This window comes from Anaerobacillus sp. MEB173 (assembly GCF_052119505.1).
Taxonomy (GTDB): domain Bacteria; phylum Bacillota; class Bacilli; order Bacillales; family JBJMAU01; genus JBJMAU01.
The window spans coordinates 574,353-632,023 of record NZ_JBJMAU010000002.1 but is presented as its reverse complement, the minus strand read 5'-3'; the positions used below and the strand labels follow the sequence as shown (position 1 = coordinate 632,023).

The following is a 57,671-nucleotide window of genomic DNA, read 5'->3' as shown; positions in this document are numbered from 1 at the left end:
TTATCATTACTGATATGTAGAGGGAATAACGATAGTAATGGGATCTTGTATATTATGAAAGCTAAGGGCTTGGAAGGAGGTACCATATCTAAGCCCCCTATTTTCTATTTTACTATAACCAGCGAATTTAGTTTATGAAGAATTTTTGGTTATTTTTAATTTGTAAGAATGTATAAAAAAGAATAATACATAGGTCGAAAATATAAATGATAATCCATAAATAACTAATTAAATTAAAAAATCTACTCTCATAAATGATAGGTAATGTTTGCAGGAAGGCTTCATTAAATAATAAGGAGTTACTATTGGTTATCCTTTGCGATACACTACTATCGAATTTAAACCAAATAAGGTGAATACATAGTAATACGAAGGTATGGAATAAGAATAGTTGATTCCGATATTTTCTGTAGGTATGAAAATCGTTAGAAAAAGAACGTTGATTGGTAAGCTTTTGTTTGATATAAGCATCAAGTCGCTGAAAATCAGAACTACCTAAAGTACTAGCGTAAATGATAAAGAGAACGATAACTACCTGGAAAAAAGAAACCTTGCCGGTGAAGTAATAATTTATAGCAACTAATAAAGCTTGAAAAATAGTACAAAATATAATTATAAAAAGAAAGAATTGGTTAAGTTGAGCAAGCTGAAATTTATAACGATTAACTATAAATAGTAAAGCAGCTATCCAAGTGATCCCCTCAGAGATTAAAAAACATATCCATTCATTCTGATATAAGAATAACAACTTTTGTCACCTCAATCCTAAAAACAGTGTATGTCCTAATTAAATAGGATATGTGTTTAGGAAATATAAGGATTATCAATTTTTTATTCTTTAGGGAAAAATAAAGATAAATAAGACTTAGAGGTGGGGAAAAGGTGACAGTTGGTACACAAGTGAAACAAGCACTGGCGAATGCAAAAAGTGTACAGGCAAATTTAGAGACGTTTGCTTTACAAACACAAGATGAAGCTGCTAAAAAAAAGTATGAAGATGCAGCTGAACAGATTCAAGCCGTCATTGATGGTTTAGAATCAAGAGTACAGCAAATTGAGCAAGAAGAGCCTGAATTTCGAGAGTAACTAATATATAAGAATTTTAATGCTAATAATGCTAAGTATCTGTAGAGTAGGGATTTTAAAAGATACTTGGCATTTTTATTATAGGTTATAAATAATAAACATTCGCTGTCTAATATGACTTAATCCGACTTTACTTTCTAGACCCTCCTTCTCTTTTATTGTTTCCTTCAATTTCTCCATTTCTATTTCAATTTCAGTATAATCATCAAGCCCAGCTAAAAGTTGCATCTTCCACTTCCTGTTTTGATAATTTTTTTGAAATTCACTTAGATTTTTTAAAGCTCTATCCCATTGTTCATCTTCAATATCATTTTGTACCTGATTAATTTTATTAAAGAGTAATTCATCCTTCTCTGTAATGGTCACATTACTACAGCCTATCATTGAAGTTACCATTATTATTAGAGCCAAGTATCTAATAATTTTTTTCATGTGAACACTCCTTGATTTTCTTTTATATATAGCAGCATATTTAGATTTAGTTTATCCAATAATGGTAAAAAATAGTTCGCTGTTTGGTTTAAGGAGTGAATTTGATGAATGAATTATCAATTGTGCTAATTCGTGGCCTAGTTGGATTCTTTTTAATGCTTATTTTAGCGAGAATGATGGGTAAAAAACACATTACTGATATGACATATTATGAATATATTGTAGGTATATCAATCGGTAGTATAGCCGCAGAGTTAACGTTCGGCACGGAAGTAAGAATGTCTAATTTTATTGTTGGGATGATTATTTGGGCAATGCTTCCGGTTATTATTTCTCAAATAGAGCTAAAGTCTTTTAGGTTTCGGAAGCTCACTGAAGGGAAAACAACTATTTTGATACAGGATGGAAAAATACTCGAAAAAAACTTGAAAAAGGAAAGCCTTACTGTTGATGAACTGATGATTCATTTGCGGCAAAACAATGCATTTAAACTATCGGAAATTGAAACAGCTGTTATGGAGAAAAATGGACAAATCAGTGTCATGAAAAAGAGTGACGCAGAACCGCTAACGCCAAAGTATGTAGGTTTAGTCGTGGAACAGGAGAAACATCCGCGTATTGTAATAATTGACGGGAATGTCATGGAAAAAAGTTTAACAAACTATGGCTATACAAAAGATTGGTTACTAGGAGAAATTCTAAAACAGGGAGCACGTGATTTTAGTGATGTTTTTTTAGCGCAGATTGATTCAATGGGAAATGTTTATGTTGATCTATACAATGATAGGTTGAATATGCCTCAAATTAAACAGAAGCTATTAGTAGCAGCTAATATTAAGCAGCTTCAGGCGAATTTAGTAAATTTCTCCCTCCAAACAGAAAACCAAAATGCAAAAGAAATGTACCAAACTTATGCTAAGCAAATGGATAAGTTAATGGAAGAGATGGCAGTATATTTAAAAGAGTGATAAATAAGTTTAATACAAATCTTATTTATCGCTCTTTATGTAAGGCTTTTGAAGCCATTAGTGTAGAAAATGGCTGGTTAGAAATAATAAATTCATCAATAAAATATTGATTGGTATTAGAAGTATGTTCTTCTTCTAAAATTTCAACAATGGTATAGATATTTTTGTTATTTTGCTTTGCTATGTGTTTTACAGTAGATGCGATTAATAGAATTTTACCGTCCTCACTAGCCTTATCTATGACATTATCTGAAGCAAAGACACAGACTGTATTCGCAAATAGAATATTTGCTTTTTGTAGTGTATCTATTTTTGTAGCATCACCTTGAACATAGTGAATATTTGAATGGTTTATAGGGGAGCTATTTAACTGATCGATTAAAACAATATCAGTATTTTGGTTTTTATTAAGAATTTGCTCAATTGTAATTTTGGATTTTTGAGACCAAGTAATTATAACGATATGATTTTCCCCTTTGTAACCCAATATTTCCGCCTCCTTTAACTCTTCATATGTATTGAGCAGGTCGATCCATTTAGCAATGATGATTGCAAAAAAACCAACACCGACTATATATAATACAATCGTATATAATCTACCGATCATGGTTTTGGGTATATAATCCCCAAAACCAACCTGTGAAATCGTAGTCATGACAAACCAAAAACCATTTAATGGGGATTTGAATTCATTTGGTTCAACAATATAGATGATGAATGAACTGAGGATAATAAAAACAACCCCGCCTACAATTAATTTCCAATGTTCTATATTAACTGTTTTATCAAGTACCTTTTTAATCAGACTAAAAATCATGTAAAGCTCCTTATTTCCGATATTAAATTTATAAAATACATAGATATTATGTCTTACCGCCATCAAAATTATTATTCCCTTGTTATAGAGATCATAAGTTTGACCGACTTCTAATATCAAAAATTTGGACATATTAATTACAAAGAGGAAAATTAGGGGAAGAGGTTTTTTTATATGCATTATCGCGTACAAAAAAAACATACGATCTATCGACTTACGGTTTTTTTACTGCTTTATGTAAATGTTTGGTTAACGTTTTCTATAATCTATTGGATATTAGATATTACTAATTTAGGCCTCATTGTTGATCATTATGCATCAACCTCTCATCAGGAGAAGGGGATTGACAGAATTACAAGGTCCCTATATTTAAGCTCTATTACTTTATTATCTGTGGGTTATGGTGATGTAACACCATTTGGATGGGCGAGAGCAGCGGCAATGGTTCAGGCTCTTATAGGATATCTTCTTCCTGTAGTGATTGTTGTACAATTTATCATCCCTAATCGTAAAAAAGTGGAAAGGGTCGAGGAGGCACCGATCAATTATATTGATCCTAAACTTATGAAAAAAACGGATAATTAACTTATTTCTTATAAAAAATGCTGAATAAGGATACCTTTTAATAATGTATCCTTATTCAGCATTTTCATTATTATTTAAGGACGTTGAATTCCAGAGGAGGCAAAGTTCTTTACTAATCTTTGCAGTTCCTTATGTGCTTCTCGTAATTTTACAGTTTCATCTATAATTTTTTGGAAACTTTCTAAATCCTTCTCTGATGCATTTAGTACCGATTTTGGAATCCCCTCGGCGATTTGTTGTAATGTTAAATCTCTGCTCACTACCAACGACCACCTTTCATTAAGTTTTTTCCTCTTTAATTCTTATGGAAATATTGATAGTTTTCCTGCAAGTTTCAATTAAAATTTATCTACATATTTCCTGATATAGAGTACGAATTTAACTGAAAAGTGAGGAATTATTTACAATAATATATATATACGATGAGAAATGGAGAATTATGTCTTATGTAATAGGATTATTAAATGAATCCCATCTAATAGGTAATAACAGTGGAGGACAAGGATTAATTCAAAAAAATGAAGGAGTTTCCGTTTTTGATTTTGTAAATATCTATGATTAAATAGTAGTATATGACAATCTATGTCATGTTTCTACAAAAAAATTGAATAAAGGAAGTGTTGAACGTTTTGGATAAAAGTGACAGGTCAGTTTTTATAGTTTCTGTAGGAATTGCTATTCTATTTGTAATCATTGGTGTACTAATTCCCAATCAATTAGCGGCAGCTATGAATGTAGCGCAAGGATTTATTCTTGAGTCATTTGGCTGGTTTTATCAACTAGTAGCTACATTTTTCCTTTTATTTGCTATATTTATTGCTTTTAGTAAATATGGAAGAATTAAGCTTGGTCATGCAGATGCAAAACCAGAATTTAATCGACCAACATGGTTTGCCATGTTATTTTCCGCTGGAATGGGAATTGGTCTCTTATTTTACGGAGTGTCAGAACCAGTCTCTCATTTTGCAACTCCACCAACAGGTGATGGAAGTACCGAACAATCAGCAATTGTTGGGATGCGTTATACATGGCTTCATTGGGGATTGCATGCTTGGGCAATATATGCAGTTGTAGCATTAGCTCTTGCCTATCAAAAGTTTAATAAAGGTGCACCTGGTTTAATGAGTGCAACACTTTATCCTGTGCTTGGTGAAAAGGTGAAAGGTCCAATCGGTCATACGATCGATGTTGTAGCGGTTTTTGCTACGTTGTTTGGTGTAGCAGCCTCACTTGGGTTAGGTTCACAACAAATTAATGCCGGCTTAGAATATCTCATAGGTATTCCTAATAACTTTATGGTACAAATGATTATTATGGGTATCATAACAGTGCTTTTCATCATCTCAGCAAACACAGGGATTTCAAAGGGGATTAAGTATTTAAGTAATGCGAATATGTCAATTGCAATATTGTTATTTTTTGCAATGCTTATCCTCGGACCAACATTATTTTTACTAAACATGTTTACGACTAGCTTAGGCAGCTATGCTCAAAATGTTTTGTTAATGGGGTTGCGTATATCACCATTTGATGCGAATGAAGCAGCTTGGACACAAGGATGGACAATCTTCTATTGGGCATGGTGGATTTCATGGACGCCATTTGTAGGAATGTTCATCGCTCGAGTTTCAAAAGGTCGTACAGTAAGGGAATTTATTATAGCTGTTCTATTAGTTCCAACTCTTGTTTGCAGTCTTTGGTTTACGGTATTTGGCGGTACAGGGATTTATATGGAGCTTATCCAAGGGTTTAATGTCTCTGGCCAAGGCTTGGAAACAGCATTATTTTATGTTTTCCAGCAGTTACCGTTTGGAATAGTACTATCGATATTAACTGTAGCATTGATTACGACCTTCTTTGTTACCTCAGCAGATTCAGCAACCTTTGTGTTGGGGATGCAGACAACTGGAGGAAAATTAAATCCGCCAAACCGCGTAAAAATTACATGGGGAATCATTTTAGTTGCAGCAACAGCTGTATTAATGGCTTCCGGTGGTTTAGCGGGGCTACAAACGGCTATTATTGTAAGTGCTCTGCCATTAACATTTGTTGTACTCGTTATGTGTTATGGTTTGGTTCGATCGCTAAATCAGGATCTTCGTGTAGAAAGTAAAAGTTCAATAGCCAAAAAAGAGCATAAACAGACAATAAAGTCGGTTAGTTAATCATTGACTATAAAAGGGGATGTCTCAAAGGAAAAGCACTTATGAGACATCCTTTTTTAATGCAATAATAAGTAGAAAAAATAGAGATAGAATTGAGTTTTTTCATTCTCTATGATAAAATTTTTTAAGATTGGTACTTATAATTAAATGCGGGAAGTGGCTCAGCTTGGTAGAGCACCTGGTTTGGGACCAGGGGGTCGCAGGTTCAAATCCTGTCTTCCCGACCATGTAAAGACGTTGAAAATTAGTACAAATATTCAAGTAGTGTTTCCAATAGAGACACTACTTTTCTACTTTTACAGAAGTGATTTATTACAGTAATACTGTATAAACCGCTGCGGACGGGTTGAATAATAGATAAATGTAAATTTTTTTTAGAAAGGGTGAATTTCTTATGACAGTAGCCCACTTAAAGGAAGAAATCATTGCATACAGTAAGAGTATCGGAATAGATAAAATTGGTTTTGCTTCTGCAGATCCATTTGTAGAACTAAAAAAAAGATTGGAAAAGCAACAAGAGTTAGGGTATCAATCAGGTTTTGAGGAGCCTGATATTGAGAAACGTATAAATCTTGAATTATCGTTACCAGAGGCAAAATCAATCATTGCGATAGCATTGGCATATCCATCAAAAATGGAGAATCGGCCAATAAGTACAAAGGAAGAAAGAAGGGGGATCTTCTGTAGAGCATCGTGGGGTGAGGATTACCATTTAGTTTTAAAAGATCGATTAAAGAAATTAGAGGATTTCATCTTAACAAAAGTACCCGAGGCAAGAGTAGCTTCTATGGTTGATACGGGGGCCTTATCGGATCGAGCAGTAGCCGAGAGAGCAGGTATAGGCTGGAGTGGTAAAAATTGTGCGATTATTACTCCTGAATTTGGCTCATACGTCTATTTAGGAGAAATGATAACAACAATTCCGTTTTCACCTGATACCCCTTTAACTGATCAATGTGGGTCATGTACAAAATGTATTGATGCTTGCCCAACTAGTGCTCTTATACAAGGGGGGCAAATTAATGCACAAAAGTGTCTTTCCTACTTAACACAAACAAAAGATATATTACCTGAAGAATTTCGGGAAAAAATAGGGAACCGATTATATGGTTGTGATACTTGTCAACAAGTCTGTCCTGAAAATAAAGGGAATGACTTTCACTTTCATAAAGAAATGGAGCCTGATCCTGATGTAGTCAAACCAAAACTGATCCCACTATTAAAAATTAGTAATAGAGAGTTTAGGGAGAGGTTTGGAAGGCTATCAGGGGCATGGCGTGGAAAAAAACCAATTCAACGAAACGCAATAATTGCACTCGCACACTTTAAGGATCAACATGCAGTGAGCGAGCTTACTGATTTATTGAGAAATGACCCTCGTCCTGAAATTCGAGGTACGGCAGCATGGGCTTTAGGTAAAATAGGCGGGGATGAGGCACTAAATAAACTAGAAAATGCAAAAAATAGTGAAAAAGATGAGAAAGTGTTGGATGAGATAGATAATGCGATAAAAAGGCTAATAAATTAATGAAATAGTATTGGCAAATTCTTAGTTAATTCAGTAAGATAAGGACAAGACTGGATTGAAAGTAGGTGTATTATGACAAAGAGGCAATTCATTTTCTACGGTGAAATGGATAGTCCCCTTGGTCCTTTGACAATTGTATCCAGTAGTCAAGGTGTTTGTCATATTGAATTTGGATCAATTGAACAAACGTTACCTCAACTAAAGGGATGGTTAAAAAAGCATTTTTTAAAATTTGAACTGATCTTAAATCAAGAAAAATCTCAGCCAGTTATTACACAATTACAAGAATATTTCTCTGGAGAACGTTATCAGTTTGATCTATCACTTGATCTTGTAGGAACGCCTTTTCAAATTCGCGTTTGGGAAGCACTACAAAAAATTGATTACGGAGAAACACGTTCTTATAAACAATTAGCACAAGATATTGGTGCACCAAAGGCAGTTAGGGCTATCGGTGGAGCGAATAATAAAAATCCGATTCCTATTATCATCCCTTGCCATCGTGTAATTGGGTCAAATGGAGCGATGGTAGGCTATGGGGGCGGACTAGATAAAAAAGAGCATCTACTTGAAATAGAAGGCTCTTTGAAAAAAATATCGTAATGATTAGAAAGCTATTAACGTAGCTTTCTTTTTTTTGGTTCTGTAATAGTATTTACTTTTGTATTGTTCTTATACAATCATTGCATTCATATGTTTTAAAAAGGTTTATAATCTGATGGGAGGATTAACCTAATGACTTGGTTTCAGACATTGAAAGCAAATATTGAGAAGTTTAATGACTGTCTTGTTAATGAAACGGAAATAGATCGTGATTATTTAGAAGAGAAAGAACAACGATGTTTATATCGGAAAAAGGAAATTTTACAAAGACGAAATGCAGAAATTGTGAAGTCAACAGTAAATGGTAATGTAATTAGACAACATCAGTTTGAAGATGAACGACAGGTTGAATATTGGCTTCACTATCAATACTTAACAAAGCTGAAGGATAAGTTTTATATTGAAGAAGCAATTCAAACAAGAATGGCGATTTTTAATGATGATACAATAACGAAAGATTATCTGATTCATGATGAGCGAACAATAAATAGTGAAAGAACAGAAAAGATTGAACGGGAAATACAGCCCGAATATCATGATCGCTTTACGTATAATCGACTTGAAGCAATTCGGTATGCAGAAAGGTGGTGGGATGCTAGAAATCCTGCTTATAAAAACTTTAATGATAATTGCACGAACTTTATTTCACAATGTTTGCATGCAGGGAGAGCTCCAATGACGGGGTCTCCGAATCGCTCGAAAGGTTGGTGGTATAGCGGTAATAACTGGAGCTTCAGCTGGACTGTAGCTCATTCATTTCGATGGTATATGAGTGGAGCTAAATCAGGCTTACGGGGGAATGAGGTCTCTCAGGCAGAACTATTAGAACCAGGTGATATTATTTGCTACGATTTTGATGGGAATGGGAGATGGCAGCATACAACCATCGTTGTCGCAAAGGACGCTAATAATGAACCGTTAGTTAACGCCCATACTTCGAATAGTCGGATGCGATACTGGTCATATGAAGATTCAACAGCCTATACTCCTAATATTCAATATAAGTTTTTCAAAATTGTCGATAGATAACAAAAGTCAAGACATGCCTATTTCTCACCTTATCTGCAAAGTGGTATAATAAATACCGATAATTTGAAATGAAGTTGAGGTGAAGAAATGGGATTACATATTGTTTTGTATCAGCCTGAAATCCCTGCCAATACAGGGAATATTGCTAGAACATGTGCCGGTACAAATACGGCTTTGCATTTAATTCGTCCACTAGGTTTTTCAACTGATGATAAAATGTTAAAACGAGCTGGCTGTGATTATTGGCCAAATGTTCATATTCATTATTATGATTCAATTGAAGAATGCTTTGATACTTATAAGGATGGTTATTTTTACTTTATAGAAACTGTTGGAACGAAGGCATATAGTGATTTTGACTATAGCGATCAAACGAAGGATTACTTCTTTGTATTTGGAAAAGAAACGACTGGTCTTCCGAATGATTTATTAGAGAACAATGAGGAACGTTGCTTACGTATTCCACAAACAGATAAAGTTCGCTCATTAAACTTATCGAATACTGCAGCTATTCTTATTTATGAAGCGCTAAGACAACAGAATTTTCCGGACTTGTCGTAATGAAGAAAAAAAAATCGACCTTATATTGGGTCGATTTTTTCTTTGCGGATGTTAGTACTTAAATCAATGAAGTACTGAGCCTAGCTTTTGCGTGGATTGTCATTATAACCAGCAGTTAAGATTGCTGCAAGAAATGCTGCGATTACACCTAGAATTAGGATAGTCCCCATCTTACTCCTCCTCTTGTAACGGAAAATATTATTAGTAGCTCATTTCCTTATTATAGAACATTATTGGAATGGTGTGAATGGCAATGTCGAATCATTTTAGGATTTAACGAACTTTTCAAAATTACTCACTTTTCCTCCATGATTTTGATACTAAATTAGTTGTTATAAAGACAAAGAAACAGATTGAATCTCTATTTATAGTTCTTTCTTGTCAACATGTCTAGTATACATATTAGTAGAAAAAGCAATTAAGTTTTTAATTTTTCGCGAACATTTGTGAATGCAATTATCATAGTCATTTAATCCTCATAAAAATCCAATTATAACAATACAGATAAAAGTAAACATGTCTTTATTAAAAGAAGAGCATGTTCACGGACATCCTCGCATAGTATTTACAAATGGCTGTAAATGGAGATCAGACTTAGTTTGATAAGGAGGAGCGCATGGAAATATTAAATAAGATTCAACGATATCGTGAAGAAGAGAGACGCTTAACGTGGGAAGGTACATTTGCCGACTATTTGGAAATCATTAAGAAAAATCCACAAGTTGCTCAAACAGCCCATTCGCGAGTTTATAATATGATTAAGGATGCTGGCATTGAGGAAGTAAATGGTAAGAAGGAGTATAAGTTTTTCAGTGATCAAATTTATGGATTAGAAGAGTCAATTGAAAGATTAGTAGAGGAGTACTTTCATTCAGCTGCAAAACGTTTAGATGTAAGAAAGCGTGTTTTATTACTTATGGGACCAGTTAGTGGAGGGAAATCAACGCTTGTAACGATGCTGAAGAGAGGGCTTGAACAGTATTCCCGTACTGACAATGGAGCCGTCTATGCAATTAAAGGATGTCCAATGCATGAAGATCCATTGCACCTGATTCCACATCATTTGAGGGAAGATTTTTATGAAGAATATGGAATTAGAGTGGAAGGTAACTTATCTCCACTTAATATGATGAGACTTGAAAAAGAGTATGGTGGAAGAATTGAAGATGTTATAGTTGAAAGAATCTTCTTCTCTGAAGATAAGAGAACAGGGATCGGGACATTTAGTCCATCTGATCCAAAGTCACAAGATATTGCTGATTTAACAGGTAGTATCGACTTTTCAACGATAGCAGAATATGGATCTGAATCAGACCCGCGGGCATATCGTTTTGATGGTGAATTAAACAAAGCAAACAGAGGTTTAATGGAGTTTCAAGAGATGTTGAAGTGTGATGAAAAATTCTTATGGCACTTACTCTCTCTAACACAAGAAGGGAATTTCAAAGCTGGTCGTTTTGCCTTGATTTCCGCAGACGAAATGATTGTCGCTCATACCAATGAGGCTGAATATAAGTCGTTTATAGCAAATAAAAAGAATGAAGCACTTCATTCAAGGATTATTGTGATGCCGGTTCCTTATAACTTACGAGTAAGTGAGGAAGAACGTATCTACCAAAAGATGATTAAGGATAGTGATATGGGCCATGTCCACATCGCACCGCATGCATTAAGGGTAGCTGCAATCTTTACAATTCTTACTCGTTTGAAAGAATCAAAAAAGCAAGGTGTAGATATTGTTAAGAAAATGCGCCTTTATGATGGGGAAAATGTTGAAGGCTTTAACGGTCAAGACCTGGAAGAATTACGCAATGAATTTCAAGATGAAGGTATGAATGGTATTGACCCACGATATGTCATTAATCGTATTTCCTCGGCAATAATCCGCAAAGAAGTAACGTCGATTAATGCGCTTGATGTCCTGCGTTCGATAAAAGAAGGGCTGGATCAACATGCTTCGATTTCAAAAGAAGATCGTGAACGTTATTTAAATTTTATTTCCATTGCCCGTAAAGAATATGATGATATTGCGAAAAAAGAAGTTCAGAAGGCGTTCGTCTATTCATATGAAGAGTCTGCCAAAACACTTATGGATAATTATCTAGATAATGTGGAAGCGTATTGTAACAAGAATAAGCTACGTGATCCATTGACTGGTGAAGAAATGAATCCAGATGAAAAGCTTATGCGTTCCATTGAGGAGCAGATTGGTATTTCTGAAAATGCGAAAAAGGCATTTCGTGAGGAAATCCTTATTCGAATTTCTGCTTATGCAAGAAAAGGGAAGAAGTTTGATTACAACTCTCACGAACGTCTTCGTGAAGCGATCCAAAAGAAACTGTTTGCAGACTTGAAGGATGTAGTGAAAATTACAACATCTACAAAAACTCCTGATGAGTCCCAACTTAAGAAAGTAAATGAGGTTATTGCCCGCTTAATTGATGAGTACGGCTATAACTCAGTTTCAGCAAATGAATTATTGCGTTATGTTGGTAGTTTGTTAAACAGGTAGGATAATCGTAAATAATCCAAAAATCCCCCAAGAGAAAACATTCACCTTGGGGGATTCCTACTTGTATTCGGATGCTCTAATTAAAGTTAAGGGCAAATTCCTTAGTCTTTTGTTGAGCTTCTTCCATTTTTGATTTCCATTCATTTAGAGTAGCTACAGCGTCCTCGTATTCAGAATAAGTAACTTCTTTTGTTCCAGCTAAATCATAATGTACATAATATAGTAGCCCTGTACTAGTGGAATGAATGCTAACTCCTCTTACTATGTCTTTCACAATATTTCACCTTCCGTAAAGTTGTTATAATAACAGATACCATTATAAAAGATTTTATAATTGTTTGTATAGTGTTGTGATGTACAAGATTCATCAATATAATGAATAATATCAATTACTTTTTTTGGAAATCGGTAGGTTTATATGTTCTTTGCTTGTGGAAAAGTATCTAGTGGATAAGAAACGAAGAAAGGATGAATGACATTGGAAGAACTTGATTTTTTAAACGAAGATGAACTGAAAAAGGTAAAAGAGATTCGAAAAAAAATGTCTGGCCCGCATAATGACCAAGAATTTAAGCGGCTTTGTACAGAGATGGCAATCATGATTGAACGTGCGCGGAACAGGAAGAGAAACAAGGGGAAAACGTATGATTATAATTAGGAGCATGCCCGGCTTCTTATTTTTACTTTGGATGAAAAGAGATACTGTCCAACTTAATAGGAGTGAACAATAGAAAACCTTGTGCAGCGATGATGCCAAGGTTTTTTTGTCGTAATAGTAAGTGAAGAAAAATGATAGAATGACTCGTTGCGATAATGTGGAATTGTGGTTGCATTTGTGATGATTATTACCTGTTTGTTAGAAAGCTTGTCTTTTTTTTAGAAAATTGCCTATTTATCACAATTAGTTGTCAACTCTCTTGTCTCCCTGCATAGGATATAATAAGCCAATTTATTTAAAATGATTTTTATCCTTTTTAGGATAGGCAAAAATTGATTTTCTCGTCAGAACAGTATATGTAGAAGTAAAAGATTTGTGAACAGTAATAAGCTGTTTCTTTTTTTTCATCATCGTAAGAAAAATTGGTGTAACTATATGAATGTGTATGTAACAGAGAAGGCATGTCAGATTGGTTAAGTGAAAAACAAAGTTCCTCAAAAACAAAAGTAAAATATTGAGGAGGGGAAGGGAAATGAAAGACCGTAATAAGCAAAATTATGTAGTCTCTCAGGAGAATTGGTCCCTCCACCGCAAAGGGTTTCAGGATCAACAGAGACATCAAGAAAAAGTCCAAGAGGCAATCAGGAAAAACTTACCAGACCTTGTTAGTGAAGAAAATATTATTATGTCTAATGGCCGTGATGTGATCAAAATTCCGATTCGCTCCCTTGATGAATATAAGATTCGTTATAATTATGATAAAAATAAACATGTTGGTCAAGGGAACGGAGACAGTGAAGTTGGTGACGTTGTAGCAAGAGATGGCAGCGGTGAACAAAAAGGCCCAGGAAAAGGCCAAGGAGCAGGTGATCAGCCTGGGGAAGACTACTTTGAGGCTGAAGTTTCGATTATGGAATTACAGGAAATGCTTTTTAAAGAATTAGAATTACCAAATTTAAAGAGGAAAGAGCAAGATCAGATTATTATTGAGGACATTGCATTTAATGATATTCGAAAAAAAGGATTAATGGGTAATATTGATAAGCGCCGTACAATTCTATCAGCGATTAAGAGAAATGCGATGGAAGGAAGACCCGGTTTAGTACCAATCTATAACGACGATCTCCGTTTCAAAACGTGGAATGAAATCGTAAAGCCAGAATCAAAAGCGGTTGTTCTTGCAATGATGGATACATCAGGCTCGATGGGACGTTGGGAAAAGTTTATGGCCCGCAGCTTCTTCTTCTGGATGACCCGCTTCTTACGAACAAAATATGAAACAGTGGAAATTGAATTCATTGCTCATCATACGGAAGCAAAAGTTGTTTCTGAAGATGATTTCTTTTCAAAAGGTGAAAGTGGAGGGACAATATGCTCCTCTGCTTATCGAAAAGCATTAGAGTTAATTGATGAGAAGTATCACCCGACTAAATATAACATCTATCCATTCCATTTCTCTGATGGTGATAATTTAACCTCGGATAATGCACGTTGCCTTAAGCTAGTTAGAGAACTAATGGAAATATCAAGTATGTTTGGTTACGGTGAGGTCAATCAATACAACCGTCACAGTACGTTAATGAGTGCTTATAAGAATATTAGTGACGAACGCTTCCGGCATTATATTTTAAAGGAAAAAGGCGATGTTTATCACGCTATGAAGACGTTCTTCAAAAAGGAAGAAGAAGGTATGACAGTATAAGATTCACACAAAAACCCCCGCTATTAGCTTCGGCTATAGACGGGGGTTTTGTACGTGTAGAAGTGAGAATTATCTTTAATACTTCAATTTATACCAAAAGAAGCTTATAATCTTATGTATATATAATATATTTAATCAGAACATTAGGATGAAGATGAAAAAACATATCGGTATAATATTTTTAGCCGCGTAAAGGCACTTAATAAAGTCTGTTTGGCGTTATTTACTGTATCACCTAAAAATGAAAGAAGAGGTTATTTCTATGGTCATTAAGTCATTTGAAAAAATGTTTAATATTTTATCTTTATTTACTATGGATAGAACTAGTTTATCTATTGCCGAGATTCAAGAAGAACTTGGTTATCCAAAGAGCACTGTTTTTCGTATTTTAAACTCATTAGAGAAATTTGATTACATCGAGCGAAATGAGGAAAACCATCGTTATTCCTTAGGGATAAACTTTTTTAGATTAGGTAGTATTGTACAGAGTCAATTGGACCTTCGTGAGGTTGCTTTACAGACAATGAAAAAAATATCAGAAAAAACTAATGAGACGATCGATTTAAACATTATTGATGGTATCAACCGAATCTGTATTGATAAAGTAGATAGCAATCAAGATGTTAGAAATTTTGTTAGAGTAGGTGAGAGAAAGCCATTATACCTTGGAGCATCTGGAAAAGTCTTATTAGCTTTTATATCCAGTCATGAAAGAGAGAAGATCTTTGACCAATTAGAAGAAGAGGATGACCTTGTCTTTGATCGAAAAAAATTAGAAAATGATATTGGGGATATTAAAGAAAAGGGATATGCGGTTACAAAGGGTGAGCGAGTAGAAGGGAGCTTTGCAATTTCTGCACCGGTTTACGATAATAGTCAAAAGATGATTGCAAGTTTAACACTTGCTGGTCCGATTCAGAGGCTAAGTGATGAGAAGAGGGAATTAGAATTAATCGAAATCTTGATAGGTGGAGCTAAAGAGATATCAGAAAGATTAGGGCATTTTAAGTATCGGTAAAAGGGTTAATGTCTCGATAATTACAAATCGAAAATTCTTGTAATATATTAATGGTGATTTCAAAAAGCACTTCTTTTTATAGAAGTTGCTTTTTTTTTTGATTGAACTACAGCAAAGTAAGTCTAAAGATTTAGGCATCAGTAAGCTAAAGGCAGTCTATTTTTTCTGCAAATACACCTGTTATATCAAGTTTTTTGATTGATTCTCACGTTTAATTCAAAATAATCTGAAATTTAACTATTGACTATAAATATTTCGAAGTGATAGAATTTAATTAAATTTAGAACGTGTTCCACATTGTGAAACGAAATGGTGGGATATAGGAGGGGGATTATTCCTGACATTTCAAAATAGGTTAAGTCAATATGCTTACCAGTTCAAACTTAGTCATGTAGAACAGGACACCATAAATAGAGCCAAACTAATCATTTTAGATTCGATTACTGCTATTGTTCATGGTAACCAGACAAAAGAAGTTTATGATTTGGCACTAAAACTTTCATCGAAAGGAAAAAGCAATAATTCAAATCTAGTTTCTATTTATGGTACATCACTTTATGCGGAGAGACATTTATCAGCATTGATAAATGGAGTAGGAATGGTCAGTGAAGAGTTGGATGAAGGAAATCCACTTGCAAAAGGGCATCCTTCCTGTCACTTTACACCAGCACTACTAGCGTGTGCTGATTCTCAACAGATGAATGGAAAAATATTTTTGGAAAGTTTTATTGTCGGATATGAGCTTGGGTCAAGAGTAGGATCAGCAATTAAACTGAAGAAATCTATCCATCCTCATGGTAATTGGGGCATCGTTGGAGCTGCTTTTGCATTAGGAAAAGCGCATAATTTTACACCAGATGAGTACAGTAAAGCGATTTCGTTAAGCGGGTCGTTAGCCCAGATCTCCTTATGGAAACCGGTATTGGAAGGGTGCCGAATTAGGGATGTTTATATAGGCTTAAACAATTTGAATGCATGGCTACTACCATCCTTAGTTAGCGCAGGATATTCAAGTAGTCCTGAAGTGATTAATGACGTATTCACAAGCGTTTTAGGAGATGAATTTAACGAAGAAAAAGTAGTATCACAGTTAGGTGAAACGTATTTCTTAATGGATACGTATTTTAAATTTTATCCATTTTGCAGGTTTTGTCACGCACCGATTGATGCTATGCGCCAATTATTACAAAATGAGTCTATTACATCAGTTGAATCTATTGATAGAATACGTGTTCATACATATTCTTTGGCATCGATTCTAGACAATCAAAATGTAAACAATGAATTTGCCGGTAAGTTTTCTATTCCTTTCTCTTTAGCCACAACTATTGTTAATACAATACATCCAGATGTCACTCCCGAAGAAAATATCACACGTTTAGCAGAAAAAATTGAAGTTTATGAGGATTCTAATTTAACAGCTTTACTTCCAGCCCAAAGAGTCGCACGGGTTGAATTGCTTTTAAAAGATGGGAAAACGCTTACAAATACAACGTATAGCACAAAAGGCGATGCAAAGGAAGAAAATTTAGAGGTAAAAGTTGTTCGAAAATGTGAACAAATGCTAGCAGAGGTTATTGGGACTACAAATGCTGCAGAACTAATTAAACAGGTAATGGAAATCGAAACTGTAGATAGTCTCAGTGAAATAATGAAATTAACGAAACTAAATTAAATACGGTGAGGGGTGTAAAGATGTGGGATGCTGAGGTAGATGTAGTTGTAGCAGGTGCCGGAGGTTGTGGTTTGGTTGCAGCGCTAGCGGCAGCCGAGCAAGATTTAGAAGTGGCATTATTTGAGAAAACTGAATTTATTTTAGGGAATACTGCCTCAAGTGCAGGAATGATTCCGGCCGCTGGAACCCGTTTTCAAAAGAAGGCTGGGATTATTGAGACTCCTGAAGAAATGGCTGAGGATATTCTAAAGAAAAATCATTATGAGAGTGATCCAGAATTAACGTTAGCACTATGCAGAGAATCGGCGAAATTAATTGAATGGATGGCTGATTCCTTAGGAATTGAACTTTCTCTTGTAAAGGAATTTAGTTATCCGGGACAACGGAATCGTCGAATGCATGCACCTCCATCTAGGTCCGGGTTAGAACTAATAAAAAAGCTGCGGATGGAAGTTACAAAACATGAAAATATTTATCTTACATTAAAATCTGAACTGACTGATTTGATTATGGAAAATGAGAAGGTAATTGGTGTAGAGATTAATACTAGTCATGGAAAACAACGAATTAAAGCAAAAAAAGTAATCCTCGCTACAAATGGATTCGGAGCGAACAAAGAGCTAGTAAAAAATTATATACCGGAAATCGCGGATGCACTTTACTTTGGTTATGAAGCAAATACTGGTGATGCGATAAAAATAGCAGAAAAAATTGGTGCTGCACTTGATAGTTTAACGGCTTATCAAGGACATTCGGCAGTCGCAGATTCTGCTGGGATTTTAGTTACGTGGGGTACGATTATGATGGGTGGCTTTATGGTGAATAAAAATGGTCATAGGTTTGGGGATGAATCACAAGGATACTCTGAATTTGCAAAAGAGGTCTTATTACAACCTGAAAAGCATGGATATATCATTTTCGACGAAGAAATCTACCAACAATTATTATCAATAGAAGATTTTAAAAATTTATCAGAAATGAATGGTTTTAAGTCAGCAGAAACAATCGAGGGGTTAGCTAAGACATTAAATATTGATATTGAAAATCTTAGAGTGACATTCGAGGAATTTGATCAAGCGGTAGATGTCGGTGAAGATGCTTTTGGAAGGACAAGTTTTCCCAAAAAATTGAATGGTCAACTATATGGGATAAGAGTTGTGCCAGCATTGTTTCATACACAAGGTGGGTTACGAATTAATACACATGCACAAGTGTTACGTCAAAACAACAGTGTGATTAATAATTTATATGCTGGTGGAGGAGCAGCTGTAGGTGTTTCTGGTAACCATTCTTATGGTTATATGTCAGGGAATGGTTTGCTCTCTGCCTTAGGATTTGGAAAAATTGCCGGAGACCATGCGGCAGCAATGATTAAAAAAGAAAGGGTTGAAACGAAATGAGATAAGTTTAAGATTGTACATTAGCTTTATACAATTATTATTAAAAACAAATCATAGGGGGTTTAAATATGAAAAAACTAATGTGGTTAGTTATGGCTGTGATGGTTTTTATGACAGGATGTGGTGGAACTGAATCTTCTGGAGGTAGTGAAGGTGGTTCAAGTGGTAATGAAGGCGAATCAGCAGATGTTGTCAAAATTGGAACGTTGCATCCACTAAGTGGTGGACTTGCAAATGAAGGTCAAGAAATGCGCGATGCAATTCGTCTAGCTGTTGAAGAAGTAAATGAAGCAGGTGGTATTCAATCATTAGGTGGAGCTAAAGTTGAATTAGTAGAAGCTGACCATGAAGGTGTGCCAGAAAAGGGAGTCTCTGAAGTACAACGTTTAGACCGTGATGGTGTAGTTGGGATTATTGGTACGTACACAAGTGGTGTAGCACTACCGGCAACACAAGAAGCTGAAAGATCTGGAATTCCTTTTGTCATTGATATTGCTTCTGCTGATCAAGTAACAGAGCGTGGTTTTAAATATACATTCCGTTTACAGCCACCTGCCACAATGATGGCGCAAAACTTTTTGACTTATTTTGAAGCATTAAATGAGATGTCTGATACAAAGTTGAAAACAGCCATTTTAGTTCATGAAGATTCAGTATTTGGATCTAGTATTGCAGATTTAATTGAACAACAAGCAGCATCAAAAGGTTTAGAAGTATTAGAAAGTTTGCCACATTCAGCATCAACGGCAGATCTATCATCTACAATTAATCGTATCAAATCAGCAAAACCAGATATTGTTGTTGTAACTACGTATTTGCGAGACGGTACGTTATTAGTCAACGGAATTCATGAATCAGGTTTCAAACCAAAAGCAATCATCGGTGTTGCGAATGGTGCTTTCAGTAATGCCCAGTTCATTGAAGGTGAAACAGCAAAGAATCAACATATAATGGATGTTAACTATACGATTAACCCGCAAAGTGAATTAGCTAATAAAGTAAAAGAAGATTTTAAGACGAAATTTAACAAAAACTTAGGTCCAAATGCAGCCTACTCATATACATCTACAAAAGTATTACTAGATGCAATTGAACGCGCTGGTTCAACAGATCGCGCTGCAATTAAAGATGCGTTGGGAGAAACAAATTATACTGATCATATTCTTCCGCAAGCTGAGATTGTCTTTGATGAAAATGGACAAAATGTAAATGCTCAAGCTGTATTAAGTCAACTTTTTGATGGTGAGACGAAAGTGGTTTATCCAGAAGAGTTCAAAAATGCAGAACCAGTTTATCCAGTAAATTAAATGAATGAAAGAGACGGGACCTTCTTTTCCCGTCTCTTACAACAAGAAGGAGGGAAAAGAAGATGTCTGCTGATTTATTTGCTCAATCCCTTGTTGATGGTCTATTAATGGGTGGGATTTACGGACTTGTTGCTATAGGTCTTACGTTAATCTTTGGTGTTATGAAGGTCATTAACTTTGCACAAGGTGCCCTAATGATGCTAGGAATGTATGTGACCTATTGGGCATTTACATTAATGGGATTAAACCCCTATTTATCGCTTCCATTAAGTGCAATTGCTTTATTTTTCGTCGGAGCATTTATTCAACGAACTGTTTTATCAAAAATGATAAATGCACCTGAACATAATCAGTTGTTAGTTACATTAGGTATTATGTTATTTATTGAGAATCTTGCTCTCGTTTTATGGAGTCCAGATTTTAGAAGTGTAGAAGTGAATGGTTTAACTCAAACACTCAATGTGGGTTCGATTGGTATTAATATGCCTAAACTTATTGCCTTTATTTTTGCTATTTTCTTAGCTGTCGGTCTGTTTTGGTTTTTAAAACAAACGATGATTGGAAAAGCAATACGTGCAACTTCCATTGATCGTCAAGGTGCTTCACTCGTTGGAATTGCTACAAACAAAATTAACTATATTACCTTCGGCCTTGGAGCAGCATTAGCTGCAGTAGCAGGATCATTGATTACACCGTTCTTTTACACATCACCGACGGTAGGAGCAACGTTTATATTAAAGGCTTTCGTCGTAGTTGTTCTTGGAGGTTTAGGAAACTTTATCGGCGCACTTGTTGGAGGATTGATCATTGGTGTTGCTGAGGCATTAGGTGGGGCCGTTTTACCAGGGACATTAAAAGAATTAATGACGTATATTATTTTTATTGCAATTCTTTTAGTTAGACCAAATGGCTTGTTTGGGGGGAAAGTTCGATGAAAAATTCACGCACATTGTTCGTTCTATTTCTAATCTCCCTGATTGCCTTTCCGTTAGTTGTTTCGGACCAATATTATTTACACATCGGTATTTTAATCTTGTATTATGCACTTGTAAGTCAAGCGTGGAATCTTCTTAGCGGGTACTCAGGACAATTCTCTTTTGGACATGCTGCATTTTTTGGTACAGGTGCTTATGTCTCGACGATATTACTAACCAATTATGCAATTTCACCATGGATTGGAATGTTAATCGGTGCTGGTATTGCTGCAGTGATCGGTCTGTTTATTGGTTTTTTATCGTTTCGATATAAGCTAAGAGGGGCTTATTTTGCATTAGGAACACTAGCTTTTGCTGAAATTTTAAGAATTATCGTGCAAAATTCATCTTATTTTAATAAAACGTTAGGGATGTTAATTCCGCTAGATCCAAACCCATTGATGCTACAGTTTAGTTCAAGGGTAGGGTACTACTACACGATTCTCATTCTAGCAGGGATTGTATCGTTAATCGTATACTTTATTAGTCGATCAAGATTAGGGTATAACCTGATTGCCATTCGTGAAAATGAAGATGCAGCACAATCATTAGGAGTAAATACGTATAAAAACAAGATGATTGCGATTGCGTTAAGTTCTGGATTAACGGCGATTGGCGGAACATTCTATGCTCAATATATTCTATTTATTGAACCACCAACAACATTTGGTAATTCTGTATCAGTTGCTATTCTATTGCCTGCGATCATAGGTGGGATGGGCACAGTTTTTGGTCCAATTGTAGGCGCATTTATCATTATTCCGTTAGGTGAAATTACAAGTGCGCTATTCGGTGATTTTGTTGGGGTACATTTAATGGCCTATGGATTAATTTTAATATTTGTTATTTTATACCTTCCAGAAGGTGTTGTCGGTTGGGTACAAAATAAAATGAAAGAATTAGCAGAAAAAAAAGCGCAAAAAAATGCGAATACGAAAATGTCCAATGTTGAGGTGAAAAGGGGTGAGGCAAGATGAGTTTACTAGAAATTAAGAATCTTACAAAGCGATTTTCAGGACTTGTCGCCGTTAATAATGTGAGCTTAAGTATTGATGAAGGTGAAATCTTGGGCTTAATTGGCCCAAACGGTGCGGGAAAAACAACATTATTTCACTCGGTTTGTGGTTTCCATAATCCTGAAGAGGGATCAGTAAAATATAATAATGAAGAAATAAAAGGTAAGAAACCCGAATTTATTTGCAAGAAAGGAATTGCTAGGACATTCCAGATCGTCCAACCATTTGGGAACTTAACATTATTGGAAAATGTGATTGTTGGTGCTTTTAACAGAGTCAAATCTTTTAAGAGAGCAGAAGCAATTGCACTAGAGCAACTAACGTATATTGGAATGGATTCAAAGGCATATACAAGAATGAAAGATCTCACGTTTCCCGAACAAAAGAAAGTTGAGGTAGCTAGGGCGTTAGCGACTCAACCAAAGGTGTTATTTTTAGATGAGGTTATGTCTGGATTAAATCCGTCAGAAGTGAATGAGTTTATTGAATTGATTAAAGATATTCGTGATAGAGGGATTTCAATTTTCTTTATTGAGCACTTAATGTCAGCAGTTATGGCCTTATCGGACCGGATTGCTGTCATGCATCTTGGGGAAAAAATTGCAGAAGGAAATCCTGAAGAAGTTATGAAGAATAAAACAGTTGTTGAAGCTTATTTAGGGGAGGAAGTGTCATGCTAAAAGTAACGAACCTAAATGCAGGCTATGGAAATGTACAAGTACTAAGAGATATTTCATTTCATGTTGATCAAGGTGAAGTAGTAAGTATCTTAGGGACAAATGGTGCAGGAAAATCAACTACTCTACGTACCTTATCAGGATTAATTAAAGCATGGTCTGGTTCAATTGAATTTGAAGGAACAGCTCTTGAAAAAAAGTCCCCGGAAGAAATTGTTGAGACAGGATTAATCCAAGTACCTGAAGGAAGAAAACTGTTCTCTAGCATGACTGTTTACGAAAACCTTGAATTAGGTGCATTTACAGGGAAGACTCGTAAGAATATGAAGAAAAATATTGAATATTGCTTTGAACTTTTCCCTATTTTAAAGGAAAGAAAAAAACAGCTTGCCGGTAGTATGAGTGGTGGACAGCAACAAATGCTAGCGATCGGACGAGCCTTAATGTCAGAACCGCGATTACTATTATTGGATGAACCTTCAACAGGATTGTCTCCGCTTCTTACAAAACAGGTATTTGAAATTATTAACCAAATTAAAGATGAAGGTGTAACAGTGCTTATTGTTGAGCAAAATGCAACACAGGCGCTTTCCTTATCTGATCGTGGCTATGTAATTGAAAATGGTGAAATTGTCATTGAAGGGAAAGCGGCTAGTTTACTAAATAACGACAAACTTAAAGCGGCTTATCTTGGGATTAGTTCATAATAAATGTCAGTTTAAGAATTACACTTTTGAAGGGAAATGGTCCACATGGTTAAATCCATTGAAAAAATGTTAAAAATCTTGTCTTTATATACAATGGATCGAACAAGTTTGTCAATCAGCGAAATCCAAGCTGAACTAAAATACCCCAAAAGTACAATTTTTAGGTTGTTAGATACTCTTGAGGCTTACAGTTATATTGATCGTAATCCCGATAATCATCGTTATTCACTAGGGTTTAAGTTTTTTAGGTTAGGTAGTATTGTTCAAAACCAACTCGATTTTCGTAAAGTCTCACTCACTACTATGAAAAAGATCATGGAGGAAACAAGTGAGACAGTGGAATTAAATATCATTGAAGGAGCATATCGAGTATGTATTGAAAAAGTTGATAGTCCTTTAGACGTACGAAACTTTGTTAGAGTTGGTGAAAGAAAACCGTTACATTTAGGGGCATCAGGTAAAGTTCTACTTTCTTTTTTGCCAGAAGAAGAGAAACAAAAAGTGTTTGCTTGTATTGGTAATGAACGTTGTTATAACGTCGATAAGCTAAAAGAAGATCTTGATAGGATTAAACAGAATGGCTATTGGGTAACAAAAGGAGAAAGAGTATCGGGGAGTTTTGCAGTTGCTGCTCCTCTTTTTGTTCAAAACGGAGAAATCGTTGCAAGTCTTACCATTGCTGGCCCGATTCAGCGGTTATCCGACGATCATGAGCGGAAATTAGTCAATATTTTGTTAAATGGTGCAAAGGAAATAAATGAACAGTTAGGTTATTGTATGTTCGTGTAAATTAACAAATGATTCAGGTGTAAGAGGAGGGCTTATGAAGAGTTTAGCTACTACTTTATATCGTACAAATTGGGAGGACTACAGTAAGGACACCATCCTAGCTGCTAAATATGTACTGCTTGATACCATTGCGGCGATGGTTGCTGGTATTCAGCAAAAAGAATCTAAACAGCTATTGAAGAGTTTAGAAGAAGACGATTCAGGTACATATCATATTCTTGGAACAAGGGAGTCAACCACTCTTTATAATACGGCACTCCTTCATGGTGCGGCCTCTGTTGTAACGGAAATGGATGAAGGGAATCAGTATAGTAAAGGACATCCTGCTGCACATGTTGTTCCAGCGATGTTGACCTATGTTCAGAAAAAAAATGAATATAGCGGGCAGCAATTTTTATCGACATTAATAAAAGCATATGAAGCATGTTCAAGATTTGGGAGAGCGACAACACTACGTCCAGAGGCCCATGCACATGGAACATGGGGCATAATGGGAGCTGCTGCGGCGACACTGTTGTTAGAAGATGTTACGAAAGAGGAATTCGAGAAGGGAATTCAATTAAGTGCAACATTTGCATTACCAACGTTGTGGAATGCTGCTCTTGAAGGGGCTCTTGTAAGAAATATTTATGCTGGTCATGCCATCGAAATGGGAATAAAAACGTTAGCACTATTAAAGTCAGGTCATATGGCTCCAACTAAAAATATTGAATATGTCTTTTCTACAGTTATTGGTTCTAATTTTGATGAGTCGTCTTTAGTAAGAAGTGATGATGATTTATGGGATATTGAACAAAATTATTTTAAACCGTATGCGTTTTGCCGGTATGCGCACGCACCAATTGATGCCTTTGGAGCAGTTATAAAAAAACATCAACTTTCTCCTTCAAAGATTAGCAAAGTTAATGTCCATACTTATTCTCGTGCTGCAACATTGAAAAACAAGGATTATACGAATATTTTATCGGCAAAATTTAGTATTCCATATGCACTTAGCATTTGGTTAAAAACGGAAAAAGTCGATCAAACAATCTTCACTGATGAACTCCTTCATGATCTTGAGATTCGTGATTTTGCAAGTAAAGTTGATGTGGTAACTTCGAGCGAATTAGAAAAAGACTACCCAAAAGTGATGCCTGCAGTTGTAGAGGTTATCGATACAAGTGGCAATACATATACAGAGAGAATAGACATTGCAAAAGGAGGACCAAATCAAAAGTTAACAACGATTGATTTGGAAGAAAAATTTTGTAGATTAACAGACGGAGTATATATCAAACAACAACAAAAGGAAATTATCAATTGGATTTTAAATATGGAAGAAAAGAAAGATATAAATGAGTTAATTACACTTTGTAGAGCAATAGAAAAATAGAATCGCCGTATTCTATTCTATTAACAGGATTAACAAATTGTTTTTTTACAATTTATAGAATGAAGGTGAATCATATTGGAATTTGACTTAAGTGCACTTGATGCAAAAGAAACGTATCGGCTTTTAACGAGTTGTATCGTCCCGCGTCCGATTGCTTGGGTGACAACAATAGGTGAAAATGGGGTTTATAATGCGGCTCCTTTTAGTTATTTTACCGGGGTATCGATCGAGCCGCCATTAATTTTATTTGCAGTAGAAAGACGAAATGGAGAAAAAAAGGATACAGTCATAAATATTGAAAAAAACAAAGATTTTGTTGTAAATCTTGTTACCTCTACAAATGTAGAACAAATGAATGTAACATCAAAGGACTTTCGGGAAAATGAAGATGAATTAGCATTTGCGGGGTTAACCCCAATGGCTTCAAAAGTCGTTCAATCTCCATCAATTAAAGAATCTCCGCTCCATATGGAATGTAAGTTAGATCAAATCATTGAAATAGGATCATCACCGCATAGCTTAGTGATCGGTGAAGTGATCACAGTAACAGTTGATGATGAGTTGGTTGAAGATGGAAGAATAATAATGGATCAACTGCATGCGGTTGGGAGAATGGGTGGAAAGTGGTACACAAACACGAATCAATTATTCGAATTACCTCGATTGGATTGGCGAAAAACAGAGATAAAGTAGAAGGAAAAGCCCATTGTATTGCAATTTACTAGTTTAGCATGTGATGTATTAAGCTACTAATTGCTAAACGAGATAGTTTGCGATTGACAAGGAGTAGTGCCATGAATGAAGAAAAAAAACAACGTTACTTAATTGCTTTGATCTCGATGTTATTTTTAACAGGAATCGTAGGTACTCGTCCATTGATCCCGCTTTTATCACACGAATTATACGCAAGTGCGATTGAAATTGGGATTATTATTTCCTTATATTCATTCCTTCCTTTTATATTAGCAGTAAAGGTGGGGAAGGTTGTTGATAAGATTGGCTGTAAACAACCTATAATCATAAGTGTGATTATAGGTGGAATTGCATTATTTATTCCTTATTTTTTTCTGTCCATGATTGGAATTTATTTTTCACAAATTCTAGCTGGTATTGCACAATTATTGTTTGTTGTCGCAGCTCAAAGTTTTGCCGGTAGCAATGAAAGCGATAAAGTCAGGGAAAAAAATGTTTTGTTTTTTAGTTTGGGCGTCGCTATTGGAAGTTTTTTAGGTCCTCTTATTGGGGGCCTTTTTTCCGATATATTGGGTTATCGACAAGCATTTGGAATTCTGACTGGAGTTAGTCTGTCTTCACTTTTATTTATTTATATATTAAGGGACACCAAACAAAACAAGAAAGACCAGATTGATAAAGCCAATGAGTATAAGACGTTGGAATTGTTTCAAATTCAAAATCTAAGAAAAGCTTTTTTATTAAGTATGCTTGTTTTATTAGGAAAAGACATGTATATTGCTTTTTTTCCGTTACTTTTGAAGGAAAACAATGCCTCTGACTCTTTAATTGGAACAATAATTGCGATTCATTCTGCTGCTGGGATTATTAGTCGTTGGGGGTTACCGAAGCTACTAGAATATATGAACCGGCATCACATTATCGTTTTAACAATTGTAAGTTCTGGATTATGCTTTGTTTTTATGGCATTTATGGAAGGTTATGTATTTATTGCCATTTTGTCTTTTTTATTAGGGGTCGCTTTGGGTATTGCCCAGCCCTTATCTGTTTCTACGACAATTAACTATTTACCAAAGAATCGAATTGGTGAAGGGCTAGGGGTAAGATTATCGTTAAATCGATTGACACAAATGTCATCTCCGTTAGTTCTAGGTTTTGTAGCTCAATTCTTTGGGATCATCAGCGTTTTTGTAATTGTAGGTTCTTGTTTAATGTTTGGTACAGCAAAACTGGCTCTTCAAAAAAACGAATCTACCTTAATATGTCAAAATAATAAAGAACTTCATTAAATTCAATTTATTTCATGCAATAAATAAAAAGTTTAGAATTTTCCCATGATTCTCTATTGACAGTGAATACGGTTACATTTATAATCCAAATAACAAATTCACATTATGAACTTTATGTTCACAATGCGAACAAAAGAACAAAATAGAGTAATAGAAACTGACTAAAATCTCATGAAGTAACCATAAAGAAATAGAAGGTGAAAAGAAATGACTAATACTAAGACACCAGAAACGGTTCAATCAGTAGAACGAGCGATAGACTTATTGTATTGTTTTTCTCTACATGAGCCAGAGCTCTCTATTAATGATTTTGTTGGTAAGACAGGTCTGAATCGAACAACAGTGTTTCGACTTTTGACCTCTTTGAAAGAAAAGAAATTAATTATAAAAGATGAAGAACGTGGTACTTATAAACTAGGTCTAGCTTTTGTCGGTTTTGGTCAAATTGTTTCTGAAAACCTCGATATTCGCAAGGAGTCTCTTCAAGAGCTTAGAAGACTATCATCACTAACTAAGGAGACGGTCAGTATAAATGTTCTCCAAGCCAACCGGCGAGTTTGTGTGGAAAAAGTCGATGGAAGTCAAGACATAAGGCAATTTGTAAAGCTAGGCTTTCCGTATCCATTACTAAAAGGAGCATCTGGAAAAGTACTTCTAGCCTTTTGTGAGGCCAGTGTTATTGAAAAAGTGATTGAAGAATGGGTGGAAATAAATTCAGAACCATTTAATAGAGACCAATTTATGAAAGAATTACAAGAGATAAGAGATTTAGGATATTGCTTAAGCAAAAATGACCGAGTATTTGGTGCCTATTCAATCTCAACTCCGATTTTTAATGCAGAAAATGAACTCATTGCGGGGTTGTCGATTTCAGGACTCTCAATGCGCCTGACAGAGGAAAAAGAACAAGAATTTATTACACAAGTAATAAATGGGGCGAGAGAAATTTCAAAAAAAATGGGATATATATCTTGAAAGATAGGAGAGTGATTCATGTGGGTCAAACAATCATTGAAAAAATAATCTCAGCACATTCGGACTCACCAGTATATCAAGGAGAAATTGCAGTCGTTACTGTTGATTCTGTCATGGCATCAGATACAACAGCCCCACTAACGATTAAAGCATTTGAAGAAATGGGTGGGAAGAAGGTATGGGATCCTCATAAAGTAGTTCTAGTTATTGATCATGCCTCACCAGCTCCAAATGAGAGAATTGCAAACTTGCATACAATGATGAGAGAGTTTGCAAAAGAACAAGATGTAAAGCTTTATGATGTCGGTGATGGCATTTGCCACCAGCTTATGATTGAAAACAATCATGTTAAACCTGGTGAGTTAGTTTTAGGTGCTGACTCACATACCTGTACGTACGGGGCTCTTGGTGCATTTGCAACTGGAGTAGGATCTACGGACTTAGCGGGTGTACTGCTTACAGGGAAAACGTGGGTAAAAGTACCAGAAACAATCAAAATAGAGTTAAAAGGGTCACTTCAGCCTGGTGTTTCAGCAAAAGATTTAATTTTATCTTTAGTTGGGAAATTAGGAATTGAAGGAGCAACGTATAAGGCGATTGAGTATACAGGTGAAGCCATTGAACCGCTCACACTTGATAGCAGAATGACAATAGCAAATATGTCGATTGAGATGGGAGCAAAAGCTGGTTTTGTTAGTACGAAAGGTCTTCAGTTAGGCTATGATTTTGAACATATTGAGGCTGATTCGGATGCAAAATATGATCAAGTGATTGAAGTTGATGTCTCAGAGTTAGAGCCGCAAGTTTCAATTCCACATTCACCAGATGATGTAAAGTCAATTTCAGAAGTGATTGATATACCAATCCAGCAAGCTTTTCTTGGCAGTTGTACAAACGGTAGATTAGAAGATTTACATGAAGCTGCGAACATTTTAAAAGGAAAAAAAATTCATCCTGATGTTCGAATGTTAATCGCTCCAGCTTCAAAACAAGTGTATTTGCAGGCATTAAAAGACGGAACGGTTGAAATTTTAACAGCTGCTGGTTGTACATTCCTTACTTCAGGGTGTGGACCTTGTGTCGGAACACATTTAGGGGTTCCTGGAAAAGAAGAAGGAGTCATTTCATCAAGTAACCGTAACTTTAAAGGTCGAATGGGGAACCCGGAATCGAAAGTGTATTTAGGCTCTCCTGCTGTAGTTGCTGCAACGGCTCTTCATGGGAAGATTACAGACCCAAGAAAGGTCAACGTAGAGGGGGTATTTCAATAATGAACTTAAAAGGCAGAACACATGTATATGGAGATAATATCGATACGGATAGAATTATTCCTGGAAAGTATACTAAAACGCTAAATTTACAAGACTTAGCAAACCATGTTTTAGAAGATTTGGATCCAGATTTCCGTGCTCGAATGAATAAAGGAGATATTGTAGTAGCAGATAACAATTTTGGATGTGGGTCATCTCGCGAACAAGCACCTCTCGCACTTAAAACGGCCGGTGTGTCGGTTGTCATTGCAAGATCTTTTGCAAGAATTTTCTTTAGAAACGCGATTAATGTAGGACTGCCAGTAATTGAAATTCCTGATCATGATATCAAACAAGGTGATGAGATTAGCGTCGATCTTGCAACTGGGAATGTCTGCAACGTAACGAATGGGAAAGAGTATAAGGGAACCCAGATGCCAGAAGTAATGATTAACATCTTAAATGAAGGTGGTTTAACTAAGTATTTAAAAAAGCATGGAGGTTATGTCGCAATTAAATAGAAAAAGAAAAAAATGAGGAGGAGTGGAACATATGACATTAACAAATCAAAAAAAAGGTCCGCTTGATGGTGTGAGAATTTTAGATCTTTCAACGATGATTGCTGCACCATTTGGGGCTACATTACTAGGTGACTTTGGAGCAGAAGTAATAAAAATAGAGATGCCAGGAAAAGGTGATTCTTTACGAGATATGGGTCCATTCCACGGGGATGAGCCTTTGCGATGGCCTGGTCTGGCACGCAATAAGAAATCATTAACGCTCGACTTGCATAAAGAAGAGGGACAACAAATTTTAAAAAATTTAGTTAAGAAAACAGATGTAATCATTGAAAATTTCCGGACTGGAACATTAGAAAAATGGAATGTAGGATATGAAGAATTAAAAAAAGTAAATCCAAACCTTATTATGATCCGTGTAACTGGTTATGGTCAAACAGGGCCTTATTCAAGCAAAGCAGGTTTTGGGACTCCTGCGACTGCGTTTAGTGGATTTACGTATCTACATGGATATAACGACCGTCCACCAATTAGCCCATCGTTTTCATTAGTTGATTACATTACAGGAATTTATGTTGCGTTTGCAACAACGACAGCGCTCTACCATCGTGATAGTCATGAAGATGGAACAGGACAATATGTTGATATGGCATTATATGAATCTGTCTTTAGAATGATGGAATTTTTAGTGGCCGATTATGATCAAAATGGTGTTATTAAAGAACGTTCACCAGGATTAAGTGGTCATTCCAGTCCTGCTGGAACATTCCAAACAAAGGATGGGCACTGGATTGTGTTAGTGACAAGTTCTGACCGTACATTTGAACGATTGGCCAAAGCGATGGATCGCGAAGATATGCTTGAAGATGATCGGTTCTATACAAACTCGGTTCGACTTCAGCATTTTGAATTAACGAACGGGATCGTTGCTGATTGGGTAAAAACGAAAACAAGAGAAGAGTTACAAGTACATTTAGATAACCACGGTGTACCGATCAGTCCAATTAATAGTATAGAAGATATCTTTAAAGATGAGCACTTTAAAGAAAGAGAAAATATCGTTGAAGTAAATCATCCTCGTTTAGGAAAAGTTAAGATGCCAGGAATTGTTCCGAAGTTTTCTGAAACACCGGGGTCCATTCGCCAAATTGCTCCTGATTTAGGTGAGCATACAGAAGACATCTTGAAAAATCTCCTTGAAATGGATGAAAAAGAAGTAGAAGAGCTAAGAAATAATAACGTTATTTAAACATGGGATTTTCAAACAACTGAATGGAGGCTAATATGAACAATCTTAACCAAGTGAACATTACTGAAGTTTGTCCTCGTGATGGTTTTCAAAGTTTACCAGAGACAATTCCTACAGATGAAAAAGTTGCTTATATTAATCAAATGATGGAATGTGGTTTTAAACAAATTGAGGTGACTTCCTTTGTCCATCCAAAGGCGGTTCCTCAATTAAAAGATGCAAGTGAAGTGCTCGAAAAAATAAACCGTCCAAGTGGTGTTAAACTTCGTGCCTTAATCCCGAATTTAAGAGGACTTGAACGCGCGATTGAAGCAAAAGTAGATAAAGTCAAGCTGATGTTATCAGCAACAGATTCACACAGCAAAAATAATGCAAATGCAACTACATTTGAAGCTATTAAGGGATTTGAACCACTAGTTCAAAGAGCTGAAACGAGTCCTATTCATGTAGGTGGATCGATTTCGGTGGCCTTTGGTTGTCCATATGAGGGTAGTGTACCAATTGAACGCCATATCGAGATTGCGAAACGTTATGAACAAATGGGTATTACTGACATTTCATTAGCCGATACAACCGGAATGGCAAATCCTTATAAAATTAAACGAGTTGTCGAGGCGTTGAGAAAAGAATTCCCGAGCTTTCATTTTTCTTTACACCTTCACAATACAAGGGGAATGGCCTTTGCAAATGCGGTTGCAGGTTTTGAAGTAGGAATTGTTGATTTTGATAGTTCCGCTGCAGGGTTAGGTGGGTGTCCATATGCTCCAAATGCAAGCGGTAACATTGCTACGGAAGATCTAGTTCATGGATTTGAAGAGATGGGAATTAAAACTGGGATAGATCTTAATCGAGTCATTAATATTGCTAAATTACTCGAGCAAAGGTTTCCAATCCAATCTGATAGCTTCATATTAAAGGCTGGTAAGTGTTCCGATTTGCATATTGCACCAAAAGAACAGACGAAAATTGGTAATTAGAAAAGTTGGTAATTAAAAAGTGAAAGGGTGTTGACGATGAAAGTTGATCTTCTCATTAAAAACGGGTTAGTTGTATTTCCAAAAGTTGGAGTTAAGCAAGTGCATTTAGGTGTAAATGATGGGAAAATAGCCGGAATTTTTGAGGACGTAGAACAAATTGAGGCTACAGAAGTGATCGATGCAACTGGACTACACGTTTTCCCTGGTTTGGTAGATGCGCATCAACATTTAGGAATTTACAATTCAATTGAAGAAGATTTTATTGATACAAAGCAACATGCAGTTGGGGGAGTTACAACAATTGTCAATATGGACCGTCAACCTGTAAGTTATTTAGACTTTGTTCCGCAAGTGCAAGAGATTGGTGAGAAAAATAGTTACATCGATTTCACTTATACGTTAGGGATTCTAACAGAGCAGCATATAGATGAATTAGAAGAAACAATTGAGAAATGCGGGATCACATCTTTTAAGTTTTTTAGAAATTATGAGAGACAATTGAATGACAAATTCAATGTAGATAATGGAATCGATTTATCTTCATACGACATAGTTCGTTTACTAGAGAAATTTAAATCTATTTCTCCTAAACTATTACTGGCAATCCACTGTGAAAATATGGATATAAACCGAGCGCTCATTAAGAAGTATAAGGATGAAGGTGCGAATGACGGTTTAAAAACATGGTCATTAACAAGTCCAGGCTATGCCGAAGCGGAATCATTACTAAGCACTCTATATTTAAATAATGTTGTTGGTGGTAATGTCTATATTGTTCATCTTTCTTCAGGTGCTAGTGTCGATGTGTTAGAAAAGATGCCGTGGTTACATGATTCGGGCGCTAAAGTAGAAACATGTCCGCATTACCTTTGTCTAAATGAAGAGGATAGTTTAGATGCAAAAGTTGGACCGCCAATCCATTCACAATCGGATGCAGACAGGTTATGGGAAGGGATTGCAAATGGAACAATTAATTCCATCGGTACAGACCATGTTCCAAATTCTCGTGACAAAAAATATGGCAAAGGTCAAGGTGTATTTGATACTCTCTATGGATTCCCAAGTGTTGGATGCTTGTTACCAATTATGATCACTGAAGGGCATCAAAAAAGAGGATTACCACTTGAAAGAATTGCTGATATCACATCTTATCAAGTTGCAGAATCTTTTAATCTCCAAAGTAAAGGTAGAATTGAAGTTGGTGCAGATGCAGATTTTGCAATTGTGGATATTAATAGTAAGAAAACAATTACACCAGAAATTATGCATTCTGCTAGTGATTATTCCGTTTTTGAAGGACGTGAAGCCGCTGGATGGCCAGTCTACACGGTTAGCAGAGGAGAAGTAATTGTTAAAGATGGAGTACCTACTAAAGAAAACGGCAGAGGGAAGTTTGTAAGAAGATACATCTAAATTTCCCATATGAAAAATAACAGCAGAGGAGGGCTTCATTTGAGCGCGATACCTTTAGGAATTTGGTTTATGTGGACGTTAAATATTGGACTTGCAGTATTAGCCATTGTAATTGCGGTTATCCAAAATAAAAAAGAAGGGGGTAAAATAAAATGGAAATGAATACGATCGTTTTAATTGTCTACCTGCTATTAACATTTTTAATAGCAGGATGGGGCTATAAAGTTACCTCAACTTCTGATGATTACTGGGTAGCCGGAAGATCGTTAGGTGTCATTGTTAGTGTTGGAACCTTCTTTGCTACATTAATTAGCACTTGGTCCGTTATCGGTGCCCCGGGGTATTTTTACGAAATCGGTTGGGCAGGTTATTGGCAATTTGGTGGGACAATCTTAACATCGATTTTTGCTGCAGTATGGTTCGGAGCAAAAATTAGATCAACTGGTCATGTGACTCTTCCTGATATATTAGCAGCTAGATACTATAGTAATAAAGTTAGAGTATTAGGTGCAGGACTAATCTTGGTAGCAAGTATGATTTTCTTAACGGTTCAAACGTTAGGAGCGGGGATTATTCTAAATCAAATAACGGGCATTGATAAAAATATAGGAGTAATAATTGGAACGGTTATCTTCTTATTATTTACGATAACAGGTGGAATGCACTCTGTTGCTTGGACTGATTTAGTTCAAGGTGTGTTGATTTTTGTTGGGATCTTAGCGGCAGTTATTATTGGTTTAGTGAAAATTGGTGGTTTTGGAGAAATGCATCTTCAATTAGCGACACAACATCCAGAATTTCTTGATCCTTTTGCTGGTGGGAAAATGGGATTACTCATGATTCTAAACTGGTTTGTGATCTGGGGAGTGGGGAACATTGGTACTCCACAATTTATGAGTCGATTTTTATCTGCTAAAGACACAAAGGTGGTTCGATTAAGTCAAGGGATCACAGCATTAACTTTTGCAATATTCTTCTTATTAATCGGTACTTTAGGGGGGCTTGCAAAGCTATTCTTTCCTGGGATCACTGATCCAAGTACTGTAGGTCCAACTTTTGTAACTGAAATGCTTCCTCCTTTATTAGGGGCAGTGATTATGAGTGCCTTAATGGCAGCAGCAATGTCAACGGCAAGCTCTGTATTACTTGTAGCATCAACAACATTTGTTAATGACTTCTATAAAGCATTCAGTAAGAAAAAAATTGAGGATAAGAAACTTGTTTTATCTTCTCGAATTGTGACTGTATTTGTTTCTATTGCAGCATTAATTTTTGCACTAATGGAAATTTCCACGATATTCTGGTTGCAACCAAATATGGTAGCGACAATGGGGGCGGCAATTGGAACAGCATTAGTGGCAACGTTTGCATGGAAAAGAGCCAATAAAGAAGGAGCGATTGCTAGTATTATAGCAGGAACGCTAGTAACGACATTATGGTTTGCCTTTGGTTTACAAGCGACTACTGGATTCCATCCTGTAATTCCAGGGACATTAGCGTCAATTCTATTAATGGTAGTAGTAAGTTTAGTAACAAAAGCACCACCACAGCATGTTATTGATGAGTTTTTTAATGAAAATAAAAAAAATGCTGTTCATGAAAATGATCAAGAGGCAGTGTAATTAGATTCAACCTGGAAAAAACGATCGGATTTTTTTAAAAAGGGGAAATGTACTATGTCAAGAGTAAGACCATGGGAAGAGTTATTAAGTGAAACAGATAAAGAAGTAGTCAAAAAAGGTGGATATGGGAAAAGCAGAGGTCTTGGAAAAAAACCATTAATTATGGTCATTGATATTCAAAATAATTATGTAGGAGAGGATAAGCCGATCCTTGATCAAATTGGTGAATGGCCATCTGGTGGAGGAGAAGCCGGCTGGAGAGCTATCGAAAAGGTAGAAAAGCTGTTAGATAAAGCCAGAGAAGATAATGTTCCAATTCTTTATACGCGTAACGTACAAAAGAATATTAGCTTTGATAGCTTTAGTAATAAAACAAATCGTGATCAATCGAAATATGTAGATGGCCATTTTGGTGCTGAAATTGTAGAAAGAGTTGCGCCAAAGGAAGGCGAGCTTGTTCTTGATAAAGCTTATGCTAGTGCTTTCTATGCTACTCCATTAGTCAGTTGGCTAGTGAAGTTAGGTGTAGATTCATTATTAATCGTTGGTGGGTCAACAAGTGGCTGTGTCCGAGCAACTGCTGTTGACGCAGTAAGTAGAAATTTTAATGTGGCAATTATTGAAGATTGTGTATATGATCGGATTGAATTATCTCATAAAGCAAGTCTATTTGATCTTTGGATGAAATATACGGATGTCATTAATCTTGAAGAAGCCATCGACTATATTGATAAGTTGGAAAATGAATGAAGTTAGGTAATTTGTAATTACAAATGGAAACGTTTAAGTAGAGGCTATCTTTTTATAGTTTGATAGCCTCTACTTTAGTTAGGAAGATATTTTTTCAATTGTAAATTGATTATGAACAATTGTTACCATTTCACTTTTCTTTTAGAGGGAATGCCATTGGAGAAATCCCTGCTGACAGCTATGACTGTTAGTAGGGATTTTTTTGCTGTTTTTTTGTCGAAGAATCGATAAATGCCGATAAGTGAAAAGAAACCAGCAATGAACAAAAAGAAACTGCCACCGAACGAAAAGAAACCAGCTAATTATAAAAATAAACGGCTAAAACTTATGGTTATACGTCTTTTATTGTCCCCTTCGATACATAATATCTTTATTTTGTTAAAAACTGTTCATAGTTTAATTCAAAATGAGAGGAAGAGAATGTTAATGCAGTGTAAAAGTATGAAAGTTGTAGTAATCGGAGCTGGTGCGGTTGGTTCGAGCTTTGCTTATGCATTATTAAACCAGGGATTTGTTAGAGATTTGGTTATCCTTGATCTAAATCATGATAAGGCCGAAGGAGATGCCATCGACCTTCTTCACGGGATGCCATTTTCTTCTCCGATGAATATATGGGCGGGTACATATGACGATTGTAAAGATGCAGATTTAGTTGTCAATTGTGCGGGGGCGAATCAGGATCCGGGAGAAACTCGCCTCGATTTGCTTGAGAAGAATTCAAAAATATTTAAAGAGATTGTTGATCAAGTTATGCAAGCTGGTTTTACGGGTATCTTTTTAATTGCCACTAATCCTGTTGATGTATTAGCCTATGCAACATGGAAGTACTCAGGGCTGCCCTCTAATCAAGTAATTGGGTCGGGAACGGTGTTAGATACGGCAAGATTTCGCTATTTATTAGCAAATAAGTTTAAGGTTGATTCAAGAAATGTTCATGCATTTATTCTAGGAGAACATGGTGATTCATCATTACCAATATGGAGTCACGTTACGATTGGCGGTAAGCCTTTAGCTCATTTTGACGATGAGAATAAACCGAATGATGAAGAACTAGAAGAGACATTTATTAAAGTTCGAGATGCAGCATACGAGATTATTAAGCGAAAAGGTGCGACATATTACGGAATAGGGATGGGGTTAGCACGAATTACTAAGGCGATTGCCAGCAATGAAAATGCGGTCTTACCAGTTTCGGCACTTTTATCTGGTCAATACGGTCATTCTGATGTTTATACAGGAGTACCTGCAATCATCAATTCAAGTGGAATTCGTGAGCTAGTTGAATTAAAACTTAATGAAGAGGAAACAATGCGCTTTGAAAAATCGGTCAAGATACTTAAAGGATTTATTGATAAAATTTTCTAGTATGGAATCTATTCTTTATTATGAATATATTAAGGAGTAATTTATTTTGTGGGTGAGACGACAAGCACACACCTGTTAGCAGTTTAAGCTGTTAACAGGGTTTTTCTTGTGGCAATGGGAAAACTATGAATCCTATCCTAAATGATATTATATAGTGGTAAAATATTATGTTGCTCAATTTATATTAACAGGAGGCAAATTGTAAGATGAAATCGGTATACAATCGTTTTTTTGAATGGATTGAATCTTTTTTTTATGTAATAGATATAAGGGGAATAAGTATAACGATAATGGATGGAGATAAAAAGGTATTTGTAAAAAAATCACTGGATTATGATTTACATTTAAACAAAAAGGCTACAGAACTTAATATTCAAATCTGTGAAAATACTGTACTACTTATAACCTTAAATGTGGAGGCTACTACTGACCAAACTTCTAAATGGGAGCCGTTAATTACGAACCAGTGGAAATTAACCAATGAGTTGCATTCCTACGATTATCAATTACGTGCCAAAGAACTTCTACTCTATACTTCAAAAAAATTATCTTCTTCTCTACGGTTAGAAGATCTGTTAAGTATGATTCTCGATAATACCCTTGATGTAATAGAAGCAGCCGATTCCTGCAGCTTATATCTCTATGATGAACATGAAGAATTACTAGTACCAAAAGTTACAAGAGGATTCAATTGGAAGTATATAAAAGAAATAAAGTTTAAACCTGGTGAATCGTTGACCGGAATGACATATTTGAATCAAAAACCGATGATTTTTCATAAATCAAAAGATGTTTATAAAGGTATGGAAACGATGAGACCAGAAAATTGGGAGTATTTTCTTAAATCATTACCGCTTGTAAATGATGAGCCCGCTGTTTCCAAAAGTGCTATGTGTTGTCCATTTATTGTAAAAGGTAAATGTCTAGGGGTCGTTTCGATTAATAATTTTTTTGGAAATGCACATTTTAAAGAAGAGGATTTAGAATTGCTTGAGGCTATTTGCAATCAAGCTGCGTTGGTGATCGACCGCGTTAATCTATTTCAAATAACTGAAAGTAGGGCTGAGGCGCTCAAAAAGTTAAATAATACAATTAAAAAGAAAAATGAAATGCTAAAGTATGCATCAAAGACTCATAAGCAATTGACAGAGTTAGTCCTGCAACAAAAAGGTATAGAGGTGATAACACAGACAATTAGTGTGATTATAAAAAAGCCGATTATTATCTATGATGAATTTGTTAATGTATTGGCCACTTCAAATAGTGAAACTGAGTATGGTTTTGAAATTGATATGCCACCTTTTCTTGAACAATTCAAGCAAATGAGTGTGACGATGGAAGAGATAGAGATTTCCCCATCATCGAATAATCCAATACGTACACCGATATTACTCGAACCCATTATAAAATCGAATGAAGTAAAAGGGTATATGCTGATTTTAAAAGGGAATGATCCTTTGGACGAGCTTGAGCATATGTCAATTGAACATGCGTGTACTGTTGTTGCACTTGAACTTTTGAAAAGAGAAGTTGTGTATGAAACGAAACAGCGTCTCAAAGGTGAGTTTCTCGATGACATTCAGTCTAATGTTGTTGATATTGAATTATTAAAGAAACAAGCCAAGTATTTAGGAATTAGTGATAAGTACAAGTACAATTTTATTACTGTAGATATTCACTCAAAGCAATCCGAAGATGTGTTTACAGGGGTAAAAAATAATAAATACTTACAGTTAATTATTGAACGTATTATTACACAAAAGAATCCTGATAGTTTAGTTTTTAATCGGAAGAACGGCTTAAAGGCATTGGTGGCCTGGAATAATGAAACCGAAGAAGATTCTTTTTTGAGTAAGGCAAAAACATTAATAAGTGAAATTGAGAGAATGATTCATCAATATGTACCTCATCTTCATTGCTCTTACGGAGTTGGAAGAATTGTTGATTCGGTAGATAAACTACCTTTATCATATAGTGATGTTACTCAGTGCTCAGAAATTATGAAGAAAAAAAACATGTTTGGACAAATGATAACATACCGAGAAATTGGACCGGCAAAAATCATTATGAAGAGTACCGAAGAAGAATTATACCAATTTGTCATTGATCAGCTCCAACCGTTAATCCAATATAATCATCAAAACCGTAATGAATTGATTAACACTCTGGAAGTTTATCTAAACTTTAATCAAAATATGAAGGAGACGGCGCAAGAATTGCATTTGCACTTAAATACACTATCTTACCGTATCAAGAGAATAGAGGAAATTTTGGGACTGCAATTAAAGGATGGAACGACGATTTTTAACCTTCAATTAGCATGGCATATACTTAACTTTTTGGGTGTTAAGGACAAGTGGCTCAAACTAAAACAGTAGTACTTTTTCGTGAAAACTTCAAAAATATTATTATTTTTTTGGTGGAATTCCAAATAAAAGTTATCGAAAAATTAAATATAATAAAGTGCATAGTTATAAATTTTGTAGAAAAAAGTCGGAAAGTGTTGATTTGTCAATAATAAAAAGGGGGATTAAATATGAAGAAAACACGTTTATTATTCGCTTTACTCATGACTGCAGTGTTAATGCTTCTTGCGGCTTGCGGAGGAGGAAACGACGCACCTCAAGATTCTGAGGGTGCAGATACTCCACAACAAACGTATAAGTGGAGCATTGGTTACAATACTGTAGAAGGCTCTGTGAAGGATGTAGCTGCAAAGCGTTTTAAAGAAATTATTGAAGAGAAAACTGAAGGTCGAGTAGAGATCGAACTTTTCCCAAATGAATCATTAGGTTCTGAACAAGAAATGTTAGAAGCTGTACAAGTAGGGGCAGTAGATATGCAAATTGCTGGTGCAAACTTAACGGCGAATACAATTCCAGAGTATGCATTACTTTCTTTACCTTTCTTAGTGAATGGATATGATGAGGCATATGCAGTTCTTGATGGACCAATCGGTGAAAAATGGAATGCATTAGCAGAACAGCACAACCTGAAAGTTATTGGTACAACTGATTTAGGTGGTTTTGCTCAAATTACAAATAACATTAGACCAATTCATACACCTGAAGATATGAAAGGAATTACAATGCGTTCACCTAACGATGTGACGTTAATTGAAACATTCCGTGCTCTTGGAAGCTCTGTATCAACAATGCCATTTACTGAGGTTTACTTAGGACTTTCTCAAGGTGTAGTTGATGGACAGTTTAATCCATTAGACGCTATTTATGAAACAAACTTCCATGAAGTACAAGATTATCTTGCTATTACAAATATCTCATTTTACTACTCCTATTTCTTTATGAACAATGATTTATTTAATAGCTTAGATGAAGAGTTACAGGCAATTGTTTTAGAAGCGGCAGAAGAAGCAAAATTAGTTTCAAGAGAATTTACTTCACAAAAAGATGCTGAAATGCTGGAAATCCTTGAAGGAGAGTTTGTAGAGATTACAACTCCTGATACTGAACCATTTAGAGAAAAGGTTCTTCCTGTTTATGATACTGTAGCAAAAACTGTCGGAGAAGAAGCTGTTGAAGAGCTTCAAGCATTCTTAGAAGAATACCGTCAAAATAATCAATAATAATTTTGTTTTGGGATGTGAGCTGCAATTTACAGCATCGCATCCCTTTTTATAAAAGGAGGTTACATGATGAAGGATGGAAATAGCCAAAAGGTTATCGATTATTCTATAAAAGGGATTAATTTTGTTACTGGGCTATTAATGGTGTTACTAACATTAATTGTTTTTATAGAAGTGTTGAGTCGTTATTTCCTTAAGCTCCCACTGACTTATACGGGTGAGTTGACGAGCTTAATCTTTCCTTGGATGATTTTTATCGGTGCAATATCCGTGACAAAGGAAGACGGACATTTAGCTATTAATTATTTTAGATCATTAATGCCAAGAACAGGGCAAAAAATTGCACTTATTATTACGAAGTTAATTATGATCTATTTTTCAGTTTTTATGGTGATGTCAAGTTATCAGTTATCACAGGTTGTTACGAATCAACTTATGCCGATGCTTAGGATCTCAAAGTCCTGGCTCTATATTTCAGGGACAGTAGCATTTATTGGTGTAACGATTATTCTAATTTATCAACTCATTTTAATTGTTCTTAACAAGATGGAAGCACCAAAGGAGGAGGATTTATATGATTTGGATCATGATCGCTAGTTTCTTTTTTATGATCTTATTTGGTGTCCCAATTGCATTTGCAATGGGGGGATCAGCGTTAATGTATATCATGGTGGAAGGAATTCCTCTTTCAATGGTTGCGCAACGTTTCTTTTCAAATACACAATCATTTGCATTCCTGGCAATCCCATTTTTTATTCTTGCCGGAAACTTTATGGTACATGGGAATATTGCTCAACGAATCATTAAGTTAGCTGATTCATTAGTTCGTCAATTACCTGGGGGACTTGGGTGTGTATCTGTTGTTACAAGTATGGGGATGGCCGGGGTTTCAGGATCATCCGTTGCAGATGCTGCATCAACTGGGAGTGTTCTCATACCGGAAATGAAAAGAAAAGGTTATTCATCATCATTTTCCGCTGCCATTAATGCATCTAGTTCAGTTGTAGGTATCATTATTCCGCCAAGCAGTACCATGATTATTATTGCTTGGTTAGCCAATTTGTCAGTAGCTGAAATGTTTTTAGCAGGGGTTATCCCAGGAATCTTAATAGGTCTTGCTTACTTAATTTTAACGGTATTCATTTCAATTAAGCGAGGATATCCAAGAGAAAGCAGACCAACGATAAATGAGATTTTAAGAAATATTAAAAACGCAATGTGGGCTCTTGTATTACCGATTTTTCTTATTTATGTTATTGTATTTGGAATTGCGACAGCAACTGAGGGAGCTGCATTAGCAGCAGTATATGCTTTTGTAATAGGAGCATTCGTCTATCGTACATTAACTTTTGATAAAATCATCAAATCAATCAAAGAGACGGTTTACGGAACAACTGTAGTTATGTTAATGGTCTGTACATCAATGATCTTTACTTGGGTGTTAATCTCTGAGGGGATCCCTAAGATGATTGCAGAACTATTATTAGGGTTAGGTCTATCAGATTGGATGCTTATGCTTGTAATGGTACTCATTCTTCTCATGGCAGGAATGGTTATGGAATTGGTTCCAAATTTATTCCTCTTTATTCCGATATTCTTCCCTATTGCAATTGATGTAGGGATGGACCCGATGCATTTTGCGATTGTGATGCTTTGTTCTTTAGCACTTGGTTTATTTACTCCGCCGGTTGGTTCGTCCTTATTTATTTCATGTCATTTAGCGAAAATTGATATGGAAAAAACGGTCAAAGATATTCTTCCATATTTTATTGTTGGTGCTGTAGTTGTATTGTTATTAACGTATATTCCATCTTTAACACTTTGGTTTCCAAGCCTATTTATAGATTAAGGTTTGTATGGCTTTTTATTTAACCAACCATGAGAGGAGAAATCATGTTAGATAAAATATACAACCGACTTAATGAACTGTACCCAGAAATGATTGAAAAAAGAAGATATTTCCATATGAATCCAGAACTATCATTTAAAGAAGTTCGTACACCGAAAAAAATTGCCGAGTTTTTGCAAATGTTAGGAATTGAAGTGCGCACGGGAGTAGGTGGACGTGGCGTTGTAGGAGTGATCCGTGGAGGAAACCCTGGAAAAACGGTTGCTTTACGCGCTGATTTTGATGCTTTACCAATTCAGGATGAGAAAGATGTAGATTATAAATCACAAGTGCCGGGTGTTATGCATGCATGTGGTCATGATGCTCATACAGCAACGTTGCTTGCAGTAGCTAAAGTCCTTTGTGAATATCGTGAAGAACTTTCTGGGAACATTGTACTTCTGCATCAGTTTGCTGAAGAAGTATCTCCTGGTGGAGCAAAAGCGATGATTGAGGATGGATGTTTGGATGGCGTAGATGCTATTTTTGGTACACATTTATGGTCAACACTTCCTGTTGGTGAAGTGCACTATCGAAGTGGCAGTATTATGGCGGCAAGTGACCGCTTTGATATTACTATTAAGGGGAAAGGTGGACATGGTGCAGCCCCTCATGAAACAGTTGATTCCATCGTGGTGGGATCAACGATTGTAAAAGAATTACAACAAATTGTTAGTAGGAATATTAACCCGCTAAAGCCAGCCGTTGTGACTGTTGGATCATTTCATGCCGGAGAAGCCTTTAATGTTATTGCCGATCATGCAAAGATTATTGGAACAGTGCGAACACTCGATATTGACACTCAAGACTTAATCATTGATAAGTTAGAGAAAGTGATTAAAGGTACTTGTGAAAGTAATGGTGCAACGTATTCGCTTGATTACCAAAAAGGCTATCCAGTAGTTTATAATCATGAAAATGAAACAAACCTTTTAGTTGCGAGTGCAAGGCAAGTTGTTGGAGAAGATCGAGTGAAAGAGATTGATCCAATGATGGGTGGAGAAGATTTTGCCTATTATCTGGAAAAGGTACCAGGAACATTCTTTTTCACCGGTGCTGGAAATGTCGAGAAGGATATTATTTATCCGCATCATCATCCAAAATTTGATATTGATGAAGAGGCAATGATCGTTGCTGCAAAAGTATTAGTCACATGTGCGATTAATTATTTACGAGAAACAGATGAATTGTAAATGTTTCAGAAATGAATAAAAGTAAGGGGATTTTTCAATGGAAACCACTTTTTCTAGAGAAAGATTACTATTTGAGCAATCACAATGTAATGAAATTAATCATATCGACGTTCAACAGTTCGTGAATCGTCTTTCAAAATTAGCTGAAATCGGTAAGACAGAAACTGGGGGAATTAGCCGGTTTCCTTATACAGATGAATATGAAGAGGTTACAAACCTTTTTAAAAGCTGGATACAAACGGCTGGCTTAGAAGTAAGAGAAGATGCTATTGGCAACATTATTGCAAAATACGAGGGTCAAAATCCAGATTTACCAGTAGTAATGACGGGATCTCATTTAGATACGGTTCCTAATGGTGGTGCTTTTGATGGGGTTCTAGGTTGTTTAAGTAGTTTAACGGCCATTGAGTCTTATATCAAAGAGAACAAACGCCCTTTACGATCAATCGAATTAGTAGTGTTTGTCGATGAAGAAGGATCAAGGTTTAATCATGGTTTGTTTGGTAGTCGAGCCATCGTTGGAGAAGTCTCTGAAAAGGACTTAGCAAAGTATAGTGATGATGCGGGAATATCCTTAATTGATGCAATGAAAAAGCAAGGCTACAACCCTGAAGATATTTCATCAGTCTACCGAAATATAAATGATATCCATGCTTTTCTTGAATTGCATATTGAACAAGGGAAAATCCTTGAGTATGAAAATAAAGATATAGGCGTAGTAACAGGGATTGTAGGCTTAACAAGAAGAACATTTACTTTCTATGGAAGTACAGATCATGCTGGAAGTACGCCAATGAATATGAGAAAAGATACGGTTGCGGCAGCAGCAGAATTGATAAGTGGTGTGGAAAAACTACCAAGTAATTTCAGTGATACCGCGGTTGCTACGGTAGGGAAAATGAATGTCTATCCGAATGGTACAAATGTGATTGCCGGTAAGACAGAAGTCACAGTGGATATGAGAGATATTTCTGAGGATACTATAGTCAAACTAGAAGAAGCAATTACAGAACTTGCTAATAAAATAGCAAGAGAAAGATCATTAGAATTAGATATTCAATCTGGAGATATAATTTCACCAGTTTTAATGGCTGAAGAAATCAAACAGATGATTAAAGATTCAAGTGAACAGCATCAATTATCGTATCGTGAAATGCCAAGTGGTGCAGGTCATGATGCGATGAATATGGGAAGGTATGTCCCGACAGGTATGATTTTTGTTCCGAGTCATGAGGGAAAGAGTCATTCCCCAAGAGAGTGGACATCACTTTCTGATTGTTTGAATGGAATACAAGTGTTAAAAGAAACTTTGTATCAATTGGCTAGCCGATAAAAACTATTTTCTCCCCAGTATGCAACGTTTGTATACTGGGGATTTTTCATTTTAGATTGTTATGTCGTAGTTGAAGAGATTTCGAGAAAGCTATACTTCAATTGTAGGTGAATACGATCTCTTTAATGCTGTTTGTAATTTTGGCAGTAAAACAAGGGATGCAGCCGTAACGACAATATCAAGTGGCAGATAGGCAACCATCCAACTCCAGGCCATTGTATAGCTAAAACCATCAGGAGCTTGTGCCCAAATTTTGAAGGCAAGAAACATGAAGTTTGTACCAATGATGTAATTACATAAAACACTAAGTATGCCAGCCGAAATATAATGTTTCTTTGTAGCAGTTTTTCGATCAGCAATAAGTTTTCCTGTTACGTAAGCCACAAAAATAAAAGAAATGATAAAACCGAATGTAGGGCTTAGTAATTGGGCAGGTCCACCTTTAAATTGTGCAAAAACAGGCGCACCTACTAATCCAACAAGCATGTATGTAACCATAGCAAGTGACCCCAATCGACTCCCTAACAATCCCCCAGCCAAGATCGCAAATAAAAGTTGAAGTGTAATTGGAACTCCTCCTATCATTAAAAATGGTGAAACGTTTGCTCCGACTGCCATTAAGGCTGCAAACAAGCCACACAGAACGATGTTTCTAGCTTTTGATACTCTCATGATACCCTCCTATTGTAAACTGTTATTATTTTAAGGTTTACAAATACCTTGAATAAGATTTTCTCATATGTTAACTTAAAAGTAAATATAGTTAACAAAAGAGGTGAACTAGATGAATGGATTTTTTATTACGGGAACTGATACCGATATTGGAAAAACATTATCAACGACATTACTTACTGCATATTTTCACAGACAAGGAAAAAACGTGATTCCATATAAGCCTGTTCAAAGTGGAGCAGTAGAATATGATGGAAAGCTCGTTGCCCCAGATGTGCAACTGTACCAACTCGTACTTCCTTCATTGAACGAAGCAGATGGATGTACATATTTATTAAAAAAGCCAAGTTCCCCCCATTTAGCAGCTAGAGAGGAACAAGTTCATATTCAGCCTGAATCTATTTTGAAACATTATCAAAAGCTTCAGCGTCTGTATGAGGTTGTTTTAGTAGAAGGAGCTGGTGGATTAATTGTACCGATGAATGATACTGGTTATTGCGTCATTGATTTAATAGAAGAGATGAGACTCCCGGTTATCTTAATTGCTCGTGCTGGGTTAGGGACAATTAATCACACTGTACTTTCGATTATGGCTTTACGCCAAAGAGGTATTCCAATAGCGGGTATTATACTGAATCGTGTACAAAAGGGTGACTCGATTATTGAAGAGGATAATCAGAAGGTAATTGAACAGTTAACAAATGTCCCGATCCTTGGTGTTATCCCTTATATTGAAAACATAGAACAAACTCTCCAAGATGAACAATACTTGGCCCACTTATTTGCGACGTTTCAGTTAGATAATCTTATGGAGGGGATAAATGATGAATCCACAAGCGCTATTAGAAAGTAGTAAAAGGCATCTATGGCTGCCATTCACACAAATGACCGATTATGAACGAGACCCATTAATCATTGAAAGTGGTGAAGGGATTGTACTTAAAGATATCTATGGTAATGAGTATTTAGATGGTTATTCTTCACTTTGGTTGAATGTCCATGGTCATCAAAAAAAGGAAATTGATGAGGCGATAAAAAAGCAGTTAGATAAAATTGCTCACTCGACGTTACTAGGTGCAGCAAATGTTCCGGCAATCGAACTTGCCGATAAATTAATTGAAATTGCCCCAAACAATTTGCAGAGAGTATTTTATTCTGATTCAGGTGCAACTTCAGTTGAAATTGCAATTAAGATGGCCTATCAATATTGGCAAAATAAAGGACAAACCAAAAAATGCAAATTTGTTTCCTTATCAAACGGATATCACGGTGATACGGTTGGCGCGATTAGTATTGGGGCAATTGATTTGTTTCATCGTATCTACGGGGCATTAATGTTTGAGTCCATAAAAGCTCCATTTCCAATTACCTATCGTAACCCTATCGGAAGTAATGAGGATACGATTAGAGATGAAGCGATATCAGCCTTAAGGAGAATATTTGAAGAGCAGCATGAGGAGATAGCTGCGATTACTGTAGAATCAATGATTCAAGGAGCAAGTGGGATGCACGTCATGCCAAAAGGTTATTTAAAAGGCATTGAAAAGCTATGCCGGGAATTTAACATTTTGCTCATCGTTGATGAAGTGGCAACAGGCTTTGGGCGAACAGGGAAAATGTTTGCAGTTGAGCATGAGGGTGTTCAGCCTGACCTCATGACGATAGCAAAAGGGATAACAGGCGGATATCTTCCAATCGCAGCAACACTAACTACAGAAGATGTCTATAACGAATTTTATGGTGAATATGAGGAATTAAAAACATTCTTCCATGGCCATTCCTATACAGGGAATCAATTAGGATGTGCAGCTGCACTCGCTAATCTTAAAATATATGATGAAGAAAATCTGGTAGAACAGGCGGCAAAAAAAGCTAGACTCATAGAGAGTGAACTAAAGTCATTGACAGAGTTTAAACACGTAGGTGATATTCGTCAGTTAGGTTTAATGTGCGGGATTGAATTGGTTAAAGACCAAGATACTAAGGAAGCCTTTCCTTTTGAAGAAAGAGTAGCATACAAAACGACGTTAGAAATGAGAAAGCAAGGGATGTTAACGAGACCGCTTGGGGACATCATTGTATTTATGCCACCATTAGCTAGTACAGATGAGCAATTACTTACCATGATTGAGATTATGAAAAAAGCAATTGAGGTAACAACGATGGATAAAATGTAAGGGGAAGTATAAATTCCGCTCTTAACTGATATGTTAAAAGCGGAATTTTTTTATCTGAAATTCAAAAAATATCATTTATAGAAGATGAAGTAGACCTATTAACGATGAGAAGCACAAATGTTACAATTGACGGAAAAGTCTGTATAATAGAAATAACCATTAAGTATACTAGGATTTGAAATTAGGTGAGAATGTGAAGGGATTAATAGGTCGCAGAATTATAAAAACAGGCATTTCCGTGTTATTAACAGCCTTAATTTGTTTGTCGCTTAATCTGCCGGCAGAGTTTGCCATTATTGCAGCGATAGTAACGATTGAACCGACAGCATCTGCTTCGATAAAAAAGGGATTTGTCCGTTTTCCGGCGTCAGCAATTGGTGCGGCATGGGCCGTTATTCTCGTTTCATGGTTAGGAGAATCAGTCCTTTCTTATACGTTAGCTGCGTTTTTGACAATTTTCTTTTGTCAGAAGCTTAAGCTTCACGATGGGATTCTTGTAGCAACATTGACAGCTGTTGTCATGGTACCAGATATTGAAGGGGACTACTTATTAACGTTTTTATCGAGACTAGGAACAACTACGATCGGTCTAACAGTTTCATCATTGATAAATTTTTTTATTTTACCACCTAAATTTACGCCGCTAATCAAAGAAAAGCTTTATCCAAATTTCCGTATAGCCGGGGAAGTGTTAGCTGAGACAATGAATGGTATTTTACATATAAAGCAAGCTACTGCCCCTGTACCTACTTCCAAGTACTTAGCGTTAAGACAGGGAACAGAAAAGGTAGGTGAGATCATTTCATTTCAGGAGAGAGAATGGAAGTATCATAAAGTAAAATTAAGTGAATATCGTCACTTTTTATTGTTAAAGAAAAAGAATGCAATTATGCAAAGAATTGTGCTTCATTTAGGAAATTTGCAATACGTAGCTGAGCCAGGTTATTTTTCTGAATCAGAAAAAAAATTAATTATGGAAGTCATCCAATCATTTCAATCGATTCTGAATGATCCTTCTTTTACAATCCCGGGGCGGCATTATGTATTAGTATATGATTTAGACCATCATCTTAAATATGAAGCCAATCAGTTGCGAAACTCTAATGAGTATTTTCACCATTTTACTACAAAAAGGGTTGTTTTTTTTGAGTTACTTTCAATCCATGACTCAATCGAGGAGCTTAATCATTTAGTATCAGGAGAGTAATCTCGGTAAAAATGTTATAAATTGGCGAAATGTTGAAGGGTTAGAAAATAAAAAAATATTTGATAATTCGCGGATATATCAATAATGTAAGCGCTCTCTATTGCGTTAGTGTAAAAAAAACTATATTGACAATGTGTGTACTTGGGTTTATTATCATAATAATAATTTTATAGAATAACTTATCAAGAGCGACTGAGGGACAGGCCCGATGAAGTCCAGCAACCTCCAACGAGATGGGATGGTGCTAACTCCTGCAGAATACTTTATTCTGAAAGATAAGGCTAATTAATTGTACGTGACGATTGAGCCTCTTTTCAGATAAAGAGACTCTTATTTTTTTATATTCAAATAGTTTTTAGGAGGTGTTCCTTTTGATAGAGGTAACGGATTTAGTGAAGGAATATAGAACAAAAAAAGGAACAGTGGTAGGTGTTGATCATGTCTCCTTATCAATAAAAAAAGGAGAGGTATTTGGAATCGTAGGTTACAGTGGTGCAGGAAAGAGCTCGCTATTACGCTGCTTGAATTTACTGGAAAAGCCTACATCTGGTCAAATAAAGATAGATGGGCTTGAACTAACACAGTTAAATAAAAAATCATTAAGAGAAGCGAGACAAAAGATTGGCATGATATTTCAACACTTTTATTTAGTTAGTTCAAAAACAGTCTTTGAAAATATTGCAATTGCCTTAAAGGCGGCTGGTAAACCTAAAGATGAAATAAAAAGTAGAGTTGATGAATTGCTGGACATGGTTGGACTTGCAAGTAAAAGCGATCATTATCCGTCGCAATTAAGCGGTGGTCAAAAGCAGCGGGTGGGCATTGCAAGAGCACTTGCTAATGATCCACAAGTATTGCTTTGTGATGAGGCTACGTCAGCACTTGACCCAACAACAACAAAGTCCATTTTATCTTTATTAAAAAAGATAAATCGTGAATTTGGCTTAACGATCGTTTTAATCACTCATGAGATGGAAGTAGTCAAAGAGATTTGTGATCGTATTGCAGTCATGGAAAATGGAAAAGTCATTGAAGAAGGAAATGTCTATGATTTATTTTCATCACCGCAGCAACCTTTGACGAAGGACTTTATTAACAGCGTTTTACAATTTGATTTACCACAGCATTTAATTGATAACCGTAAAGGAAGTATTGTGAAAGTTCAATTCAAAGGAACGATCGCAGAGGAATCAGTGATTTCTGATATTTTTAAAAATTTCGAAGTTAGTGGAAATATCCTCCATGGAAAGATTGAATATATCAAAGAAGTACCTCTTGGAATTTTTATTATGGAACTAATTGGTGAGCAAGCTGAGGTTAACAGAGCGATTGAAGCGATTCGCAATCGTACTGAAAGTTTGGAGGTGATCGCTCATGATCTTAGAAACGTTAGTTAATCTACTGCCAGAGTTAAATAAAGCCTTTTTAGAAACAGTACTCATGGTAGCCATAGCTCTAAGTGTTGCGGTAATTTTCGGATTACCATTAGGAATTTTACTATTTGTAACAGATCGTGGTCTCTTTTTAGAAAATCCTACGATAAAGAGCACTGTTGGCTTTTTCGTAAACTTAATCCGCTCAATTCCGTTTATTATTTTACTAGTAGCATTACTCCCACTGACACAATTAATCGCGGGGACGACAATTGGACCAAAGGCAGCTTCGGTCTCTTTATCTGTAGCGGCAGTGCCTTTTTTTGCAAGATTAGTTGAATCATCATTAAGGGAAATTGATAAAGGGGTAATTGAAGCTGTCGTTTCAGTTGGTGCAACACCATGGATGATCATTAAAGATGTTCTTCTGCCGGAAGCGCGTCCAGGTCTTATTCAAGGTTTAACAATTACAACTATTAGTTTAGTTGGTTATTCGGCGATGGCAGGTATTGTAGGAGGAGGCGGAATTGGCGATTTAGCCATTCGCTTTGGATATTACCGTTATGATGATACGGTAATGATTACAACAATTATTATCTTAATCTGTATTGTACAAATTATACAATTCTCTGGTGATAGAATTGCAAGATTTGTTGATAAAAAATAACACATCAAAGGGGAAACGAAAATGAAGAAATTAACTTCGCTATTATTAGTCTTATTACTTACAAGTATACTAGCAGCTTGTGGAGGTAATGAAGAAACAACGTCTGATGCCGGAGATAAATCTGCTCCTGCTGAAGAAAAACAACAATTAAAAATTGGGGCTACATCTGGTCCGTATGCCGATATGGTGTCAAACGCAATCAAGCCTTTATTAGAAGAAAAAGGATATGAAATTGAAGTTGTTGAATTTAGTGATTATGTACAGCCGAACATTGCTCTGGGAAATGGGTCACTTGATGCAAACTTATTTCAGCATAAGATTTACATGGAGAACTTTGCCGCTGAACATGGTTTAGAGTTATCGGAATTAGTCGTTGTTCCAACGGCTCCAATGGGGATCTATTCTAACAAGTTTAATAGTATTGATGAGATTGAAGAAGGCAGTGAGTTAGCACTTCCAAATGATCCTACAAACTTAGCTAGAACATTAATGTTACTTGAAGGTTTAGGTTTAATTACAGTTGATGGGACAATTAATCAACTAACAGCATCAGAAAAAGATGTTGTAGAAAATCCGAAAAACTTAAAGCTCCAGCCGATTGAAGCAGGACAATTACCACGTGCTGTTGATGGTGTCGATGTTGCAGCAGTACCAGGGAACTTTGCATTAGCCGCTCAAATGGACTTGCTGTCAGCATTGGCATTAGAAGATATGCCAGATGACTTCCGAAACCGTGTTGTCGTAAAAACTGCAGATCTGGATGCTCAATTCGCAAAAGATATTCAAGAAGTAGTTCAATCACCTGAATTTGAAGAAATTATCGACCGTGACTTCCAAGGCTTTGGGAAACCAGAATGGATGGTTAATCGATAAATACTATGAAGAATAACCCTCGAAACCAAGTTGCCTTGGTTCGGGGGTTTTATTTGTTTATTTTCCTGTTAAAAATTAGTGAATGAAAGTAGTTCTTTAGTATACGATAAATAGTACAATAGTGGAAAAAGAACGGAGCGTTAGAAAATGGCCTATGTCCTTTTGATTGTCGGATTCGCATTATTAATTAAAGGAGCGGATTTATTTGTTGATGGCGCATCAAGTATTGCCGGTTTACTGCGGATTCCTCCGCTATTAGTTGGACTAACCATTGTTGCATTTGGAACAAGTTCTCCTGAAGCAACAGTGAGTATCATAGCGGCAGTAGAAGGCAGTTCAGGTGTTTCATTAGGGAATGTCATTGGGAGTAATATTTTTAATATCACTCTCGTTATTGGAATTACAGCATTTTTAAATCCTTTGAAGGTAGAAAGTGAAACCATTCGAAAAGAAATCCCTTTTACCTTGTTAGCGAGCTTTACTTTGTTAGTCCTTATTTCAGATATATCGTTACAGTCGATGGATGAGAATTTAATTACCCGAAGTGACGGGATCATTTTCTTATTGTTCTTCTCCATATTTATGTATTACATCTTTGAGGTAGCCAGAAATGACCGTAATCAGTCCTCGGCAGACGAAATAACGAAAAAGGGTACATGGGGCAAGAGTATCTTTTATACAATTATAGGGCTTGCAGCCATTATCTTTGGTGGGGATTTCGTTGTGAAGAGTAGTACAGAAATTGCGTATTCGTTTGGATTGAATGAAACGTTGGTGGGATTAACGATTGTTGCCATTGGTACTTCCCTACCTGAATTAGTTACATCTGTGACAGCAGCGGTAAAAAAGCAAAGTGAAATTGCATTAGGAAATATTGTAGGAAGTAATATTTTTAATATATTATTTGTGCTCGGTACAGCCTCAGTCATTTCCCCGTTAATTGTTGACGGTAAGGTTTTTATTGATGTGATGCTGATGATTATGATCACAATTTTGTTGTTAGTTTTTTCAAGAACGCAATATCGAGTTGGAAAAACAGAGGGAATGATTCTCGCCGTAGTCTATATTGCCTATTTAATTTTCATTATCCTCCGTAATTAATCCAGAGAACAAATAAAGAAAAAGCAAAAAGAAATTTAGAAGTGATCGACGAATGTATCATTTTCGTTTATTGTTATGAGAGAACTGACCAGGATCTGCGATTTATATTTTATACGGAGGAAGGCTACTATCTCATAGCAAGTAGATTTAAAGGGGGTATAAACGAAATTGAAACCTAAAGTGATCGTCTATAAAAAAATCTCTGAAGAAACTAAAAGATATATTGAAAACTATTGTCAAGTAACCTATTTTGAAGATGAAACACCGGATTTATTACGTGGAAAACAGCGTTTTATAGAGGAGTTAAAAGATGCCAAAGGCCTATTAGGTTCGAGTTTAGTCATTGATCATGATCTTTTGGATAAAGCTCCGCAATTAAAAATTGTTAGTAATACTTCCGCTGGTTACAATAATTTTGACCTAACTGAACTGAGTCGCAGAAAGATCATGGCTACAAATACCCCAGATGTATTAACAGATACAACTGCAGATACAATCTTCGGGTTATTACTTGCAACAGCAAAAAGAATCCCTGAATTAGACCAGTTTGTAAAAAACAATGAATGGAATAACAAAATTGATGAAAGTCGTTATGGTGTTGATGTTCACCATAAAGTATTAGGAATCATCGGCATGGGACGGATTGGTTCTGCAATTGCTAAAAGAGCCAGCTTAGGATTTGATATGAAGGTACTGTACAATAATCGTACTAGAAATGAATTCTCTGAGAAAAGCTATGGTGCGGTTTATTGTGAGTTGGACGAACTGTTGAAAGTATCAGATTTTGTTTGTGTGATGGCTCCATTGACAGAGAAAACGAAAAATTCGATTGGTATAAAACAATTTAAGCTGATGAAGGAATCGGCTATTTTAATTGTTGGTTCAAGAGGGGGAATCGTCAATGAGAAGGAGCTCATAAATGCTCTACTGGAGGGGGATATTCTGGCTGCAGGGTGTGATGTTTATGAGAATGAACCTCTTAATGGAAACAACCCTTTATTATCGATGAAAAATGTTGTGACACTGCCGCATGTTGGATCAGCAACAAGAGAAACAAGGTTAGCGATGGATACATTGGCAGCAGAAAATCTAGTGAAGGGTCTAACTGGAGAACGGCCACCATCTATTATTAATGATGAAATTTTGAATGAATTATCATAAAAGTAGACGGCCTGATAACCATAATATCGGCTTAAATCAGGTCAACATCCTTTATTTTAGCCAGTTTTTTATCATTCATTTCAAAATAAGGTCGCAAATATAGTTATGGAAATCATTACAATTACTGTTATTTAATTTAAAATGTTAAAATTGTCTTACAAATAATATTTTTTCTTTTTATTATTCTTTGTTTTATTGTATATTGGTAGTATAGGGAGGTAGAAACATGGTTCGTGGTAAAGAAGTAGATATAAAGTCGATTAGTCGAAAAACACTTTCGCAGCAGGTAATCGATGAAATTATTGATTTATTGTTAACTGGACAACTAAAACCAGGAGATCGAATACCGTCAGAATTAGAATTAATGGAAACGTGTGATGTAAGTAGACCTGTGATTCGAGAAGCACTTACTTCACTAGAAGTATTAGGGATTGTTAATCGCAAAACACGAAATGGTACGTTTTTCTCTGACAAAATTGGGAGTAAACCATTTTCAATGATGTTAGCGCTTTCAGTCGGAGATATCCCATCGTTAATTGAAACCCGCATTGCCTTAGAATTAGGGCTGGTAACGTTAGCGGCTGAAAAAATTACAGATGAAGATTTAGGAAAATTAAGAGAAATTATTGAAGAAATGAAAAAATTACCGACAGAAGATTCTTCTGAACTGGATAAAGAGTTTCACAAAATTATCGCATTAAGTGCAAAAAATCCGTTATTTGAAGGGATTATTGAACCGTTACAAAATTTTCATGATAAAGTATTGGAGCAAATCCCTTATGAAGACAGGGATCTACAACAAACGTTACAATACCATATTGATATTTATCAAGCACTTGAAAAAAGAGATCCAATAGCTTCGTTCAACAGTATGTATCGTCATCTTGAGTTTGTTCGAAAAAAAGCTATGAAGAGGTTAGAAGATAACTAATTAACCGTTTATTTTTGTTAAGAGTAAGAAAATTGAACTCATTATTTAATTATTAATAAAGGGATAAATGGGGAGTATGCAACCATTTATCCCTTTTTTTGCGATTTTTTGAATATTCTTATGAAATTTATTATTGACTTAACGATTTAATTGTCTTACAATTAAATTGTCAGAAAGTTAGTTATTTTCATCTAGTAAAGAATTGAATTAGCTAGAAGATAAATTTCAATAATTCTGGCGACATATTGCTATTTATATCATAAAGGCTAATAAATATCACTGATTATTTTATATTTGGAAAGTATTGTGAGAAAGGATTTTTATTTTTTTAATGTAAGCGTATTCGATTACGTTAAAAATTGGTTTATACAATTTTTATGATGAAACAATGAGCTGGAGGGAAAAAATCATGATGAAAGTTTCAGTAACAACAACGAAATTTGATTTAACTGATGGCGATCTTAAACAAATGTGTCAGTTAGGTGTAGACTGTGTTGATTTTGGTACGGGATCATCTTTTCCAGGGGTAAAAGAACAAGGTTTTCCTGATCTAGATGAATTGTTAAAAATGAAGCGTAGAGTACGTTCATTTGGTTTAGATATTAATCGCGTAACATTACCGGACCTCTCTCAAGCGTTTATGAACAATGAAGAAGGCAGTGAAAAGGAGTTAGAAAACTCCGTTAATGCTGTAAAAGTTTTTGGTGAAGCGGGTATTAAAATTGTTAGACAACGCTTTGCCGGGGACACATTTAATTACATGACAAAAAGCTATCAAGCGAGACAAAGAGGCGGAGCAATCGCTCGCGGAGAAAGTTTAGGCTTTCAAAAAGAACCGTATGAAACACCTACATTGGAAGAGCATGAAAAATGGTGGAGCCGTTTTCGAGATGCGTACGCACAACTTGTACCTGTTTGTGAAGATTATGATGTGAAACTTGGTATGCATCCATCTGATTCTCCAAACCATGATACTCCATTTGGAGGATTGGGATACCGTCGAATTATGGATGAGTTCCCAAGTAAAAATGTCGGGTACATCTATTGTGTTGGGACACGTGCTGAAGAGGGAGGAAGCCCGTTAGTACTGAATGAAATTAACCATTATGGCAGAAAAGATCGAATTTTCCTCGTTCATTTCCGTAATGTCAGAGGTACGTTGCCAACAGCTGGGGCGTTTGAAGAAGCATTGTTAGATGACGGTGATATGAACATGTTTAAAATATTGCTTGAGCTTCGCAAGGTTGGTTACAATGGTTGTTTAAATCCTGATCATGTTCCAATGATGGAAGGCGATAACCCTGATTTAAATAAAAACTGGGCACATTCTAATATTGGTTGGAGCTATGGAAGTGTTGGGTTTGCCTACTCAATCGGATATATAAAAGCATTACTGGCAGCTTTAGTAGAATTCGAAGGATAATAATGAAAAATCATGCTTTAACAGTCAGCTTTATAAGGTAGATAGTATAATCTTAGCTAGTTTATAAAGCTGATTGTGACAAGCTTTTAGATGAAATGATCTAAAAGAGATAGGAGGTCACAATGATAAAAAAATTTCAAGATGTTTATGCAAGCGTTTTCTTAATTGGTGTCGCAGTTATTATGTATATGGCTACTTATAATATACAAGCCCTCACTGTATCGAATATAGGGGCAGATTTCATGCCTCGGTTGATAGCGATTTCACTTTTTATTCTGAGTACTATTATGCTTATTGGAGCTATTAAAAAGCTGAAAACTCCAGATCATAGCAAAGTCATCGAAGAGGAAGAATCGGAAACAGAAGATGAAGGTGCAAATCAAAAGATTAATATATGGTCA

55 protein-coding genes, 1 tRNA gene and 1 riboswitch (1 of these 57 only partly in view) are annotated in these 57,671 nt (G+C 35.9%); of the genes, 51 read left to right on the top strand and 5 right to left on the bottom strand.

All coding sequences use genetic code 11. The features are described from left to right. Positions 1–882: 882 nt before the first annotated feature. A complete protein-coding gene (locus ACJ2A9_RS07670; protein WP_441421022.1) occupies positions 883–1,086 on the top strand; it encodes a DUF1657 domain-containing protein in 204 nt (67 codons plus the stop codon). 78 nt (positions 1,087–1,164) lie between these two features. Here ACJ2A9_RS07670 and ACJ2A9_RS07665 read toward each other — a convergent pair whose 3' ends face one another. Then, positions 1,165–1,518 (bottom strand): DUF4363 family protein, encoded by a 354-nt coding sequence (locus ACJ2A9_RS07665; RefSeq protein ID WP_441421021.1) that lies wholly within the window; start codon positions 1,516–1,518, stop codon positions 1,165–1,167. A gap of 104 nt (positions 1,519–1,622) precedes the next feature. On the opposite strand from ACJ2A9_RS07665, the gene ACJ2A9_RS07660 reads away from it, so the two are divergent. Further along, complete coding sequence (locus tag ACJ2A9_RS07660) at positions 1,623–2,486, top strand: DUF421 domain-containing protein (RefSeq protein ID WP_441421020.1); 864 nt, start codon at positions 1,623–1,625, stop codon at positions 2,484–2,486. Between the two features lie 25 nt (positions 2,487–2,511). Here the strand turns inward: ACJ2A9_RS07660 and ACJ2A9_RS07655 are convergent, their stop codons facing one another. Then, a complete protein-coding gene (locus tag ACJ2A9_RS07655) occupies positions 2,512–3,303 on the bottom strand; it encodes a potassium channel family protein (RefSeq protein WP_441421019.1) in 792 nt (263 codons plus the stop codon). Between the two features lie 174 nt (positions 3,304–3,477). On the opposite strand from ACJ2A9_RS07655, the gene ACJ2A9_RS07650 reads away from it, so the two are divergent. Beyond that, positions 3,478–3,888 carry an ion channel gene (locus ACJ2A9_RS07650; RefSeq protein WP_441421018.1) on the top strand — a complete coding sequence of 137 codons (411 nt, stop codon included), beginning with the start codon at positions 3,478–3,480 and terminating at the stop codon, positions 3,886–3,888. A 74-nt stretch (positions 3,889–3,962) separates the two neighbouring features. Here ACJ2A9_RS07650 and ACJ2A9_RS07645 read toward each other — a convergent pair whose 3' ends face one another. After that, on the bottom strand, positions 3,963–4,148 hold the full coding sequence (locus ACJ2A9_RS07645; protein ID WP_441421017.1) for a hypothetical protein: 186 nt from the start codon (positions 4,146–4,148) through the stop codon (positions 3,963–3,965). Positions 4,149–4,517: 369 nt separating this feature from the next. On the opposite strand from ACJ2A9_RS07645, the gene ACJ2A9_RS07640 reads away from it, so the two are divergent. The 7 genes from ACJ2A9_RS07640 to ACJ2A9_RS07610 all read left to right on the top strand — a co-directional run bounded on the left by ACJ2A9_RS07640 (position 4,518) and on the right by ACJ2A9_RS07610 (position 12,286). Then, positions 4,518–6,053: a glycine betaine uptake BCCT transporter gene (locus tag ACJ2A9_RS07640; protein ID WP_441421016.1), complete on the top strand. Its 1,536-nt coding sequence runs from the start codon at positions 4,518–4,520 to the stop codon at positions 6,051–6,053. Positions 6,054–6,203: 150 nt separating this feature from the next. Next, positions 6,204–6,280 (top strand) — tRNA-Pro (locus tag ACJ2A9_RS07635). A 167-nt stretch (positions 6,281–6,447) separates the two neighbouring features. Then, on the top strand, positions 6,448–7,581 hold the full coding sequence (gene queG / locus ACJ2A9_RS07630; RefSeq protein WP_441421015.1) for a tRNA epoxyqueuosine(34) reductase QueG: 1,134 nt from the start codon (positions 6,448–6,450) through the stop codon (positions 7,579–7,581). Between the two features lie 72 nt (positions 7,582–7,653). Next, entirely contained in the window at positions 7,654–8,184 is a 531-nt protein-coding gene (locus tag ACJ2A9_RS07625; protein ID WP_441421014.1) for a methylated-DNA--[protein]-cysteine S-methyltransferase, read from the top strand. A 132-nt stretch (positions 8,185–8,316) separates the two neighbouring features. Next, positions 8,317–9,213, top strand: a complete 897-nt coding sequence (locus ACJ2A9_RS07620) for an amidase domain-containing protein (RefSeq protein WP_441421013.1) — start codon at positions 8,317–8,319, stop codon at positions 9,211–9,213. 87 nt (positions 9,214–9,300) lie between these two features. Then, complete coding sequence (gene trmL / locus ACJ2A9_RS07615; RefSeq protein WP_441421012.1) at positions 9,301–9,774, top strand: tRNA (uridine(34)/cytosine(34)/5-carboxymethylaminomethyluridine(34)-2'-O)-methyltransferase TrmL; 474 nt, start codon at positions 9,301–9,303, stop codon at positions 9,772–9,774. 616 nt (positions 9,775–10,390) lie between these two features. After that, on the top strand, positions 10,391–12,286 hold the full coding sequence (locus tag ACJ2A9_RS07610; protein WP_441421011.1) for a PrkA family serine protein kinase: 1,896 nt from the start codon (positions 10,391–10,393) through the stop codon (positions 12,284–12,286). A gap of 76 nt (positions 12,287–12,362) precedes the next feature. On the opposite strand, the gene ACJ2A9_RS07605 is transcribed toward ACJ2A9_RS07610, so the two are convergent. Further along, positions 12,363–12,560 carry a hypothetical protein gene (locus ACJ2A9_RS07605; RefSeq protein WP_441421010.1) on the bottom strand — a complete coding sequence of 66 codons (198 nt, stop codon included), beginning with the start codon at positions 12,558–12,560 and terminating at the stop codon, positions 12,363–12,365. Between the two features lie 204 nt (positions 12,561–12,764). On the opposite strand from ACJ2A9_RS07605, the gene ACJ2A9_RS07600 reads away from it, so the two are divergent. The 30 genes from ACJ2A9_RS07600 to ACJ2A9_RS07455 all read left to right on the top strand — a co-directional run bounded on the left by ACJ2A9_RS07600 (position 12,765) and on the right by ACJ2A9_RS07455 (position 45,685). Next, positions 12,765–12,944 carry a hypothetical protein gene (locus ACJ2A9_RS07600; RefSeq protein ID WP_441421009.1) on the top strand — a complete coding sequence of 60 codons (180 nt, stop codon included), beginning with the start codon at positions 12,765–12,767 and terminating at the stop codon, positions 12,942–12,944. Positions 12,945–13,476: 532 nt separating this feature from the next. Then, positions 13,477–14,646 carry a sporulation protein YhbH gene (gene yhbH / locus ACJ2A9_RS07595; protein ID WP_441421008.1) on the top strand — a complete coding sequence of 390 codons (1,170 nt, stop codon included), beginning with the start codon at positions 13,477–13,479 and terminating at the stop codon, positions 14,644–14,646. A 262-nt stretch (positions 14,647–14,908) separates the two neighbouring features. Continuing rightward, positions 14,909–15,664, top strand: a complete 756-nt coding sequence (locus ACJ2A9_RS07590; RefSeq protein WP_441421007.1) for an IclR family transcriptional regulator — start codon at positions 14,909–14,911, stop codon at positions 15,662–15,664. Between the two features lie 319 nt (positions 15,665–15,983). After that, positions 15,984–17,339, top strand: a complete 1,356-nt coding sequence (locus ACJ2A9_RS07585; RefSeq protein ID WP_441421049.1) for an MmgE/PrpD family protein — start codon at positions 15,984–15,986, stop codon at positions 17,337–17,339. A gap of 20 nt (positions 17,340–17,359) precedes the next feature. Continuing rightward, the gene (locus tag ACJ2A9_RS07580; RefSeq protein WP_441421006.1) at positions 17,360–18,739 is read left to right on the top strand and encodes an FAD-dependent oxidoreductase; all 1,380 of its coding nucleotides are present in this window, start codon (positions 17,360–17,362) and stop codon (positions 18,737–18,739) included. 68 nt (positions 18,740–18,807) lie between these two features. Next, complete coding sequence (locus ACJ2A9_RS07575) at positions 18,808–20,046, top strand: ABC transporter substrate-binding protein (protein ID WP_441421005.1); 1,239 nt, start codon at positions 18,808–18,810, stop codon at positions 20,044–20,046. Between the two features lie 62 nt (positions 20,047–20,108). Beyond that, positions 20,109–20,981: a branched-chain amino acid ABC transporter permease gene (locus tag ACJ2A9_RS07570; protein ID WP_441421004.1), complete on the top strand. Its 873-nt coding sequence runs from the start codon at positions 20,109–20,111 to the stop codon at positions 20,979–20,981. Next, entirely contained in the window at positions 20,978–21,997 is a 1,020-nt protein-coding gene (locus ACJ2A9_RS07565; RefSeq protein WP_441421003.1) for a branched-chain amino acid ABC transporter permease, read from the top strand. The genes ACJ2A9_RS07570 and ACJ2A9_RS07565 overlap by 4 nt, the downstream gene beginning before the upstream one ends. Then, positions 21,994–22,716 carry an ABC transporter ATP-binding protein gene (locus ACJ2A9_RS07560; RefSeq protein WP_441421002.1) on the top strand — a complete coding sequence of 241 codons (723 nt, stop codon included), beginning with the start codon at positions 21,994–21,996 and terminating at the stop codon, positions 22,714–22,716. Before ACJ2A9_RS07565 ends, ACJ2A9_RS07560 begins: the two co-directional genes overlap by 4 nt. Further along, complete coding sequence (locus ACJ2A9_RS07555; protein ID WP_441421001.1) at positions 22,710–23,420, top strand: ABC transporter ATP-binding protein; 711 nt, start codon at positions 22,710–22,712, stop codon at positions 23,418–23,420. Before ACJ2A9_RS07560 ends, ACJ2A9_RS07555 begins: the two co-directional genes overlap by 7 nt. Before the next feature lie 45 nt (positions 23,421–23,465). Continuing rightward, positions 23,466–24,209, top strand: coding sequence for an IclR family transcriptional regulator (locus tag ACJ2A9_RS07550; protein ID WP_441421000.1), 744 nt, complete (start codon positions 23,466–23,468; stop codon positions 24,207–24,209). Positions 24,210–24,243: 34 nt separating this feature from the next. Beyond that, positions 24,244–25,584 carry an MmgE/PrpD family protein gene (locus ACJ2A9_RS07545; RefSeq protein WP_441420999.1) on the top strand — a complete coding sequence of 447 codons (1,341 nt, stop codon included), beginning with the start codon at positions 24,244–24,246 and terminating at the stop codon, positions 25,582–25,584. 75 nt (positions 25,585–25,659) lie between these two features. Beyond that, positions 25,660–26,277 (top strand): flavin reductase family protein, encoded by a 618-nt coding sequence (locus tag ACJ2A9_RS07540; RefSeq protein ID WP_441420998.1) that lies wholly within the window; start codon positions 25,660–25,662, stop codon positions 26,275–26,277. Positions 26,278–26,378: 101 nt separating this feature from the next. Next, the gene (locus ACJ2A9_RS07535) at positions 26,379–27,566 is read left to right on the top strand and encodes an MFS transporter (protein ID WP_441420997.1); all 1,188 of its coding nucleotides are present in this window, start codon (positions 26,379–26,381) and stop codon (positions 27,564–27,566) included. A 207-nt stretch (positions 27,567–27,773) separates the two neighbouring features. Next, positions 27,774–28,541 carry an IclR family transcriptional regulator gene (locus tag ACJ2A9_RS07530; protein WP_441420996.1) on the top strand — a complete coding sequence of 256 codons (768 nt, stop codon included), beginning with the start codon at positions 27,774–27,776 and terminating at the stop codon, positions 28,539–28,541. Positions 28,542–28,561: 20 nt separating this feature from the next. Beyond that, positions 28,562–29,812, top strand: a complete 1,251-nt coding sequence (locus tag ACJ2A9_RS07525; RefSeq protein WP_441420995.1) for a 3-isopropylmalate dehydratase large subunit — start codon at positions 28,562–28,564, stop codon at positions 29,810–29,812. Then, complete coding sequence (locus ACJ2A9_RS07520) at positions 29,812–30,312, top strand: 3-isopropylmalate dehydratase small subunit (RefSeq protein WP_441420994.1); 501 nt, start codon at positions 29,812–29,814, stop codon at positions 30,310–30,312. The genes ACJ2A9_RS07525 and ACJ2A9_RS07520 overlap by 1 nt, the downstream gene beginning before the upstream one ends. A gap of 31 nt (positions 30,313–30,343) precedes the next feature. Next, on the top strand, positions 30,344–31,558 hold the full coding sequence (locus tag ACJ2A9_RS07515) for a CaiB/BaiF CoA transferase family protein (RefSeq protein WP_441420993.1): 1,215 nt from the start codon (positions 30,344–30,346) through the stop codon (positions 31,556–31,558). Positions 31,559–31,593: 35 nt separating this feature from the next. Beyond that, a complete protein-coding gene (locus tag ACJ2A9_RS07510; RefSeq protein ID WP_441420992.1) occupies positions 31,594–32,535 on the top strand; it encodes a hydroxymethylglutaryl-CoA lyase in 942 nt (313 codons plus the stop codon). A 36-nt stretch (positions 32,536–32,571) separates the two neighbouring features. Next, entirely contained in the window at positions 32,572–33,948 is a 1,377-nt protein-coding gene (locus ACJ2A9_RS07505) for a dihydroorotase (protein ID WP_441420991.1), read from the top strand. Positions 33,949–33,987: 39 nt separating this feature from the next. After that, positions 33,988–34,110 carry a hypothetical protein gene (locus tag ACJ2A9_RS07500; protein ID WP_441420990.1) on the top strand — a complete coding sequence of 41 codons (123 nt, stop codon included), beginning with the start codon at positions 33,988–33,990 and terminating at the stop codon, positions 34,108–34,110. Beyond that, positions 34,101–35,570, top strand: a complete 1,470-nt coding sequence (locus tag ACJ2A9_RS07495) for a sodium:solute symporter family protein (protein ID WP_441420989.1) — start codon at positions 34,101–34,103, stop codon at positions 35,568–35,570. Before ACJ2A9_RS07500 ends, ACJ2A9_RS07495 begins: the two co-directional genes overlap by 10 nt. 54 nt (positions 35,571–35,624) lie before the next feature. Beyond that, a complete protein-coding gene (locus ACJ2A9_RS07490; RefSeq protein ID WP_441420988.1) occupies positions 35,625–36,320 on the top strand; it encodes an isochorismatase family protein in 696 nt (231 codons plus the stop codon). A gap of 426 nt (positions 36,321–36,746) precedes the next feature. Further along, positions 36,747–37,685, top strand: a complete 939-nt coding sequence (locus ACJ2A9_RS07485; RefSeq protein WP_441421048.1) for an L-lactate dehydrogenase — start codon at positions 36,747–36,749, stop codon at positions 37,683–37,685. Positions 37,686–37,891: 206 nt separating this feature from the next. Continuing rightward, entirely contained in the window at positions 37,892–40,063 is a 2,172-nt protein-coding gene (locus ACJ2A9_RS07480) for a helix-turn-helix domain-containing protein (protein ID WP_441420987.1), read from the top strand. Positions 40,064–40,221: 158 nt separating this feature from the next. Continuing rightward, complete coding sequence (locus tag ACJ2A9_RS07475; RefSeq protein WP_441420986.1) at positions 40,222–41,271, top strand: DctP family TRAP transporter solute-binding subunit; 1,050 nt, start codon at positions 40,222–40,224, stop codon at positions 41,269–41,271. A 69-nt stretch (positions 41,272–41,340) separates the two neighbouring features. After that, positions 41,341–41,868 (top strand): TRAP transporter small permease, encoded by a 528-nt coding sequence (locus tag ACJ2A9_RS07470; protein ID WP_441420985.1) that lies wholly within the window; start codon positions 41,341–41,343, stop codon positions 41,866–41,868. Continuing rightward, positions 41,846–43,120, top strand: coding sequence for a TRAP transporter large permease (locus ACJ2A9_RS07465; protein ID WP_441420984.1), 1,275 nt, complete (start codon positions 41,846–41,848; stop codon positions 43,118–43,120). Before ACJ2A9_RS07470 ends, ACJ2A9_RS07465 begins: the two co-directional genes overlap by 23 nt. A 44-nt stretch (positions 43,121–43,164) precedes the next feature. Next, positions 43,165–44,352, top strand: coding sequence for a M20 family metallopeptidase (locus ACJ2A9_RS07460; RefSeq protein WP_441420983.1), 1,188 nt, complete (start codon positions 43,165–43,167; stop codon positions 44,350–44,352). 37 nt (positions 44,353–44,389) lie between these two features. Next, positions 44,390–45,685: a Zn-dependent hydrolase gene (locus tag ACJ2A9_RS07455; RefSeq protein ID WP_441420982.1), complete on the top strand. Its 1,296-nt coding sequence runs from the start codon at positions 44,390–44,392 to the stop codon at positions 45,683–45,685. 90 nt (positions 45,686–45,775) lie between these two features. Here the strand turns inward: ACJ2A9_RS07455 and ACJ2A9_RS07450 are convergent, their stop codons facing one another. Beyond that, positions 45,776–46,357: a biotin transporter BioY gene (locus tag ACJ2A9_RS07450; protein WP_441420981.1), complete on the bottom strand. Its 582-nt coding sequence runs from the start codon at positions 46,355–46,357 to the stop codon at positions 45,776–45,778. 112 nt (positions 46,358–46,469) lie between these two features. On the opposite strand from ACJ2A9_RS07450, the gene bioD reads away from it, so the two are divergent. The 11 genes from bioD to ACJ2A9_RS07395 all read left to right on the top strand — a co-directional run. Next, positions 46,470–47,210: a dethiobiotin synthase gene (gene bioD, locus ACJ2A9_RS07445; protein WP_441420980.1), complete on the top strand. Its 741-nt coding sequence runs from the start codon at positions 46,470–46,472 to the stop codon at positions 47,208–47,210. Further along, complete coding sequence (gene bioA / locus ACJ2A9_RS07440; protein ID WP_441421047.1) at positions 47,182–48,534, top strand: adenosylmethionine--8-amino-7-oxononanoate transaminase; 1,353 nt, start codon at positions 47,182–47,184, stop codon at positions 48,532–48,534. The genes bioD and bioA overlap by 29 nt, the downstream gene beginning before the upstream one ends. 193 nt (positions 48,535–48,727) lie before the next feature. After that, on the top strand, positions 48,728–49,741 hold the full coding sequence (locus ACJ2A9_RS07435) for an FUSC family protein (protein WP_441420979.1): 1,014 nt from the start codon (positions 48,728–48,730) through the stop codon (positions 49,739–49,741). A gap of 176 nt (positions 49,742–49,917) precedes the next feature. Next, positions 49,918–50,023, top strand: a riboswitch (SAM riboswitch). Between the two features lie 89 nt (positions 50,024–50,112). Continuing rightward, a complete protein-coding gene (locus ACJ2A9_RS07430) occupies positions 50,113–51,138 on the top strand; it encodes a methionine ABC transporter ATP-binding protein (RefSeq protein WP_441420978.1) in 1,026 nt (341 codons plus the stop codon). Further along, a complete protein-coding gene (locus tag ACJ2A9_RS07425; protein WP_441420977.1) occupies positions 51,116–51,781 on the top strand; it encodes a methionine ABC transporter permease in 666 nt (221 codons plus the stop codon). Before ACJ2A9_RS07430 ends, ACJ2A9_RS07425 begins: the two co-directional genes overlap by 23 nt. A gap of 21 nt (positions 51,782–51,802) precedes the next feature. Beyond that, positions 51,803–52,654, top strand: a complete 852-nt coding sequence (locus tag ACJ2A9_RS07420; protein WP_441420976.1) for a MetQ/NlpA family ABC transporter substrate-binding protein — start codon at positions 51,803–51,805, stop codon at positions 52,652–52,654. 147 nt (positions 52,655–52,801) lie between these two features. Then, on the top strand, positions 52,802–53,755 hold the full coding sequence (locus ACJ2A9_RS07415) for a calcium/sodium antiporter (protein ID WP_441420975.1): 954 nt from the start codon (positions 52,802–52,804) through the stop codon (positions 53,753–53,755). 168 nt (positions 53,756–53,923) lie between these two features. Beyond that, on the top strand, positions 53,924–54,916 hold the full coding sequence (locus ACJ2A9_RS07410) for a 2-hydroxyacid dehydrogenase (RefSeq protein ID WP_441420974.1): 993 nt from the start codon (positions 53,924–53,926) through the stop codon (positions 54,914–54,916). A gap of 226 nt (positions 54,917–55,142) precedes the next feature. Then, positions 55,143–55,847, top strand: coding sequence for a FadR/GntR family transcriptional regulator (locus tag ACJ2A9_RS07405; protein WP_441420973.1), 705 nt, complete (start codon positions 55,143–55,145; stop codon positions 55,845–55,847). Positions 55,848–56,256: 409 nt separating this feature from the next. Further along, a complete protein-coding gene (locus ACJ2A9_RS07400; RefSeq protein ID WP_441420972.1) occupies positions 56,257–57,270 on the top strand; it encodes a mannonate dehydratase in 1,014 nt (337 codons plus the stop codon). 122 nt (positions 57,271–57,392) lie between these two features. Then, positions 57,393–57,671, top strand: the 5' portion of a protein-coding gene (locus ACJ2A9_RS07395; RefSeq protein WP_441420971.1) for a tripartite tricarboxylate transporter TctB family protein. 228 nt of this gene lie beyond the right edge of the window; only the first 279 of its 507 coding nucleotides appear in the window; the start codon lies at positions 57,393–57,395; its stop codon lies beyond the right edge, outside the window.

What these genes read in the sequence shown, in the direction of transcription:
- ACJ2A9_RS07480 (WP_441420987.1), top strand. Translation starts at nt 37,892, where the DNA reads ATGAAATCGGTATACAATCGTTTTTTTGAATGGATTGAATCTTTTTTT.
- ACJ2A9_RS07420 (WP_441420976.1), top strand. Translation starts at nt 51,803, where the DNA reads ATGAAGAAATTAACTTCGCTATTATTAGTCTTATTACTTACAAGTATA.
- ACJ2A9_RS07555 (WP_441421001.1), top strand. Translation starts at nt 22,710, where the DNA reads ATGCTAAAAGTAACGAACCTAAATGCAGGCTATGGAAATGTACAAGTA.
- ACJ2A9_RS07455 (WP_441420982.1), top strand. Translation starts at nt 44,390, where the DNA reads ATGGAAACCACTTTTTCTAGAGAAAGATTACTATTTGAGCAATCACAA.
- ACJ2A9_RS07415 (WP_441420975.1), top strand. Translation starts at nt 52,802, where the DNA reads ATGGCCTATGTCCTTTTGATTGTCGGATTCGCATTATTAATTAAAGGA.
- ACJ2A9_RS07550 (WP_441421000.1), top strand. Translation starts at nt 23,466, where the DNA reads ATGGTTAAATCCATTGAAAAAATGTTAAAAATCTTGTCTTTATATACA.
- ACJ2A9_RS07510 (WP_441420992.1), top strand. Translation starts at nt 31,594, where the DNA reads ATGAACAATCTTAACCAAGTGAACATTACTGAAGTTTGTCCTCGTGAT.
- ACJ2A9_RS07665 (WP_441421021.1), bottom strand. Translation starts at nt 1,518, where the DNA reads ATGAAAAAAATTATTAGATACTTGGCTCTAATAATAATGGTAACTTCA.
- ACJ2A9_RS07400 (WP_441420972.1), top strand. Translation starts at nt 56,257, where the DNA reads ATGATGAAAGTTTCAGTAACAACAACGAAATTTGATTTAACTGATGGC.
- ACJ2A9_RS07485 (WP_441421048.1), top strand. Translation starts at nt 36,747, where the DNA reads ATGCAGTGTAAAAGTATGAAAGTTGTAGTAATCGGAGCTGGTGCGGTT.
- ACJ2A9_RS07530 (WP_441420996.1), top strand. Translation starts at nt 27,774, where the DNA reads ATGACTAATACTAAGACACCAGAAACGGTTCAATCAGTAGAACGAGCG.
- ACJ2A9_RS07520 (WP_441420994.1), top strand. Translation starts at nt 29,812, where the DNA reads ATGAACTTAAAAGGCAGAACACATGTATATGGAGATAATATCGATACG.
- ACJ2A9_RS07490 (WP_441420988.1), top strand. Translation starts at nt 35,625, where the DNA reads ATGTCAAGAGTAAGACCATGGGAAGAGTTATTAAGTGAAACAGATAAA.
- queG (WP_441421015.1), top strand. Translation starts at nt 6,448, where the DNA reads ATGACAGTAGCCCACTTAAAGGAAGAAATCATTGCATACAGTAAGAGT.
- ACJ2A9_RS07505 (WP_441420991.1), top strand. Translation starts at nt 32,572, where the DNA reads ATGAAAGTTGATCTTCTCATTAAAAACGGGTTAGTTGTATTTCCAAAA.
- ACJ2A9_RS07560 (WP_441421002.1), top strand. Translation starts at nt 21,994, where the DNA reads ATGAGTTTACTAGAAATTAAGAATCTTACAAAGCGATTTTCAGGACTT.
- bioD (WP_441420980.1), top strand. Translation starts at nt 46,470, where the DNA reads ATGAATGGATTTTTTATTACGGGAACTGATACCGATATTGGAAAAACA.
- ACJ2A9_RS07660 (WP_441421020.1), top strand. Translation starts at nt 1,623, where the DNA reads ATGAATGAATTATCAATTGTGCTAATTCGTGGCCTAGTTGGATTCTTT.
- ACJ2A9_RS07625 (WP_441421014.1), top strand. Translation starts at nt 7,654, where the DNA reads ATGACAAAGAGGCAATTCATTTTCTACGGTGAAATGGATAGTCCCCTT.
- ACJ2A9_RS07545 (WP_441420999.1), top strand. Translation starts at nt 24,244, where the DNA reads ATGAAGAGTTTAGCTACTACTTTATATCGTACAAATTGGGAGGACTAC.
- ACJ2A9_RS07470 (WP_441420985.1), top strand. Translation starts at nt 41,341, where the DNA reads ATGAAGGATGGAAATAGCCAAAAGGTTATCGATTATTCTATAAAAGGG.
- ACJ2A9_RS07450 (WP_441420981.1), bottom strand. Translation starts at nt 46,357, where the DNA reads ATGAGAGTATCAAAAGCTAGAAACATCGTTCTGTGTGGCTTGTTTGCA.
- ACJ2A9_RS07405 (WP_441420973.1), top strand. Translation starts at nt 55,143, where the DNA reads ATGGTTCGTGGTAAAGAAGTAGATATAAAGTCGATTAGTCGAAAAACA.
- ACJ2A9_RS07590 (WP_441421007.1), top strand. Translation starts at nt 14,909, where the DNA reads ATGGTCATTAAGTCATTTGAAAAAATGTTTAATATTTTATCTTTATTT.
- ACJ2A9_RS07580 (WP_441421006.1), top strand. Translation starts at nt 17,360, where the DNA reads ATGTGGGATGCTGAGGTAGATGTAGTTGTAGCAGGTGCCGGAGGTTGT.
- ACJ2A9_RS07425 (WP_441420977.1), top strand. Translation starts at nt 51,116, where the DNA reads ATGATCTTAGAAACGTTAGTTAATCTACTGCCAGAGTTAAATAAAGCC.
- ACJ2A9_RS07475 (WP_441420986.1), top strand. Translation starts at nt 40,222, where the DNA reads ATGAAGAAAACACGTTTATTATTCGCTTTACTCATGACTGCAGTGTTA.
- ACJ2A9_RS07495 (WP_441420989.1), top strand. Translation starts at nt 34,101, where the DNA reads ATGGAAATGAATACGATCGTTTTAATTGTCTACCTGCTATTAACATTT.
- ACJ2A9_RS07465 (WP_441420984.1), top strand. Translation starts at nt 41,846, where the DNA reads ATGATTTGGATCATGATCGCTAGTTTCTTTTTTATGATCTTATTTGGT.
- trmL (WP_441421012.1), top strand. Translation starts at nt 9,301, where the DNA reads ATGGGATTACATATTGTTTTGTATCAGCCTGAAATCCCTGCCAATACA.
- ACJ2A9_RS07535 (WP_441420997.1), top strand. Translation starts at nt 26,379, where the DNA reads ATGAATGAAGAAAAAAAACAACGTTACTTAATTGCTTTGATCTCGATG.
- bioA (WP_441421047.1), top strand. Translation starts at nt 47,182, where the DNA reads ATGAATCCACAAGCGCTATTAGAAAGTAGTAAAAGGCATCTATGGCTG.
- ACJ2A9_RS07650 (WP_441421018.1), top strand. Translation starts at nt 3,478, where the DNA reads ATGCATTATCGCGTACAAAAAAAACATACGATCTATCGACTTACGGTT.
- ACJ2A9_RS07655 (WP_441421019.1), bottom strand. Translation starts at nt 3,303, where the DNA reads ATGATTTTTAGTCTGATTAAAAAGGTACTTGATAAAACAGTTAATATA.
- ACJ2A9_RS07565 (WP_441421003.1), top strand. Translation starts at nt 20,978, where the DNA reads ATGAAAAATTCACGCACATTGTTCGTTCTATTTCTAATCTCCCTGATT.
- yhbH (WP_441421008.1), top strand. Translation starts at nt 13,477, where the DNA reads ATGAAAGACCGTAATAAGCAAAATTATGTAGTCTCTCAGGAGAATTGG.
- ACJ2A9_RS07575 (WP_441421005.1), top strand. Translation starts at nt 18,808, where the DNA reads ATGAAAAAACTAATGTGGTTAGTTATGGCTGTGATGGTTTTTATGACA.
- ACJ2A9_RS07620 (WP_441421013.1), top strand. Translation starts at nt 8,317, where the DNA reads ATGACTTGGTTTCAGACATTGAAAGCAAATATTGAGAAGTTTAATGAC.
- ACJ2A9_RS07570 (WP_441421004.1), top strand. Translation starts at nt 20,109, where the DNA reads ATGTCTGCTGATTTATTTGCTCAATCCCTTGTTGATGGTCTATTAATG.
- ACJ2A9_RS07610 (WP_441421011.1), top strand. Translation starts at nt 10,391, where the DNA reads ATGGAAATATTAAATAAGATTCAACGATATCGTGAAGAAGAGAGACGC.
- ACJ2A9_RS07515 (WP_441420993.1), top strand. Translation starts at nt 30,344, where the DNA reads ATGACATTAACAAATCAAAAAAAAGGTCCGCTTGATGGTGTGAGAATT.
- ACJ2A9_RS07460 (WP_441420983.1), top strand. Translation starts at nt 43,165, where the DNA reads ATGTTAGATAAAATATACAACCGACTTAATGAACTGTACCCAGAAATG.